This is a genomic window from Leptospira alexanderi serovar Manhao 3 str. L 60 (assembly GCF_000243815.2).
Lineage (GTDB): Bacteria > Spirochaetota > Leptospiria > Leptospirales > Leptospiraceae > Leptospira > Leptospira alexanderi.
In genome coordinates, this window is sequence record NZ_AHMT02000027.1 from 62,501 (window position 1) to 120,171 (window position 57,671).

49 protein-coding genes and 5 pseudogenes (1 of these 54 cut by a window edge) are annotated in these 57,671 nt (G+C 41.1%); 20 read left to right on the top strand and 34 right to left on the bottom strand.

The features are described from left to right. Window positions 1–12: 12 nt before the first annotated feature. The 4 genes from LEP1GSC062_RS09125 to LEP1GSC062_RS09140 form a co-directional block, all read right to left on the bottom strand. Window positions 13–1,179, bottom strand: a complete 1,167-nt coding sequence (locus LEP1GSC062_RS09125; protein ID WP_010578732.1) for an iron-containing alcohol dehydrogenase — start codon at window positions 1,177–1,179, stop codon at window positions 13–15. 84 nt (window positions 1,180–1,263) lie between these two features. Then, the gene (locus LEP1GSC062_RS09130; protein WP_002616547.1) at window positions 1,264–1,587 is read right to left on the bottom strand and encodes a flagellar biosynthesis anti-sigma factor FlgM; all 324 of its coding nucleotides are present in this window, start codon (window positions 1,585–1,587) and stop codon (window positions 1,264–1,266) included. Window positions 1,588–1,599: 12 nt separating this feature from the next. Next, window positions 1,600–2,367, bottom strand: a complete 768-nt coding sequence (gene rsmI, locus LEP1GSC062_RS09135) for a 16S rRNA (cytidine(1402)-2'-O)-methyltransferase (protein ID WP_020984024.1) — start codon at window positions 2,365–2,367, stop codon at window positions 1,600–1,602. Beyond that, complete coding sequence (locus LEP1GSC062_RS09140) at window positions 2,364–3,104, bottom strand: LIC11073 family putative lipoprotein (RefSeq protein ID WP_020984066.1); 741 nt, start codon at window positions 3,102–3,104, stop codon at window positions 2,364–2,366. Before LEP1GSC062_RS09140 ends, rsmI (LEP1GSC062_RS09135) begins: the two co-directional genes overlap by 4 nt. A 120-nt stretch (window positions 3,105–3,224) precedes the next feature. Here LEP1GSC062_RS09140 and LEP1GSC062_RS09145 point away from each other — a divergent pair, with 120 nt between their 5' ends. Next, a complete protein-coding gene (locus tag LEP1GSC062_RS09145) occupies window positions 3,225–3,923 on the top strand; it encodes an LIC_20245 family lipoprotein (protein WP_010578733.1) in 699 nt (232 codons plus the stop codon). Window positions 3,924–4,176: 253 nt separating this feature from the next. Here LEP1GSC062_RS09145 and nadE read toward each other — a convergent pair whose 3' ends face one another. Continuing rightward, window positions 4,177–6,111: an NAD(+) synthase gene (gene nadE, locus LEP1GSC062_RS09150; RefSeq protein WP_020984052.1), complete on the bottom strand. Its 1,935-nt coding sequence runs from the start codon at window positions 6,109–6,111 to the stop codon at window positions 4,177–4,179. A gap of 335 nt (window positions 6,112–6,446) precedes the next feature. Between nadE and pyrE the strand changes: the two genes are divergently transcribed. Both pyrE and LEP1GSC062_RS09165 read left to right on the top strand, forming a co-directional pair. After that, window positions 6,447–7,010, top strand: a complete 564-nt coding sequence (pyrE, locus tag LEP1GSC062_RS09160) for an orotate phosphoribosyltransferase (RefSeq protein WP_010578734.1) — start codon at window positions 6,447–6,449, stop codon at window positions 7,008–7,010. Next, window positions 7,003–7,710: a hypothetical protein gene (locus tag LEP1GSC062_RS09165; RefSeq protein WP_010578735.1), complete on the top strand. Its 708-nt coding sequence runs from the start codon at window positions 7,003–7,005 to the stop codon at window positions 7,708–7,710. Before pyrE ends, LEP1GSC062_RS09165 begins: the two co-directional genes overlap by 8 nt. Before the next feature lie 151 nt (window positions 7,711–7,861). Here LEP1GSC062_RS09165 and LEP1GSC062_RS09170 read toward each other — a convergent pair whose 3' ends face one another. The 7 genes from LEP1GSC062_RS09170 to LEP1GSC062_RS09205 form a co-directional block, all read right to left on the bottom strand. Beyond that, the gene (locus LEP1GSC062_RS09170; protein WP_020984077.1) at window positions 7,862–8,797 is read right to left on the bottom strand and encodes a hypothetical protein; all 936 of its coding nucleotides are present in this window, start codon (window positions 8,795–8,797) and stop codon (window positions 7,862–7,864) included. A gap of 77 nt (window positions 8,798–8,874) precedes the next feature. After that, a complete protein-coding gene (locus LEP1GSC062_RS09175) occupies window positions 8,875–11,373 on the bottom strand; it encodes an ABC transporter permease (protein ID WP_020984050.1) in 2,499 nt (832 codons plus the stop codon). Window positions 11,374–11,379: 6 nt separating this feature from the next. Beyond that, entirely contained in the window at window positions 11,380–12,075 is a 696-nt protein-coding gene (locus LEP1GSC062_RS09180) for an ABC transporter ATP-binding protein (RefSeq protein ID WP_010578736.1), read from the bottom strand. A gap of 270 nt (window positions 12,076–12,345) precedes the next feature. Next, window positions 12,346–13,470 carry a SpoIID/LytB domain-containing protein gene (locus tag LEP1GSC062_RS09185; protein WP_039941696.1) on the bottom strand — a complete coding sequence of 375 codons (1,125 nt, stop codon included), beginning with the start codon at window positions 13,468–13,470 and terminating at the stop codon, window positions 12,346–12,348. A 594-nt stretch (window positions 13,471–14,064) separates the two neighbouring features. Then, window positions 14,065–15,429 (bottom strand): 23S rRNA (uracil(1939)-C(5))-methyltransferase RlmD, encoded by a 1,365-nt coding sequence (gene rlmD / locus LEP1GSC062_RS09190; RefSeq protein WP_010578738.1) that lies wholly within the window; start codon window positions 15,427–15,429, stop codon window positions 14,065–14,067. A 749-nt stretch (window positions 15,430–16,178) separates the two neighbouring features. Next, window positions 16,179–17,411, bottom strand: coding sequence for a sigma factor sigX-regulated lipoprotein SrpA (srpA, locus tag LEP1GSC062_RS09200; protein ID WP_176091466.1), 1,233 nt, complete (start codon window positions 17,409–17,411; stop codon window positions 16,179–16,181). Between the two features lie 755 nt (window positions 17,412–18,166). Then, window positions 18,167–19,255, bottom strand: coding sequence for an LIC10774 family surface protein (locus tag LEP1GSC062_RS09205; RefSeq protein ID WP_010578740.1), 1,089 nt, complete (start codon window positions 19,253–19,255; stop codon window positions 18,167–18,169). A gap of 647 nt (window positions 19,256–19,902) precedes the next feature. On the opposite strand from LEP1GSC062_RS09205, the gene LEP1GSC062_RS25530 reads away from it, so the two are divergent. Both LEP1GSC062_RS25530 and LEP1GSC062_RS25535 read left to right on the top strand, forming a co-directional pair. Continuing rightward, the gene (locus LEP1GSC062_RS25530; RefSeq protein ID WP_020984080.1) at window positions 19,903–20,385 is read left to right on the top strand and encodes an IS630 family transposase; all 483 of its coding nucleotides are present in this window, start codon (window positions 19,903–19,905) and stop codon (window positions 20,383–20,385) included. A gap of 204 nt (window positions 20,386–20,589) precedes the next feature. Then, entirely contained in the window at window positions 20,590–20,967 is a 378-nt protein-coding gene (locus LEP1GSC062_RS25535) for a transposase (protein ID WP_020984107.1), read from the top strand. Between the two features lie 74 nt (window positions 20,968–21,041). Here the strand turns inward: LEP1GSC062_RS25535 and LEP1GSC062_RS09220 are convergent. The 7 genes and pseudogenes from LEP1GSC062_RS09220 to LEP1GSC062_RS25825 all read right to left on the bottom strand — a co-directional run. Continuing rightward, window positions 21,042–21,523: pseudogene (locus LEP1GSC062_RS09220) on the bottom strand (ankyrin repeat domain-containing protein); the annotation flags it as partial. Between the two features lie 403 nt (window positions 21,524–21,926). Beyond that, window positions 21,927–22,855: pseudogene (locus tag LEP1GSC062_RS09225) on the bottom strand (LIC11086 family outer membrane transporter). Further along, window positions 22,855–23,733 (bottom strand): laminin/fibronectin-binding adhesin Lsa30, encoded by an 879-nt coding sequence (lsa30, locus tag LEP1GSC062_RS09230; protein WP_010578745.1) that lies wholly within the window; start codon window positions 23,731–23,733, stop codon window positions 22,855–22,857. The pseudogene LEP1GSC062_RS09225 and the gene lsa30 overlap by 1 nt, the downstream one beginning before the upstream one ends. Continuing rightward, window positions 23,705–24,898: an MbnH family di-heme enzyme gene (locus LEP1GSC062_RS09235; protein ID WP_010578746.1), complete on the bottom strand. Its 1,194-nt coding sequence runs from the start codon at window positions 24,896–24,898 to the stop codon at window positions 23,705–23,707. The genes lsa30 and LEP1GSC062_RS09235 overlap by 29 nt, the downstream gene beginning before the upstream one ends. A 47-nt stretch (window positions 24,899–24,945) precedes the next feature. Next, on the bottom strand, window positions 24,946–25,887 hold the full coding sequence (locus LEP1GSC062_RS09240; protein WP_020984081.1) for an MbnP family copper-binding protein: 942 nt from the start codon (window positions 25,885–25,887) through the stop codon (window positions 24,946–24,948). Window positions 25,888–26,006: 119 nt separating this feature from the next. Next, window positions 26,007–26,444 (bottom strand): LIC_11090 family protein, encoded by a 438-nt coding sequence (locus LEP1GSC062_RS09245; protein WP_010578748.1) that lies wholly within the window; start codon window positions 26,442–26,444, stop codon window positions 26,007–26,009. Continuing rightward, entirely contained in the window at window positions 26,441–26,743 is a 303-nt protein-coding gene (locus tag LEP1GSC062_RS25825; protein WP_039941697.1) for an STAS domain-containing protein, read from the bottom strand. The genes LEP1GSC062_RS09245 and LEP1GSC062_RS25825 overlap by 4 nt, the downstream gene beginning before the upstream one ends. Before the next feature lie 139 nt (window positions 26,744–26,882). Between LEP1GSC062_RS25825 and LEP1GSC062_RS09255 the strand changes: the two genes are divergently transcribed. Further along, a complete protein-coding gene (locus LEP1GSC062_RS09255; RefSeq protein ID WP_039941649.1) occupies window positions 26,883–29,000 on the top strand; it encodes an O-antigen ligase family protein in 2,118 nt (705 codons plus the stop codon). Further along, window positions 28,997–29,899 carry a glycosyltransferase family 2 protein gene (locus LEP1GSC062_RS09260; RefSeq protein ID WP_010578750.1) on the top strand — a complete coding sequence of 301 codons (903 nt, stop codon included), beginning with the start codon at window positions 28,997–28,999 and terminating at the stop codon, window positions 29,897–29,899. Before LEP1GSC062_RS09255 ends, LEP1GSC062_RS09260 begins: the two co-directional genes overlap by 4 nt. A 79-nt stretch (window positions 29,900–29,978) precedes the next feature. Here the strand turns inward: LEP1GSC062_RS09260 and LEP1GSC062_RS09265 are convergent, their stop codons facing one another. Both LEP1GSC062_RS09265 and LEP1GSC062_RS24690 read right to left on the bottom strand, forming a co-directional pair. Continuing rightward, window positions 29,979–30,269: a YciI family protein gene (locus LEP1GSC062_RS09265; RefSeq protein ID WP_010578751.1), complete on the bottom strand. Its 291-nt coding sequence runs from the start codon at window positions 30,267–30,269 to the stop codon at window positions 29,979–29,981. 267 nt (window positions 30,270–30,536) lie between these two features. Next, window positions 30,537–30,788, bottom strand: a pseudogene (locus LEP1GSC062_RS24690) (leucine-rich repeat domain-containing protein); the annotation flags it as partial. Between LEP1GSC062_RS24690 and LEP1GSC062_RS23950 the strand changes: the two are divergent. Continuing rightward, window positions 30,745–30,882 (top strand): hypothetical protein, encoded by a 138-nt coding sequence (locus LEP1GSC062_RS23950; RefSeq protein WP_167324064.1) that lies wholly within the window; start codon window positions 30,745–30,747, stop codon window positions 30,880–30,882. The pseudogene LEP1GSC062_RS24690 and the gene LEP1GSC062_RS23950 overlap by 44 nt on opposite strands. A 142-nt stretch (window positions 30,883–31,024) precedes the next feature. Here LEP1GSC062_RS23950 and LEP1GSC062_RS09280 read toward each other — a convergent pair. The 3 genes and pseudogenes from LEP1GSC062_RS09280 to LEP1GSC062_RS09290 all read right to left on the bottom strand — a co-directional run bounded on the left by LEP1GSC062_RS09280 (window position 31,025) and on the right by LEP1GSC062_RS09290 (window position 32,405). Further along, window positions 31,025–31,654, bottom strand: a pseudogene (locus LEP1GSC062_RS09280) (metal-dependent hydrolase). A 96-nt stretch (window positions 31,655–31,750) separates the two neighbouring features. After that, window positions 31,751–32,167: a type II toxin-antitoxin system VapC family toxin gene (locus LEP1GSC062_RS09285; RefSeq protein ID WP_010578755.1), complete on the bottom strand. Its 417-nt coding sequence runs from the start codon at window positions 32,165–32,167 to the stop codon at window positions 31,751–31,753. After that, window positions 32,145–32,405: a ribbon-helix-helix protein, CopG family gene (locus LEP1GSC062_RS09290; protein WP_010578756.1), complete on the bottom strand. Its 261-nt coding sequence runs from the start codon at window positions 32,403–32,405 to the stop codon at window positions 32,145–32,147. Before LEP1GSC062_RS09290 ends, LEP1GSC062_RS09285 begins: the two co-directional genes overlap by 23 nt. Window positions 32,406–32,691: 286 nt before the next feature. On the opposite strand from LEP1GSC062_RS09290, the gene ilvD reads away from it, so the two are divergent. The 3 genes and pseudogenes from ilvD to LEP1GSC062_RS09305 all read left to right on the top strand — a co-directional run. Next, window positions 32,692–34,374, top strand: coding sequence for a dihydroxy-acid dehydratase (gene ilvD, locus LEP1GSC062_RS09295; RefSeq protein WP_010578757.1), 1,683 nt, complete (start codon window positions 32,692–32,694; stop codon window positions 34,372–34,374). Between the two features lie 137 nt (window positions 34,375–34,511). Next, window positions 34,512–34,685 carry a hypothetical protein gene (locus LEP1GSC062_RS09300; protein ID WP_020984130.1) on the top strand — a complete coding sequence of 58 codons (174 nt, stop codon included), beginning with the start codon at window positions 34,512–34,514 and terminating at the stop codon, window positions 34,683–34,685. A gap of 261 nt (window positions 34,686–34,946) precedes the next feature. After that, a pseudogene (locus LEP1GSC062_RS09305) lies at window positions 34,947–35,378 on the top strand (DUF1554 domain-containing protein); the annotation flags it as partial. A 366-nt stretch (window positions 35,379–35,744) separates the two neighbouring features. Here the strand turns inward: LEP1GSC062_RS09305 and LEP1GSC062_RS09310 are convergent. The 5 genes from LEP1GSC062_RS09310 to LEP1GSC062_RS09330 form a co-directional block, all read right to left on the bottom strand. Beyond that, on the bottom strand, window positions 35,745–35,954 hold the full coding sequence (locus LEP1GSC062_RS09310; RefSeq protein ID WP_010578759.1) for a KTSC domain-containing protein: 210 nt from the start codon (window positions 35,952–35,954) through the stop codon (window positions 35,745–35,747). A 12-nt stretch (window positions 35,955–35,966) separates the two neighbouring features. Further along, entirely contained in the window at window positions 35,967–37,823 is a 1,857-nt protein-coding gene (locus tag LEP1GSC062_RS09315; protein WP_020984131.1) for an ATP-binding protein, read from the bottom strand. Window positions 37,824–37,833: 10 nt separating this feature from the next. Then, window positions 37,834–38,841 (bottom strand): SIR2 family protein, encoded by a 1,008-nt coding sequence (locus LEP1GSC062_RS09320; RefSeq protein WP_010578761.1) that lies wholly within the window; start codon window positions 38,839–38,841, stop codon window positions 37,834–37,836. 312 nt (window positions 38,842–39,153) lie between these two features. Beyond that, a complete protein-coding gene (locus tag LEP1GSC062_RS09325) occupies window positions 39,154–42,531 on the bottom strand; it encodes a methylmalonyl-CoA mutase family protein (protein ID WP_010578762.1) in 3,378 nt (1,125 codons plus the stop codon). Between the two features lie 36 nt (window positions 42,532–42,567). After that, complete coding sequence (locus LEP1GSC062_RS09330) at window positions 42,568–43,371, bottom strand: lysophospholipid acyltransferase family protein (RefSeq protein ID WP_010578763.1); 804 nt, start codon at window positions 43,369–43,371, stop codon at window positions 42,568–42,570. 193 nt (window positions 43,372–43,564) lie between these two features. Here LEP1GSC062_RS09330 and LEP1GSC062_RS09335 point away from each other — a divergent pair, with 193 nt between their 5' ends. Genes LEP1GSC062_RS09335 through LEP1GSC062_RS09345 form a run of 3 tightly spaced genes read left to right on the top strand, consistent with a single transcriptional unit; the run spans window position 43,565 to window position 47,496 of the window. Further along, on the top strand, window positions 43,565–44,524 hold the full coding sequence (locus tag LEP1GSC062_RS09335) for a phosphatase PAP2 family protein (protein WP_010578764.1): 960 nt from the start codon (window positions 43,565–43,567) through the stop codon (window positions 44,522–44,524). Between the two features lie 11 nt (window positions 44,525–44,535). Next, complete coding sequence (locus LEP1GSC062_RS09340) at window positions 44,536–45,822, top strand: oligosaccharide flippase family protein (RefSeq protein WP_020984125.1); 1,287 nt, start codon at window positions 44,536–44,538, stop codon at window positions 45,820–45,822. Beyond that, a complete protein-coding gene (locus LEP1GSC062_RS09345; RefSeq protein ID WP_010578766.1) occupies window positions 45,823–47,496 on the top strand; it encodes a hypothetical protein in 1,674 nt (557 codons plus the stop codon). Here LEP1GSC062_RS09345 and LEP1GSC062_RS09350 read toward each other — a convergent pair. From LEP1GSC062_RS09350 to LEP1GSC062_RS09365, 4 genes are read right to left on the bottom strand one after another with little or no spacing between them, the layout of a single operon-like run. Further along, a complete protein-coding gene (locus LEP1GSC062_RS09350) occupies window positions 47,476–48,390 on the bottom strand; it encodes an ATP-binding response regulator (protein WP_039941699.1) in 915 nt (304 codons plus the stop codon). The genes LEP1GSC062_RS09345 and LEP1GSC062_RS09350 overlap by 21 nt on opposite strands. A 54-nt stretch (window positions 48,391–48,444) precedes the next feature. After that, complete coding sequence (locus LEP1GSC062_RS09355; RefSeq protein ID WP_010578768.1) at window positions 48,445–49,803, bottom strand: PDZ domain-containing protein; 1,359 nt, start codon at window positions 49,801–49,803, stop codon at window positions 48,445–48,447. Then, window positions 49,800–51,254 carry a S1C family serine protease gene (locus LEP1GSC062_RS09360; RefSeq protein WP_010578769.1) on the bottom strand — a complete coding sequence of 485 codons (1,455 nt, stop codon included), beginning with the start codon at window positions 51,252–51,254 and terminating at the stop codon, window positions 49,800–49,802. Before LEP1GSC062_RS09360 ends, LEP1GSC062_RS09355 begins: the two co-directional genes overlap by 4 nt. Beyond that, window positions 51,247–52,140: an LIC11113 family protein gene (locus LEP1GSC062_RS09365; RefSeq protein ID WP_010578770.1), complete on the bottom strand. Its 894-nt coding sequence runs from the start codon at window positions 52,138–52,140 to the stop codon at window positions 51,247–51,249. Before LEP1GSC062_RS09365 ends, LEP1GSC062_RS09360 begins: the two co-directional genes overlap by 8 nt. On the opposite strand from LEP1GSC062_RS09365, the gene LEP1GSC062_RS24695 reads away from it, so the two are divergent. The 6 genes from LEP1GSC062_RS24695 (at window position 52,087) to rsmI (LEP1GSC062_RS09390) (ending at window position 57,268) form a co-directional block, all read left to right on the top strand. Next, window positions 52,087–52,323 carry a hypothetical protein gene (locus LEP1GSC062_RS24695; RefSeq protein WP_244265097.1) on the top strand — a complete coding sequence of 79 codons (237 nt, stop codon included), beginning with the start codon at window positions 52,087–52,089 and terminating at the stop codon, window positions 52,321–52,323. The two genes, LEP1GSC062_RS09365 and LEP1GSC062_RS24695, sit on opposite strands and share 54 nt — an antisense overlap. A gap of 48 nt (window positions 52,324–52,371) precedes the next feature. Then, window positions 52,372–53,226, top strand: coding sequence for a sulfurtransferase (locus LEP1GSC062_RS09370; protein ID WP_020984036.1), 855 nt, complete (start codon window positions 52,372–52,374; stop codon window positions 53,224–53,226). A gap of 672 nt (window positions 53,227–53,898) precedes the next feature. Beyond that, window positions 53,899–54,327 carry a thiol-disulfide oxidoreductase DCC family protein gene (locus tag LEP1GSC062_RS09375; protein ID WP_039941701.1) on the top strand — a complete coding sequence of 143 codons (429 nt, stop codon included), beginning with the start codon at window positions 53,899–53,901 and terminating at the stop codon, window positions 54,325–54,327. 448 nt (window positions 54,328–54,775) lie between these two features. Beyond that, the gene (locus tag LEP1GSC062_RS09380; RefSeq protein ID WP_039941703.1) at window positions 54,776–55,564 is read left to right on the top strand and encodes a M23 family metallopeptidase; all 789 of its coding nucleotides are present in this window, start codon (window positions 54,776–54,778) and stop codon (window positions 55,562–55,564) included. Then, the gene (locus LEP1GSC062_RS09385) at window positions 55,565–56,377 is read left to right on the top strand and encodes an HAD family hydrolase (RefSeq protein ID WP_020984082.1); all 813 of its coding nucleotides are present in this window, start codon (window positions 55,565–55,567) and stop codon (window positions 56,375–56,377) included. A gap of 129 nt (window positions 56,378–56,506) precedes the next feature. After that, complete coding sequence (rsmI, locus tag LEP1GSC062_RS09390; protein WP_010578775.1) at window positions 56,507–57,268, top strand: 16S rRNA (cytidine(1402)-2'-O)-methyltransferase; 762 nt, start codon at window positions 56,507–56,509, stop codon at window positions 57,266–57,268. A 164-nt stretch (window positions 57,269–57,432) separates the two neighbouring features. Here rsmI (LEP1GSC062_RS09390) and LEP1GSC062_RS09395 read toward each other — a convergent pair whose 3' ends face one another. Beyond that, on the bottom strand, window positions 57,433–57,671 hold the 3' portion of the coding sequence (locus tag LEP1GSC062_RS09395; RefSeq protein WP_020984034.1) for a pseudouridine synthase family protein. Its footprint extends 583 nt past the window's final position; only the last 239 of its 822 coding nucleotides appear in the window; its start codon lies beyond the right edge, outside the window; its stop codon occupies window positions 57,433–57,435.

Here is a 57,671-nt window from a genome sequence, read left to right on the forward strand (position 1 = left end):
CTTGTGTGGGTCTTAAAATGCCGCAACGAGGATCGTTTCGATTTCATTCTTGGGAAGTTCTCTCGGAAGGGAATCCAAAAACGGAAACGAAGCCGCAAGGTTTGCGATCGATGGAAGATCGATCTTTCTCACCTCGTATTCTGAAAGCCTCTGGGGAATTTTTAGTTCGATAAAAATTTTACGAATACCTTCCACGGCCTTAATCGCCGCTTCAATCACGGAAATATTAGTGATATCCTCGTCTAAGGCTCTCGCGATCATCACATACTTACCTGCGGAGGAGGTCAGATTGTATTCCATAACATGGGGGAGTAGAATGGACATGGACTGAAAGATATCTAAGTTTGTAATATTCGCACTTGCTAATGAAAGAGCGAAACAAAGTCCGAGCGAACTCGAGGATTGAGCGATCCCTGTCAAAAGACTCGCCGCGTAAAGACCGTTTTTATAGTTTAAATTTTTCGGATCTCTGATCGAAGGAATCAGGTTTTTTTGTAAAAGTTCGATGGCTCGGAGCGCGGAAGAGATCGTAAGTTCCGTGGAAAACTTGGAAAGAATCGTATCCACGGCCGCAGCCAGAATTCCTACACCTATTTTGGAAATGTCTGAGGAACTCATAAACGAGGAAATCTTAGGGTCGGCAATGATTAGTTCGGGAAATAAGAACTCGTGAGAGAAATACTTCGTAATTTTTTCATCTCCTAGAAGAAGCGTCGAGATGGGAGAACATTCCAAACCGAAAATAGGATGAGTCGGAATTAAAATCAGAGGAATCGGTTTTTTAAGCTTTGCCTTCTTGTCGTTTATCATGTCTTTCGCGAAGATATCGTTTGTGACAAGCAGGGCAATGAGTTTTGCCATGCTGATTGATTCGTAAGAGCCGTAGCCGATAATACAATCGGCGTTTGCGATCTTCGCGAAATAAGCGGCCGTATCTAATTCTTCCGAGGTAGGTTCTTTGACGATGTCGTCATAGAGGATGACTCCGTCGATATGTTTCTCTAAACTCGTTTTGATCATGGAAAGTTCGTCCATATTCTCCAACTCTTGTTGAGTGGAAAATATCACGGTTCTTGAACCGATATTTTTGACGAAGTTACCCACTTTGTACCCGCAATCGGCTTCAAAGTGGATTTTTGGAGGAAATGTGTAATGAACCCAATCAGGGAGTATCGGCATCGTTGTCGTCTCCCGGAGCTAACCTAGCGACTCGGAATATTTCTAATTTAGATAGAGGTAAAAATCAGTTTATTCGTACGGTTTTTATTGACCCAACATAGTTTCTGAGATTCTGTCCGCGATTGTATTCAAAACGTCGGAACTCAGGTTGTCGTAATCTCCGTTTTTCAACTTTTCCTTAATTTCTTTGAGCTTAACGGAACGATCGCTATCGTCCGGAGTAGAAAGAATTTTGCGAGTTATAGTTTGAATTTCCGTTTGAAGTCGCGCTTCGGATGCTTTTTGTTTTGCGGTATCGGAAATAGAAACGTTATCGAAAGTTTCTTTTGATTCAGCTTTTTTAACCGGAGTTGTTCTTTTCGGTTCGTATCCGCTTCCACCGATCCCACCGATTTTATCGATAGTCATGATTTGTTACCTCTACTGAATTCTATCGGCCGATCTAGAAGAGCCTTTAAGCATTTTTTTCCGATTCGTATTGATTAAAACCACAAATTCACCCTTATGGACAAATTTCTTCGGGTTTTCAGAGAGAAAAGGAGAGAAATATAGGATTTCTTCGTGAATTTTTGTCATTTCCCTACCAACAAGAAATTCGGAATCTGGAAAAACTTCTTCTACCGCATCCAAGGTATCCCCGATTCTATGAACGGATTCGAAAAGCATAACAAGTCCTTCGAATTTTTTCCATTCGGTAAGTTGATTTCTTTTTTTATTTTTCTTTTCGGATAAGAATCCAAGGAACAAAAACGGATTTGCTTGCCAGCCGGAAATTCCAAGCAATGCCGTGAGGGCACTTGCACCCGGAACGGGAGTGATTTTAAATCCTGCCTCTCGAACCACTCGAATCAAATGAGAACCCGGATCCGAAACCCCCGGAGTTCCTGCATCCGAAACGAGTGCGAAGGTTTTTCCCACTTTCAATTCTTCTAATATACCGGAATATGGAGTTTCCGATTGATCTCTGTAGAGGGTGGAAGCGGGTGTCGAGATAGAATAAGATCGGAACAGTTTTCTAGAGTGTTCCGCATTTTCGCAGAGAATTCGATCCGTATTCTTTAAGATTCTAAGCGCTCGAAAGGTGAGATCTTCTAGATTTCCGATCGGAGTGGAGACTACATAAAGAGTTCTCGGTTCGAGAGGAATTTCCGCAAATGATTCGGGAGAGGATTCTTCCCCTAAACTCATAGATTACAACCCGGAGGAGAAACTCCGGAAGGACAAACACAACCAGTCTCTTCCGCGCCTGTGATCGTGCAAGGATTACAAAGTGTTCCGACGGGACAATTTTGTTTTACCGCGGTTGTGCAGGAAGCGTTATTACATTCCGAGGGATTGCAACTGGAACCGACCGGACATAGGTAGGGCCTGGAAGAAGAACACATCTTCACGGGGGTGGAAGGATTGGAGAAGATTCCGCTGTTCAAAAGGGCTCTCATCGTGAACGTATAAATCTCACACTTAATAAACGGAAATACTCCCGGCGGAGGAATCTGATTGAGGATCCTGTGGGTTTGTAATTTAGAAGAATTTGTAGATGCTTCGGAAGAAAGATGAGGAAAGGAAGGTTGTACACCGTTTTCTAAATACACGCCTCCAGCGGCGAGGGTTTCCGCAACCGAAGGAGCTGTCGTTGTGATGTAGAGATTATAGCCTACGAATTGTGGTTCCGCATTGGTCACATAATAGCGAATTAAAAATTCCGGTTTATAGTTGTTCGGCTCGGACAGAAAGTCTACGTCTTTTGAAATAGTGTTCGTGATTCCCTCGTTTACCGCGACGATACTTAAAAATTGAGGAACCCCTACTGGAGAAATAAATATAAAGGGAGATTGTGCCACATCTGTGTTTCTACCACAACCTAAGAAAATCCAAATCAAGGAAAGAATTGGAAGAAACGTTGGACGAAGAATCTGAAAAGCCATTTTTATCTTGCGTAGGATTTGGTTTCTCAAAAATTAGAGACGAATTCCGTTATTCAGGATAGAATTTCCTAGATCGGCGGTCTTACAATCAAAATTTCTCGAATTTCTTCGGAGCATTTAGTGGTTAGCATTCGTAAATTAGTTCTTTATTCTGGGATTTCAATCGTGCTTATTGTACTCGTTTGGATTCTTTTTTCTTCGGAAGATTTAAGTGAGAAAGAAAAAAAGAGTAAAGAAGCTGATAGTGTTGCTCTTCTATTAGGCGGAGGAGGAAGTTCATCGTCTTCTTCCGGATCTTCTGGCAGTAGAACGAGCGAATCCATTTTCGATTCTTCCTTTTATAAGGCCGGAAAGGGCGAATACATTGAGGCTGAAAAAGGAGAACAAAAAGAAGCCGATCCGAATGCGGCTGATGCCGATAACCCTATCAATCCTCAAACGAATAAACCTTATACCAATGAGGAGATGGAACGTTTCAGCCAACTTCGGGAACGTTTTCCAAACAATTCCCTCGTTCCGAAAAAGTTAAGCCCTGCGGAAAAGGAAGCGAAAAAACAGGAAGACAATCAGGTTGCGGAAGCGGCAAGAAATGTTTACGCAAGAACTGCTTCTCCGGCTCAAATCCGTTTGTATTACAATCATATGGAAAAACAAACTCTGGATAGAATGGATATCATCAATTATCTTGTGGATTTACAAAAAGGTTCCGGAGATGACGAGACCGAAAAAAAACTACAGAACATTCAGGATTCTATCAAAAACCAACTCCAACAGGTTCAAAAGGATAAGGAAAACGCCTTTCAACAAGCCGGATTGTAGGAACCTCCACTAAGAGAATTGGAAGAAATTGGGCTAAAAAAGTGAGGAAAAAAACAGCCGATTTTTCACTCACTTTTCCTTCATTTTTTCTCCCCTTTCATTTATCTGAAATTCTGCGCCTAAGCGGCGTGGGATTTGCGCCCAAATTAACGGTACTCTATTTTATATGGATCAGTAATCGTTTAGATTTCTTTTTGACAGACACTACATTATACAATGGGATAATCGGAATGCGCTAACAGTTTAGAATATTCTAAACTTCTGATCCACTTTCTTCGGAAAGGATCGGAAACCGAAAACTGGATTTAGGGTCTAGTCCGTAATCGTCCAGATGAAACGAAGGCGGAAGCCTTTCCCGTTTCCACTGATTTCTGTGAAAGAGAGTGATGTATTTTCGCACAGATTCTTCCAATTCTCCGGAGGCTGATTTTTGTATTTCCGGATCTTTTGAAAGAAGTTGAACGATTTCGGAAAAATCGGCGCCTCGTACCGTGAATAACTCTTCGATTTTTTGTAAAAGAGGATAAGGCATTAGATCCTTTTCGTCCTCTTGTTTGTCTTTCAGAGGTTTCAGTTCTGCGCTTGGAGGAGAAAGTACAATCTCTTTCACCGAAGGATATGCGGGAAGGATCGAATCTTTTCCTTCCGCGACAAAGCGCAGCCATTTCAAAATAAATTCTTTACTAACTCCTGTAAGAGGAGCGACCGATCCGGAAGAATCCCCGTCCATCGTGGTATAACCGACGCTTGCTTCGCTTCTGTTTCCGGTGGAAAGAAGAAGATGTCCGTTTAAATTTGCGAGCATCCAAATGATCGGAGAACGGATTCTCGCCTGTATGTTCTGCAGAGTTAGATTGTGCTCGTTCCAGTTTAAAGTAATCCCCGTGATCTCGGAAATTTTCTGGGAGATATTTTGAACTTCGGTGTCGATTGTAAGCTCTCCGTGAACGGACTTGACGTCTTCGGCCAATGCTTTTGCAAGAGATCTAGTCCGGTCCGAATTGTTTATGGTCGCTTGGTAGAGAGTGGAAAGAATGGAGTCTTCTTCTATTCCTTGGGAGCTGAAAAATTTTTCGCCGAGTTCTTGTTTGGCAATTTTTTTCATGGCGGTCACAAGAAGGGCACAGACGGAACTGTCCGCTCCGCCGGAAAGAGAAAGTGTGTAACCCTTTGTTTTGGAGTATATTAGATAATCAAAAAGTCCTAACGCTACTGCTCTTGTGAAATCCAGATACGATTCTTCTTCTTGGGAAATGGAAGGTTCCGGAAGCGGATGATTGATCCTTGGGGTCCTTTTGGGAAATTTAAGACTGAGACGGATCCGATTTTCTGCGAAGGATTCTTTTGGGCTGAAACGGTTTCCGGAAGGACGAAAGTTTTTTACGCGATCGGCTCTGGAAGTTTCAAAGTCTATTTCACTGGAACAAAGATTGAAATCGCCGAAAAACAGACGTTGCGATTGCGAAATTAACTTTCCGTTTTGAACGATCATCGAGCCGCCTTCGAATATCAACCTTCCGGACTCGTTTCCGCAGAGATTGGAAAATAAATATACGTTCGATTCTCTTCTGGAATTTTCCTGAAAGATCTGTCTGCGGATTCTCTGTTTTCCAAACGCGAAGTGAGACGCTCCCGGAGAAAGGATGAGATCGGTTCCGGCTTTTGCGAGTGGAATCGAAGGCTTCTGTAGGACCCAGGAATCTTCGCAGATTTCCACTCCGAAAGAAAATCGATCGGTTTCAAAAATGAGGGAACCGAAAGGAATTACAGAACCGTCCGGAGCGGTAAAATTTTTCCGGGTTTCTTCTCCTCTTGTAAACCATCTGTTTTCGTAGTGCACTCCCGTGGAAGCAAGATTGGATTTGGGAACGATTCCCGCTACGACTCCGTTGCAAAGTACGGCCGCACAATTGAATAGATAAGGATTTTGGAATATAGGTAAACCAACGACTACGATCTTATTTTCGGTAAGAGGAAGAAGTTCGGTCAAAGAATTCCAGGATTTTTTCCAGATTCGGGGAAAGAAAAAAGAATCCTCGCATCCATAACCTGAAATACAAAGTTCCGGAAATAAGATCAGATCCGAGTTCTTTTCCTGTTCGAGAACTCTTTTGATTTTTTTTAAGTTTCCTGCAAAATCGAATACTCTCGTTTTAAGGGAAACGGACGTAAGCCTCACGGGTTGCATGTTTTACAAGATCCAGGTTGAAATTTGTTTTGAAAGTGTTTTTTTATTGGAACTTATTTTGATAAACGATCTTGTTTGTGAGACTTGAAATTTCTTGGAAATAGGATTAGGGCAGGTTGGGTAGAATTCGAGTCTGCGTTCTTTTGGTTGAGTACGGTTTTGGAAGAGCCAGATATTGGGAGGACGAGGATTGTTTGTAAAGCCGGAAAATACGCGAGTCCATGCGATAGAATCTGTTTTTGAAATGGGCTTTCGATTTTTCCCGAAATTGAAAACGGGTTTTCGGATTCTTTCCTGAAAATTCACTGGTTAAAAACGTGTAAGAAAGAATTTCGATGAAACAGAAACTTTTAGAACTCATTCGGACTCACGCATACCGTTATTCGGAACAATCTTTTACCCTCGCTTCCGGAAAAAAGTCCAGACATTATTTTAACTGTAAGGAAATTACGCTCGTTCCGGATCGTTTGGAACTTCTCTGTAGATTTATCGTAGAACGGCATTTAGACGAATCGGGGATTTTAAAACCGCAGGCTTTCGGAGGTCTTACAATGGGAGCCGATCCAATCTGTTACGGGATCAGTTTGGAATTTAGAAAACAAGATAAGATCGTATATCCTCTGATTGTTCGCAAATTTTCCAAGGACCACGGAACGAAAAAATTGGTGGAAGGTGCGGTGCACGCGGTGAAAAGCTGCGTGATCGTAGACGACGTAATTACGACTGGAGGATCCACGATTCAGGCGATCCGTAGCATGCGTGATTCTGGAATTGAGGTCACTCAAGGAATCTGCATTTTGGATCGCCAGGAAGGCGGAAAGGATGCGATCCTTGCGGAAGGGGTTCAAATGTTTTCTATATTCAAAAAAAGTGATTTTGGGAATTTGGAACATGAGTGAATTTCCGTACGATTTCGATAAATTTCGAAGGAATCTGATTTTTCGTTCGATTGCCGTGGTTCTTCTTTATCTCGTGTTTATTGTCTGGAATTTTCTTAAGGTCCCGGAAGAAAATCGAACCGATTTCGTGAAGATCTTCGGTCTTCTTTCCGTGGTTCTCGGATTTCTGCTTTATAGAAATTTTTCCAGGCAGTTGAAAATTTTAAAAGGAGCCAAAGTGGAATTGACTTCCAATTCTTTGAGGCTCTTCAATTCCAAAGGTCAATCTTTTGAAACGAAATTCAAGTCCGTCGTATCGATCGAAAGGGACATGTTCCGTTCTTACGTTCGTTTTTTGATTGCAACAAAGGAAGACCTGATTCCGGTTTTGAATCTTTTAGAACCGGATCTATTTCAATCCGAGCTGGAAAAAAATTCCGGAAAGAAGGTGATCGTTCAAGAAAGCAGACCCGGTTTTTTACATCCGAAAACTCTTTTGTATTTTATTCCTTCTTTGATTATGTTCGGCGCCGTTTTTTACGAACCTTTTCATTTGAAAATGGAGTCTTTTTATCTGATCGCTAATATAAATGCCCTTCTCGTGGCGGTCTATTTTCCGGAAGATAAGGTAAAACTTGCGTATTCCGCAAAACGGAGATGGATTTTCCTTTTGGGGGCCCTATTGATAGCGCAGTGTTTAATTTACTTAAAAATTCTATAATATTCAAATATACGATTGCATGTAAAGTTCTAAAATCAGGATTCAAGAAGCGCAATGAAGAATAAAATAACCTCATCCCTTTCCGACAGCTTTTTCTAGGATGCTACACGCTACACTAAACCCTATCCACTGATTCCTAAAGCCCTGACATCTAAAACATTTTTGGTTTAGAGATCGCATTTAGCTTTCTCTGAGCGAGTCTTCTGAGTTCGATCATTTCTTCCAGATAAGAGGCGAGAACCTTGTCCACGTTGATGTTTTTTTCCATTTTCAAAAGGCTGTCTCGGATCAAACGAAGATTCACTTCATCGGTGACCTTTCCCGAGGTGATCAATTTACGAACCGTTTCAAACTCGCATTTTCTGAGATGTACTCTCAGTAAGAACTCGATTGAAAATTTAGAGGCCATTCTTCCCCAAGGGCTGTTCGGGTTGAAATTGGCCTCTTGAGCTCCCATACGATCTGTAGCTCTTTGAGAAAGAGTCGGCCCGAAAGAATTCGATAAAGGCGTCAATTTAGAGGATTCGTCAGAGATACTATTTTCTTCTGCGGGGTTATCGCCTTTGGCTACGAGAATGTCTTCCATGGCCTGAGAGCGAGATCCTTCTTCGAAATCGTTGGGATTGTTGTTCATCATCCGGATGAACTCTTCGAGCATCACGACGATATTGACCATTCTTCCGATCGGAGTGTTGTTCAATTCTCGGATTTTCGGAAAAAGTTCTCTTGTGATTAGGGAAGGGGATTTCTTTTTGTAGTAAGTTGCTTCATAAAGACGTTCTAATTTTTTTTCTGAATAGTATTTCAAGTCGTTAAGAATTTTGAGATCCGCATAGGCGTACGCGTCGACGCCCGGATCGCTCATCTTACCCATCTTTTCTTCCGGCAAAACGATTTTAATGATGAATATGATTTTGGCCGCCCGAAGAGCTTCGAGAATGTTTCGAAGATCGTCCGGTTGTCGTGAATAAAGCGACATCATTTCCTTAATGAAGGCATCCGAAGTTGGAATTTTTTGGTCTTCTCGAAGATTCACTTTCCGAATTTCGGAAGCGATTTGTAACGCTACTTCACTTAATGCGCTCATAAGAATTAAGGCATCCTATTGGAAAGAAGGTTTCGAATCAAGTTGGTTTTCATCCTGAAAAGCGAAAGAAAGCGTCTTCATTCTTGGCTGATTCGAAAACTCAATTTTTGTAAAGTATATAACGGAACCGAGCAGGAGAGAATTCCTAAAACCGGCGATAGGATTAGAAAAAAGATCGGCACTTCCGGAGAAACGGTGAATTTTAAGGTCCATCCGAATGCGTTCTTGTTGACGACGTATAGAACTATGGGGGAAAGAAAAGACGCCAGAAGAATCCCAAAACAAATGGAGACGGTTGTGATGAATACACTTTCGGTCAGCAAAATTTTTCCGAGTTGTCTAAAGTCCGCCCCCAGATATTTGAGAATTCCCAAAGTGTTTTTTTTCGAAATGAGATTATGAAACAAAGAGGAAATTAAAGAAAGCATGGCGATGATAAAAGCGGTCGTTTTTAGTGTTTCTAAGACTCCGAAAACTTTATCCACTCCTTTCGTATAAAGCTCTCGCAATTCTTTTACGTTTAACAATTTTAGGGAGGAATTTTTTGCTAAAATTTTAGAGATCGATTCTTCCGATTGTTTTTGGTCCGTGTCTTTCTTTAAAAAGATCTTAATCGAATTGTATCCGTTAAGTCCGAAAAACCTTTCGTAGTTTCGAATATCCATCATGATCGTTCCACGCTCCGAAAAAAAATGTTCCTTAATGCCTCGAACCTTGAATTCTTTTTTTCCGAATTTCGTTTCGATCAGGATCGAGTCTCCTACGTTGAAATTTTGCAGGTAAGCCATATTGGAGGAGATTAGAATTTCGTTTTCCGTTTCTATTAGGCGTTCCGGAGAATCCTCCCGGTCGTGCGTTGCGAACGTATATGCGTGAATCGTAAAGTTTCCCCGGTCCGTTTCGACTCTCGTATTCACACAAAAACCGTCGAGGGATTTCACTTCTGGAATTTGAGAGAGTTCGTTTAACAAACGTATGGGAACTCCTCCTTGAATTCCCGCTGCTAAGTTTGCTGTATTGATGATCGTAAACTCGGCGGGGAATTCTGCTTCGGCCCAATCGTTCAAGGATCTTCGATAACTGTCCGCTAAAATCGAAAGGCAGAGCACAAGGGAAGTGGCGAGCATCAGAGTCGCGGATGTGAGTGTATTTCGCAGGGTTTGGTTTTTCATTTCTTCCAAACCTACTTTCATAAAAACAAAAGACCGATCCGATCTTTCTAAGAGTTTAAAAAAGAATATCACAAAAATTTTAAATACCCAAGGAAAACAAAGAGTAAAACCGACTACGATTCCGCCGATTCCCAGAAGTCCGAAGATCGGAAATTTCCAGCGAAACGGAAAGAACGCAATACAAGTAAAGATGAAGAGAAGTAAAAGTCCGATCGATAATAGACGGAATTCGTTCGTTCGGTACGTTCCCGAAGAGGATTCTCTCAAAATGGAAACCGGAGAAATTTTTCCCGCTCTAAAGGACGGAACCGCGGCGGATAAAAAGGATCCGACGATTCCGATTCCTAATCCCAGTAGCCAAGTGGAAATAGGAACGGTATTGTAGGTTCTAAGATAGGAAAGATCCACAGAAGTCGCTTCCGGGCTAAAAAAATCAAGTTTCGAAAAAAGAAAACCAAGCCCCAGTCCTATCAAACTTCCTAAAATCCCCAAAAACAAAGCCTGGGATACGAAGAGGGAAAATGTGTGACCCGCACTCAGTCCCATCGTTTTTAAGATTCCTAATTCTTTTTCGCGGCTGACGTATAAACCGGACATCGTGTTAGAAACCATAAAGAGTGCGATTATAAGAGAAATGAAAGAGATCACCAAAAGATTGAGCTGAAAGGAGCGTAACGCGTTCCCAGATTTTTCCCGGATGTCTTCCACTGTTTCGACTCTGTAGTCCGGACCTAATTTCTGTTCAAGAATCCGTTTTTGTTCCGATCGGAACTCGTCCGGTTGGATCAAAAGAAAACTAACGTGTCCCGCCGTCTCGAATCTTTCCATTGCGGATTCTATGTCTTCCATAAGAATACTGCCGCCTTCCGTATCAAATACAATCAACTCCGTAACGGAGAAGTTCTTCGAGTTCGTGCGTATATCTACTTTGGAAACTCCGATCCTTTGGGAAAGGGAGCGACTGATAAAAACGGAAGAAAGTTTGTCTCTTGTGTTTTGTGTACCGGAATTTTGGATTTCTGATTTGTAAAGAAACTCGTCGGATTCTTTTAAAAAATCCAAGCCGATAAATACGCCTCGAACCGAATCATTTAAGATGACTTCCTTTTGAAACCGAGGAGCGATTTTTACGATCCAGGTTAGGGAAGGGTCTTTCGATAGATCGTGGATAAGCGAGACCGGAAGGTTTTGATCTCCTAAAGAGGAAGAAATTTTGATCTTATATTTTCCTTGGAAGTATCCCAGAGAGAAGTCGGTTAGGCTTTTTTCCGCCTTCATTCCGTTTGCGCTGGTCGAGATGAAAAGTCCTACGCCCAAAGATATTCCGGCTAACGCAAAAAACGCACCGAGCTTATGGCTTCGAAAGTATTCGAATAAGAATAGCGTATAAATCCGAAAAGACACGAGGTTTTAATCCGCCAAAGTTCCGTCCGTCATCTTCAAACGAAATTCCCCTAAAGAGCCGAGCTTTTGATCGTGAGTTACGATAAAAAGCGTGAACCCGTATTGTTTTTGCAGGTCTATGAGAAGTTGTATTACATTTTCCGCATTTTTCGTGTCTAAATTTCCGGTGGGTTCATCCGCAAGAATGAGAGAAGGTCGTTTGCAGAGGGCTCTTGCAATTGCTACTCTTTGTTGTTCTCCTCCGGAAAGTTCGTCCGGTTTATGAAATTTTCTCGAAGAAAGTCCTACTTTTTCGAGCGCTTCTTCCGCCGTGTTTCGGGCCTGTTTCTTTCCGATTCCGGAAATGTAAAGAGGAACGGCCACGTTTTCAAGCGCGTTTAAGTAAGGAAGTAAATGAAAAAATTGAAATACGATTCCGGTTTCTTCTCTTCTGTATTTTGTCAGTTCTTTTTCGTTCATTAAATGTAGAGACTTTCCGTTTACAAAAACCTCTCCGGAATCCGGTTTGTCTATGCCGGAAAGTATATTCAAAAAAGTTGATTTACCGGAACCCGAAGGCCCCATGAGCGTGATGACGGAAGAACTTGGAATGTCCAACTCCAATCCTTTGAGGACTTCCGTTTGAAGTTTTCCGCTTTGATACGACTTACGGAGATTTGAAATCCGGATTCTTTTGGGATCCGCTATGTTAGGGCTTGTCATTTCTTTGAGAGAACAGTAGAATTCGGAATGAAATTTGTGGAAAGTGAAAAAATTCTTAAAACCGGACTTTAGATTCTCACGGACGATTTACGCGAAAGATTGAGTTAGCTTCGGACAAACTTCAAATAAATATTGATTTTTTCACTCAATACGGGCTTTTGTCTAAAATTCGCGAAACGAATTTGTCAAGTTTGCAAACCCTGGTTATAGTTTTGGAAAATTGTAATACGAATTCAAAAATAGGAATATTCCAAGTTTAATAGATTCGTTTTAACGCGTAATTCTTGCGAGATCGGTTCCGGGGTAGTAGTGTCTCAAAATTTCGACATAGTTATAATTTTCTTTCGCCATTCCGAAACTTCCCCATTGGCTTAAACCTACGCCATGACCAGAACCCATTCCTTTGATAAGGAAGCCGTTCCCTTCTTTTTGAATTCCGAAACGCAAAGAGCGAACGGGAGTGCCGAGAGTTTGCCTAAAGTCTTTACCTCGGATTCTGGAAGAACCGTCCGTTCCACTGAGCTCTATAAGATCGACTCTTCCGGATGCTGTTCTGGATAAAACCTGAATCGATTGAATTTCGCCGAGTTTTAAGTTCGAAAATTTAGAATTGATGAGTTCTTGAGAGATCGTTTCTTTCCAATAAAAATTGTCTCCGGCGCTGTCGAACTCGGAAGCCACGATGGAAAGGTAGGGGACTTTTTTACCTCCCCAAATGTTTTCGGGAGTTTCTGTTTTTCCGCCGCTATTGGAATGAAAGAAGGCCTGAATCGGATTCTCTTCGAAGACGGCCATTACTCCGGTTGTATCTTGAACTGCTTTCGTAGTCAATGGATGTTCCTTTTCAAGGCCTCCGTATACTTGGGAATTTGTCGTGGCTTCCACGTCGTAAAAAGCATTCTTTTTATTTAATATTTCACGAACGGCATAAGTTCTTGCGCAGATTGCCTGGGCCTTTAACGCTTCCATCGGCCAGCTATAAGGAACTTCGGAGGGAACAACCGCCAAGAGATATTCTTCCAAAGGAAGTACATTAACCACAAGAGTGGAACCTTGGTTTTGGGGGATCAGATGAATTGCTCCTCGCACTTTGAGAGATTTATATCCAAGGCTCATGTTTTGGCTTACAAAACGAATCGGAGCTTTTAAACGTGAAGCGTCCAAAGAAATAATATCGATTCCTTTTTTAATCAAAAGATCGTTTGCGTCATAGACGGAAATGATTCCTTCCCCTCTAATTTGGAGATCACCTTCGGCTTTTCCAAGGAGTACTCTGATTTCGTGAACCGAACGGCTTTTATAGGGAGGGGTCCAAGGACGAATGATGACGGTGCTACAACCCACTTGAAAAAGAATGATTGTGAGAATGAAAAACAAAGTTAGTTTTTTGATCATAAAAAGTATCCCGGAGATACGTCTGTCTCTCTTCTTGAATATCGATGAGAAGCCGAAATCTCTATAGGAATTTTTGAGTTTTACGGGAAGTTGAAAAGGGCTTTTGACTTTGGAAAACGTGAGACCGACTTTTTCGGAAATGGACGTATACAATCATAATTGAAGAAAGGGCAAAAGAGGAAATTTTTAACGATAATTATAATCGTTTGCGTTCATTTGAGCCAAGATTGAAAGTTTTGGGCGGGATCCGTAACTCTGAAAATTTCAACGGATCATTCCCTGAAAAAACGGAAAAATCCCAATTGTCCTGAAAGTTTTGTAAATCGAAATTCGGTGATTGTGAGCACAAAAAAAGTTACGATAAGAGATCGGTCTTTTCTTGTGGGAAGAGGGTATTTAACCTAAAATTACGTTTCGATCCAAATTATAGGGCGAGATAAAAACATATTCAATAATTAAAGAATATAATAAAAATATAATTATATGAACGTTAATGGCGTTTTGGCTTGTCGGTTCTTAGGAGTTCTAAATTTGTATAACGTTCGCGAGGGACGAAATATGAATCTTATGTCGATAGGTCGGAATTCAACCGGATCAAATGGGTAGATTTTTGGAACTTAGGAACGCAACGGATTCCAGGTGAGGAGTTTGAGGATACGGATCCGTGATGAGAATTTTTTCTATCCGAAAGAAATCCTTCAATTTCCAGAGATCTCCTTTTTGGGAGGTAGGATTGCAGGAAACGTAAAAAAAAGAGGAAATCTTTGAATTCTTCAATGCTTCCGTAACAAATTCGCCAAGTCCGGCACGTGGAGGATCCGCGATTAGAATGTTCTTTTCCCGAGATTGAAGCAATACGTTCAGTTGGGAAGATGACTTTTTTGAGAAAAGATCTTCTCTCAAATAGGAGAATTCGATTTCCGGAAAATCGAAAGACATTTGTTTGCGGGCGATTTCCAAAGAGCTTTTGATGGAGTCGATTCCAGTAATTTTCCTAAATTTATGGGCGAAAATTCTACTAAAAAAACCGGAACCGCAAAATAGATCGATGAGATGATCGGATGATTTTGGAATTTCTTTTTCGATGAAATCCAAAATCGGTTGAAACCCTTCCGGATTGGGTTGAAAAAAAGAATCGAAAGGAACTCGAAATTCTTTTCCCGAAACGAATTCCAGATAAGATTCTTTTCCTTTGAGAACTTTTACTTCTCCGATCGCTGAAATTTCCCCCTTTCTTCGATTGAAACAAAATAGAATATGATCCGCTTCCAGATATTTTAAACAGACTTTCGCGAATTTCTCCTCTTCCTCCGAGTTTTTAAATTCTTCCACAAAGGTTAAAATCGTCATCAATTCGGATGAGTTTTTTGCCTTTCGCAGAGTGACATACTTTAGAAATCCTGAATCCGATTTTCGGTTATAAGGAAGGTCGGGAAATTCGGAGATCAGACTTCGGAATCTTTTCAATTCCGCATTTGATTCTTCGCTTTGAATAAAACAGGATTCTAAATCAACGATATGCCTGAAGGAACCCGCTTTCCTTTGTCCGATAATCGGTCCGGGAAACACGGCAAAGTCCATTCGATTTCTATAATGAAGTTTTTTTAGAGCCGGATATAAGATAGGTTCTATTCCGAAGTCTTTTTTATAACTTTCCAAAAGAGCCGAGGTTTTATAATTCCATTGTTCCTCATAAGGAATATGTTGTGCGGAACAACCTCCACATCTCGTGAATGCGGGACAAGGCGGAATTACGGTTCTTGGAGTTTGAGAAATTAAATCCAGTTTGGCGGCGAGTTTGCGTCGTTTCTTTTTTAAAAAAACGACGTTATAAATATCTCCGGGTAGAGAATAAGGGATCTCGATCGGAGTGTTATTTACAATACTAACTCCGCGGAATTTGGAATTCACAAATTCAACTGTACCTTTATGGGTGAAATTTGTGTTTTTATCGGGCATTATCGACCAGTCTATCGATTCGGCATGTGTGGTAAACTTTAGTTCGTCTTGAAAGTTGATTCTCTTATGAAAAACTTTCGGATAAGATTTTGCTCCCCTAAGATCTACAGGATAGAATGAGAAAGTTTTTTGGAAAAAGACGGGTATTTTTTTCTAGCAACCGATTGGTTTTATCTCAAGAACTTTTTAGTTGTTTGAAAGGTTTTAATCGACGGCAATAGATGCGATTTTTAGATATAAAATCTCTTATTATAGGGTAGAACCTGGTTTAAAAAGCTTTTTGAGATTTGAAGTTCTACTCAAGAACTATAGAATAGGAGCATCCGAAATTCTACCTTTAAACCGAAATTCGTTTCAAAATTCATAATACTCGATTCCGTAGAAATCGGTAAATTATCCGTCCTTTCGATTTGTTTTTGCGGGAATGCTTTGGATAAAGTATAGGAGACGTTTGACCTTGTTTTCAGAAACCATACCCGGGAGTTTAAAAACATTATCTGAATTTACGATTGATGATGTAAGTATTTTCAGTTTTAAGAATATTTTTAAAATATAATTTACTAATATTTTATGTTTTCGAAGACGATTATTTAGATAAAAGAAGTTTCGCTCGACATTCCCTTGTGAGAAAATGCGAACATAAAAAGGAGCCAACAGCTCCTTTTTATGTGATTCAGTTTGAATGGAAAGAATTGATTTCCTTCGAACTCTATGAAATCATTTCGTCTTATCGGAATCGACAAAGTATTTCATTCTGTTCCGTCGAGGATCGTAGGTAAATGAAAGATCAAATTTTTTCGGGTGCTTGTGACCAGATTGTCTTCTCCGCTCGTAGCATTCGGTCTGTCGGCAACGTTGAGTTGGGGAGAAAATACGTTATCTGCCTCATTCGAATCCCAAAAAAGAGTGTTGTCTATGGAAACGTTAAACAACAGATCTCCCTTTTTTTTGGAAGAATCCTTTACAAAAGAATCCAGATTTACAATCAATATGTACGGATCTTTCACGTCCAAATTGTTGACGGAAGGGGGGACTTTGAATTTAAGTTTTTGTGCGTTGGAATTCCATGGGACACTGGCAATCGAAGGCGGATTGAGGGTGCGGTCGGGTTTTGTGAAAGCATTATAATCATCCGAACCTCCTCCAAGCTGCAGTATGCCACCCGAACTAGAATCGATCGCTAATTCACCCATTTTACAAACTCCTCCCATTTCTTCAGGTTTTAATAGTTTGGAAAAGATAAAACTTGGAGAATTGATAAAGGAAACGGGACAGTCCTTACTAAAAAGTTTAGGGCTTACATCACCTCTTCCGACGGTATCGATCGGGGCAGAATTGGAAGTCGGATTGTTTAGCACCAGATCCACGTAACGGTATGTGTTTTCAGGGACGTCTTTCGGATCAAAGTAATAGGTAAAATCCCTTGCGATGATTCCCACTCGATCGTAGTCCTGTTTCTCTTCAGCCGGAATGGGAGAGATCGGTAGAAAAGCGGAACTCGAAGAAGTGCCTTCGGTTTGCAATCCGATTCGCATAAAACCGGTTTCACATACTTTAGAACCGGGAATTGGAGCTCCGGGCACTTTGAACATTACAAAATTTGCATTTTCTAATGTTTCTTTTCCCTTTTCCGGCCCTCCTTTGGCGACCGATTTGTAAGCGAGAACTTGGCAGATACCGATAGAAACTGCCGCCGGTGTGATGAAATGATCGTTGAATCCGTCTCCCGCACCGTCTCCATAGTTTTGCGGGTTATCTCCGGCGAGATCGGTTAAAAATCCGGACGTATGGGAACCTACTTTGAATTGAGAGGAACCGGCTTGGATGCGGGCCGCCGCGAGCGCACCCGTATTGGAAATACGAAACTCTGCCTTTCCACCCGAGTTGAGTAAGATTGCGGCTAACAACAAATCGTCCTTATTTGCGTTGTGATTCTTGCAACTTACAAACAAACTGATCGTGACAAACGAGATCAATTTGATTTCGCACAATTTACTTTTGTTCTGTTTCATCATATAAAAACCTCTAATAAAACTACGAAATCGAACGAAAAAGTGTGCCGGATTTTGGTGAAAAATCGGAAAATTTTCTGAGAATCCCCCATACGATTCCGAGTTCAAATTGAAATTGATTTACGACGCCTTCTTTCAAATTTCCCAAAACGTATCGAGCGATCTAAATTGCGCCCTAAACGGCATTTTATCGAACGACTCGTACATGAATCTAAATCGGCCACGAAAGAAATTAAAGCCGCATTTCGTTCTTTCCTATGTATTTTGTGTCAAGTCCTCCCCTGTTTTTTTACATAAGACGCATGAAGATTGTACCAAAAATTAACGGGTGATTTTTGCAAAGATATAGAAATTCTCACAAAATTGTGCGGAATCCAGAATTGTTGGCTTTTTTTGAAGAAGATCTAACATTCTAACTTTTGAAACAAACTTATTACAGTATTCTTTTCATGCGTCCAAGTAGTAACAAATCATTTACACGTTCGAACTGATACCCTCGGGCTGACTCATCCTGTCTTTTCAATCAACTATCTCAACGATATTGTCCGGGATCATATTATTTCGCATAACGCGAATTCCTTCAGAAACTATATTGTCTTTTTTGAATACACCTTTTGTTTCTACCAATATTCTTACTGAAATTTCTCGGATTGATTTTATATGTTTAAGACTTTACAAACGATCCCACCGCTTTTCCTACGTTCGAAAGCGGTGAGAAATGAATGTTACGGGTTACAAGGCGCGGCCGCGAGACTCATACCCGAAGTGAAAATGAAAGAACTTGAGGAACTCATTATATCCGCATTTCCGCCTGTCGTCGTTACAGTAGGCGGAATATGATCCCAATGATTGTTTTTAGCATACAAAGTGACCGTATTCGAAAGCGATATGGATAAATCATGATACGTATTGCAGGAAATGGTATTGTTTCCCACGCTTCCAGTGCTTCCTCCTCCCAAGTCCACGTTGGTATTGTCGGTATTAGGGTTGATGATGATTCCCCATCGATTTCGAGAAATCAAATTATTTTCTACTTTGATCACCGTGCTTGAGAAACTATTTCGGATCCCATAATAATTTGAGACGATGGTATTACCGGAAATGATATTTCCAGTTCCAGCCTGATTGGAAGGTCCGATATAAACCCCCGCTCCTCCAATGCTTCCGGTCAATGAGTTGTTTCGAATTGTGATTCCGGAAATAATGCCGAAAGGATCTCCAGAAACTTGAATGGCAGAAATGGTAATGTCACCAGAGTAAGGTTTAGGATTGGTAATTGTAAATCCGGCAACCGTACTGTCGCTTTCTAAAACCAAAGTAGCGTAATCGCCTATGTAAACCAGTCCCACTCCCAAAATCAAAGTAGGTCCTTCATTAGGAATGATCCCGGTGCCGGTATAACCGGAATTTCCCCCTTTTCCTTTACTATCTATACCTTTACCGGATTCATTTCCGATTAAATTTATACCCGCGGGTATCTTTATGGGAAACGTTTCTCCCAGCGCTTCATTGTAAATTCCGGGTGCTACATAGATCGTATTCCCAGGTTGCGACAACGCATACGTAATGGTTTTGTAAGGAGCGAGTGACGTTCCGGGGTTGGAATCCTTTCCCGAAAGAGCATCCACGTAATGAACGTTGGGTGTCGGTACTAAATTTACTAAGGATCTCTGAGGATTTGCCGCAATATCTAACAGCGATTTGTCGGAGATTCCAAAAAGAAGGAGCGAAGAATTTTCGTTTCCATCGTTTGCTCCCGCACATCCCGCAAATAACAGAAAAGCTGCCAGGCACATTGAAAAAATTTGTTTCATTTTATTTTCCTTAAGATTCCCATTCTTTATGGAATATGAATCTTTGTCCTCATTGCAACAGGCGGATGTTTTCATTTTGAACGGAAAATAAAGTTTATAAAAAATTATTGTAATTCCTTATCAATCGAAGACGTGAAAATAAGAATTTCGCAGGAATGAGAGCCTGATGTTCTCAGGTAACGTTAGAATCATTCTCAATACGATAGAAATGCGACACAACCTATAAAGTTAAATATCGCATTATAATCCAAAAGGGTTAATTAGAAGTCGAATTAAAATGTCTCTGAATCGATTGCGAATGGAGTTGTTGAAAACTTCTATCATTCGTTTGAATGAAATAGAAATCGATCCAAGATGAATTCGATGTCTATCGTGGAAAAATCTCTAAAAACATTTAATTTTTAATGTTTTCTAAAATAGAGTTGTTAAAAAATTACCAATAATACATTTAACAATAAATAGACGAAGTCCTGCGGCTAAAACAAAAACGAGATGTTTAAAATCTTTTCTAAAACTTCTAATAACGTCCGAGGTAATTCTAAATCTTTGAATACCGGTAAAAGTATTTTCTACGAAAATTCTTTTCTTACTACTGATCCCTACAAAAAAGAGTACCAAAAATATAACAATAATATCCCATTGTCATAATGCAAAATTTAGAAAGGGAAAAGTTAAAACGTTTGGAAAAACGTAGGTTGAAGGGAATTGCTCTCTTGAAGAAAGGCTACACGTGCTACGGAGTATCAAAAAAGCTTGGAGTCAGTAAGCAATCGGTAATGCGTTGGCGAGAAAGATATGAATCGGAAGGAATCGAAGGAGTAAAATGGAATGGTCGACGAGGTCGACCGACCAAATTGACCATTTCAGAGAAGAAAGAATTAAAAAGAATCATCTTGAAAGGTCCGATCAGTAACGGTTATCCGAATGAACTTTGGTCAACGTATCGTGTATCAGAAATCATACGAAAAAAATTCGGAGTAACGTATCATCAAGATTACGTAGGAATTCTCTTACATCAATTAGGATTTTCGTATCAAAAACCTAAAAGAAGAGCGTTGGAAAGAGATGAAAAGGCAATTGAAACTTGGAAAACGAAAACTTGGCCCGGTATAAAAAAAAGCAGAGAATGAAGGGTTTAAGGTCATATTTTTAGATGAAAGCGGAATCAGTCAGAATCCGTATACGGTAAGGACTTAATAGGTAAGACGCCGATCATTAAGCAGAACTTACTAGAAGCTATCTCAAAAATATCTTAGAATGATTGAAATCGGCGTTTTAAACAAAGATAAAGTATTTTTGAGATAGTTTCTAATCTTTTTAACTTCCGTCACAAGATGCCTTGGAAAAAGTTATCAGTAATAGGCGCTATTTCTCAAAAAGATTTTCACGTTCAGATCATAACAGGCTCTGTTAAAAGCCAGGATCTGATTTATTTTTTAAAGATACTTTTAAAGGAAAATCGTAAAAAGATTTTAATAGTTTGGGATAATTTATCTGCTCGTAAAAGCAAAACAATGAATGAATTTTTAAAAGCAAACGAGGAAAGGCTTCGAGTAGAATTTTTGCCTCCTTATGCTCCGGAGTTAAATCCGCAAGAATATATCTGGTGTCGTTGGAAGAAAAACTATATGGCTAATTTTTGTTCAGAGAATCTTAGCCAATTGATTCAAAGAACAAAATCTACTTTAGGAATATTGAAAGTAAGCGCCTAATGGAACACAGGTTCTCTGAATTGGGGTAAATCCTTCCAAGCAAGTGTCCTCGGCTCCGTTTCCCAAGATTTAAAAAGATCCGCCGCTAAAACCGCCGGGCTGATTCCCGATTTTGTTTCTAAATACGGGTCCGCTTTTGCTTCTAACAAAACCGATACGGATTCCCAACTTAGATCGTAAATCGCGGTGATTAACGGAGTTTCTCCTCGATCGTCGAAAAGGTTCGGATCGGCGCCATTCTTCAAAAGGAATCTTAGAAAGGATACGTCGTTGTGAAAGGCGACCTTGTGAAGGGGTGTTTCTCCTAAAAAATATTGTCTAGGATCTCTTGCGTGAACGGACGTGCCTTGATCCAGAGCTTTTTGTGCGAGTCGTAGATTGCCGCTGATTGCAGCGGAAAGAATTTTTCGATCCGCCATGGAAACGGATTTTCCGAAAACCTCTGGGGAAGATAATATTATTAAGATTGAAATTAATAAACGTAGGTTTTGGTTTGGAAAAGTTTTTTAAAACGTTTCCTAAAATTCTCTGAATGACGGATAAAAAATAAAAACATTCAATTTCATCTTATTGTATCGTCAGATTTATAAAAAATGTAAGTTAAAAAATGATCGAATGATTTGCCTTCCAAGTTTTCGTGTAGCCCAATTCGATAGTAAAAAACAATTGGTAACTCGTACCCAATTGAGATTTACTACCGGGACGCATAAAAATGGTGCCAAAAAGTAACGGGTAATTTTGCAAAGAGACGGAAGTTCTCAAGAATTGCGACTAATTCGAAATTGTTGTTTTTTTGAAAAAGATCCCATATTCTATTTTTTTTGAAACAAGCCTATCCTAACGTGAATTCGATATAACAAAATGCGAAAGCGATTATATGTTTCGACCCATAGGGAGTCGTTGCACTTTAGTTTCTTATTCGCCCAAACTTTCTTACGACCCTGCTCACGTTTAAATACCTATTTGGAATTTTCCAATTCCGAGATTTCGATCGAGACTGCGGCCGTAATCGCGTAGTCGTACAACCGATAATCGTCTCCGCGATAGAGCGGATGACGATACGAAAGATTGAAGTTTAGTTTTTCGGAAATGTTCGCGGAGAATCCGAAACTGACTTCTCTAAAAATTGCCGGAACTTTACCCTGATTCGTTCTTTTGAGATCGACACCTTCGTACGGAGTTCTATATAAAAAACCCGTAAAGAAAGAAAGGCCCGGCTTCCAAAGATACGTAACGTATCCGGAAAAGAGACTCGTTTTTTTAAGAAGGTACGTTTCTTCTGGCGGCGAAGAAGATGGGTTTCTGAGCCAATAAATAATGCCGTCGTTGTCCTGAAGATTGGTGGGTTGTGATTTTGAAAGTGGAAATATACCGCTGATTCTTCCTACAAAACTAAACTTACCTAAAAGATAGCCCAAGGTAAGACCGGGAATGCCGGAATAATAATTTCCCCCCGTAAATTTATCCGTATCTGGACCGGACGGAAAACCGACATTCGCACTGAGAACAATGAAATAGTTTTTTGAAAATCGACCAAAGGTAGATATTTTACGCCCACGTATGTTTTGCCGATTCTTGCGGCGTCGGAGCGATTTTTCTGCTCGTAATACGTGTAAGGGGTACTTAGATTCAGAGCGAACATTCCGTTTTTAAGGTTCATCTCTCCGAAAAAGGTGGTCGTGTGAATATTGCTATTTTCGTTCGTTTGTTTGAAGAAGTCCTGGGTGAAGACCACATAGTTTGCAGGCTTTTCCCTTTTGCCGGTGAACGGGTCCACGAAACGGGTGGATGATTGTTCGCTACCTCCCATTCCAGTGTGATGCGCTTCGAGCGAAAATATACGCAGGAAAAAAATTAAAAAGTAGAATATAAGAATATTTTGTTTCATTAAAATAGATTACAACCTATTTGGTATACAACTCGATCTTGCTGTCGGAAGTTTGCCAAAATCAGATCGTATAGATTCGAGTTTTGATAAGGATTGATATCCACGGGATTCGGGAGTGCGGAAATCGAATTTAAAATTGAAACGGAACTCTGATCCTGAAGGATTCCGTTGGATCTCCAGATTACCGGAAAGCTTCCCGGTTTTTCGGGCGTTATATCAAACCTACATCTTGGAAAGAGTTCCAGCGTAAAGGAGGGTATTTGTAGCCTTACTGTTTTTGCCGCGGGAGCGACGATCTGGAAAGTTAAATTGATGGAGTTGATTTTATACTTCACGGAAGCAAGATAACCGGAGGGAATTCCTGATATTAGAGGAACCGAAGAAGTATGAACGTCTCCCATGAGAATCGTTTCCGTGGTAATTTCTAAATTCGAATCGTTAAACGAAGGTGTTCCATATTCTTGTCCGTAAGGAGAAGCGACGGGTAAATCCAAAGGAACCGTATACGGGGTGTGGGACTTGGCGGAATGATCTCCCGCGTCGAAAGTTCTTGTTTGCCTGGGAACTGTAGATACTGGATTAGGATTGACTCGAATGGAAACTCCGTCCCAGAGAATCTTGGAGCCCGGTTGTAACTGAAGATTATAAACGGTTGCTGCGGAAACTACATCAAAATTTCCTATATTAGAATCTTGTTGATCGTCTGTATAATACAGAAGGGTTTTGAACGAGGCTGGTCTTTCGTTGAAAAGAATCAAAAGCCTCTGTAACATCTTTGCGTCTTCTTTTCTAGAGTCTCCTACGGAACCGAAGGTGCAGTTTCTCAAGAAGATGCAGAAAAAGATAAGTTTAAAAAGGGTCGCTATGTTTCGGGTCATTTACGAATTCCGTATCCGTTAAACTTTTCAAGAAATTCACGAGGTCCGCTTTTTCCCCGGCAGTAAGGCCGATCGCGAACACAAAACCGTTTTTGTTCGGATTGGCTCTCCCGTCTCCGGCATGGGGTCCGCCAATAACGTTTCTTCCCCCTGCGTTGTAGTGTTCCACTACGTTCTCCAGAGTGTCGATCGAACCGTCGTGCATGTAAGGGGCGGTCAATTCAATATTTCTAATAGAGGGCGCCCGGAATTTGCCTTTATCGGAGATCAATCCCGTAAACTCGTACAAACCCTGATTGTCGGGAGGATAGTCTCTGGTTCCGCCGATGTTGTAAAGGCCGTTGTTATGAAAAGTGACTTCCGCGGTAACGGCTCCGACATGCACGCTCGTTTCGGCGAAGTTAAAACCTCCGTGGCAATGAAAACATTCTCCCTTTTCCGAAAAGAAAATCTGAGCTCCACGAATGACGGAAGCTCTTTGGTTACCGAGTGCCGCAACGTTTCCGTCGTATAAAAATTTATCATAAGGAGAGCGCCCCGATATGAGAGTTCTTTCAAAACAGGCGATCGCTTTTACCACGTTGGAAACGGAAAAAGGATCTTCGAACGGAAAGGCTTTTCGAAACAAAGTTTGGTACCGATTCTCCGCTCTCAAACGATCAAGCATTTCGTTTTCCCGATTGGCAAGGCCTAGTTCCACGGGATGTTCGCCGAACATCGGAACGAGCATCTGGTCTTCCAGGTCTTTTAGAGTCGGATTGACCCATGTTTGACGGGCGTTATACGCAACATTGATGATTCCCTGTGTGTTTCTGGGATGAACGCCTCCCGTGGAACCGACGGCGGTCGTTAAGCCGTCCGTAAACGCGATCGATTGTTTGTGACAAGACGCGCAAGACTGAGTTTGGTTACCCGAAAGCTTTTTATCATAAAATAAGAATCTGCCGAGGTCCACCTTCTCTTGAGTCATCGGATTGGAAGCCGGAACGACCGGAACCGGAAATCCGGGAGGTAGATTCCAAACGTACGAGTTTTGCGGAATCAATAGAAGCAGAAGAGCTTCGTTAAGATCCGATTTCTTCTTGTCGAAAGGAGCGAAAGGAAGAATTCCAGATCCGCACTGAATCAAGAATAGCAAAGAAATAGAATATAATAAAAACTTCATATATTTGCTTCCTCAAAATGCCCGAAACGAACTCGGGCATTTTCGAATTAATTTTTAGCTTTGATCGAAAAAACGGTTCGAGCCGGTGTGATCGGAGTGCCCGCGTTCAAATCCAAACCGATGTTCGAAAAGATGATCGGGCAACCGATACTCGTCGCACCGATAATTCCGGACATACACATCGCAGCGTTCGCATTTGCCTGGAGATCGATTCCTTGCAATAATGCCTGAACGTTAATCTTGATTTCTTGAGTGGAAGGGTTGAAACCGCCGTCGGGAGTTAATGTAACCGGAATCCGATTTGCCCTCGCGCAAGTGCTGGAACTTCCCGCTCCCACGCAGTTTGCCGATCCGATATGGACTGAGGCTTCTAAGGTTTCGGCGGTTTCAAAATCCAATTTTAGGAATTTATAACCGCTCGTCCACCCCCAGTACATTCCAGAGTTGTTGAGAGGAGGGAGTTGGTTGTCGGCATCCAAATGGTTTTTGTTTTCAGGCAATCCTACGATGAACTTGATTCCTTTGTAGGTGTCCGGAGGTATGAAAGCCGAAACGAGATGGTTGGTTTCGGAAGTTCCGTTACACTTGCCGGTTTTGTTTTCGAAATCCAAAAGGGCGACATCTCCGGATTGGAATTTTCCGTCCTGATTTAGAGAGAGAGGAATTTCTTCTCCCGAGTTTTGAATCAAGGTAACTCCGTGAACAAAAAGACGAAAATCGTGTAGTTGAAACGTCGTACTTTCGGCTATGTGCGCGATGGGAATGAAAGGAAGATATTCCGAGCTTCTTGCATGACCTCGGAGCGTTTGGCCGCATTCTAATTTTTGTGTTCCGGCGTAAGCGGAAAATTGAATTCCCTGATTTCCAAGGGAGAGCAGGGCCGCGACGGACATCAGATTGGAATCGTCCTTTTTTTTATCCCAAGGACAATAAACGAAAGAAAGACAAGCTGAAACAATGAACCCAAAGACTAAAACTTTTTTAGTCATAAAAATAAATCTCCTAATATTTAAGTTTCTTCCTAAAACGCGCGCCGAAAAAAATTACGATCAACGGACCGAAACGTTGTAGGTCGATTTCCTGAGAGGACTTTTGGAAAGTGGAAATGTTAAGAGAATCGAGGGGGTTTTAGCGGGGAGAAAAAAGACAGAATTCCAGAATTAGAATATTCTAAAATAATGATTTGAATGAAGTCGGGGTTATGCTCGATATTGGCTCCTTGTTTCGGAGAAAAAAGGGTCGAGTAAAATGCGCTCAGCTGAGAGAGTTTATTTTCCGTCTTTTTGCAGGAACAAACGTGAACTTCTCCCGATTTTGCGGAATGACAATTCGGGAGTTTCTTGGAAACGACCGATCGATTTCCTGAGAGGACCTTTTTAGAGAAACTTTTGTCTTCTTCGTTCGAGTGTTTCTGCATTTTGCTTCTGTGGTTGCATTCGCAGATTTTGGCCTTTTCTGCGAGAATACAACCGAAGAGACCGCTGGAAAAAACAATTGTTTGGAATAAGATGGAAGCGGATAAAAGGATGGAAAGGGAAAATTTCATCCTAAATCAATCTTGAGTCTGGAAAACACAAGTTGTAAGCCTTCGCTCAGTTTCACTTCCGAAACTTGAATTTGATCTTTTTTCAATTCGGAAATAAATTTTAAAATGCGATTGAGAACCATGGAGGGAATCGCCACCACGGGAGTCATATCTAAAATAACATTATCCGGACGGATTTCCCGGATTTGAGAAAGAATTTCCTGAATTTCATCGGTTTCTACGGAACAAATATTCCTGCGAAATTCGACTCGAAAGGAATTTTTATTAGGGTAGATTGTGGACTCTTCCAACTGCTGCATAAAATAAAACGCAGTTACTACTATCAGGAAATAGTTTTTTCTGGAAACAAAAAAATCCCCGTATTTTTTGTCGGAAGGAACCGAACTTCGATTTGGTTTTGTCGTTTCGTAAAAACACCTTTCGAACTTTTGTATCCCTATGAAAAGTTGGATTCGAAGTCCATTTCTTGCGGCGTCTTTGTCTCTTGGCTTCAAATTCTTTTTCTGGGCTGTCTTTGGAATTCTATTAATTCTCCCTTTATTCTCTTTCTATCCTTGGAAATTTAGAATCGTTTTTGTTTTTCTTTTTGTATGTTTTGCCGTCTTGGACGTTTTGTTTCCGTTGGTTGCGACTTTTTTTCTCGCGGCTTCGGGGGTCTTTTTCGGAAATCATCCCGGAGGAAGATTTCTGGAATTGCAGGATTGTCTTTGGATTTTCTGGTGTGTTCGCGGAATCGTAGAAAACTACTTTCGGGGAAATAAGATTTTTACGGATACGTTTTGGAAACATCCGATCGGAATTCTATTACTTTTGTTCTTCGGCGCGGGGGCTTTGAGTCTTATCGCGAATCCGGATTTGTTTTTGGATTTTCGCTTTTATCAAAAGGGTTGGTTTTGGTTTTTACATTCTACCGAATTGGAACCCGCTTACCCGATTAAACTTTTGTTTTTGGGAATATTATTTTTATTCGGATTGATTGCTCGTAAGAATTGGTTGGGAAGTGTTCCTGCTTTTTCTGCTACGAACCCGGTTTATCGTGTTTTTGCGTTGGGAGTAGTCGCCGGTATGATCGTATCGATAGCCGTCGGTTGGTTGGAATATTTTTCGCAGACCGTAAAATCAATATTAAATTTTTATCATTATTGGTTGGACGGATATAAACTCTTCGCCTTGTCTCATTCTCTAATTCCTTCCTTGAAACGATTTTTACCGAAATTTGGAATTCAGTCCTTGTTTTGGAACCGGAGTTGGTTTTCGATCTATTTGATTTCGGGCCTTCCTTTTTTGTTTTATTGGGTTTTTGCAAGATCGAAATATTCTAAAACCGGAATATTAAAAAAAATGCAAATTTTGAAAAATGGCGGATTATCGCCCGGATTGGGAAAGTGGCTTTTCTTGTCGGCTGTTCTTTTAGTTTTAGGAGTGACGTTTTTTTGGATTGGGGCCAGAGGAGGTATGTTTTCTTTTTTGACGTTTTGTGTTCTTTCCGTTTTTATTCTCCCTTTCTTTCTTGTTAAAAATCGAAATACGTCCCGTACTTTTGCGGCGGTTTTGGCTTCTCATTTCGTTGTCGGAGGAATTTTATTTCCGCTTTCCGTAATTTGGATGCGTGCGGGTTCGGTAGATCCGGAAAGGTTTTCTCATTTTTTAGCGGGGCTGACGCTTGGGATTGGAAAGCCTTTGTTAGGCGGAGGTTTTGAGAGTTACGGGTGGTACAACGAATGTTGTTTAAACCTCGAAGCAAGATCGTCTTTGTATCATACGACTCACAATCAGTTCTTGCAGATTTTTTCCGGTCTCGGAATAACAGGAGTGGTATTTTATTCTTTGTTATGGTTTTTTCTTTTTTATGAGTTGTTGAAGTTCAGAAAAAGCGATCGATCCATTCTGGTTTCCTCTGTTTTTTTCTCTTCCGTTGCGGCCGTATTTGTGTATTCCTTCTTTCAAGAATGGTTCTATTTGAGAGCCGTTTATTTTCAATGGATCGCTTTGTTCCCATTTTTTACGGAAACAAAGGTTTCTACGTTCGTTGCGAAACGGTATTCGTGTTTTAATCGCAGAAATATTATAATTTCTTTATGTTTGGTTTTGGTTTTACTGTTTAGTTCCTGGTTTTTTTTCCCTACAAAAATGTTTCGATCGGGTGTTTACTTTCCTCCGGGAAAAAGCGAATACAAGGCCTGGATTTTGGAAGGAAGCGGTAAAATGACCTTGGCGTCTCGACCGGAGTTGTATTTCGTAACGCAGAACCGGGAAATGGATCGTCGAAGTAAGCTGTCGATTTCCATCTCAGGCGGATATCGAAAGATCTATCCGCGTACAATCAAGGGATTCAAGGGAGAATACATGGCTTTTCGAACTGTCAAGGGCAAGAATATCCTAAAAACGGAATGTATCTTACACCAAAATACGGATCCGCTTCGAACTTTGAACTTTTGGAGTCAAAGGCCCTTGGATCCAGAGCCTAGAAAGATCTGTTCTCAAATACGGATTCGAAAAAAAATCCATTCATCTGCAAAGAAAGTCCTAAGAAAACGTTTTAAAAAAAGATCATGAATACGGTTCCGATTTCGGTCGTAATTCCGACTTTCAATCGGGAAGACAAAATTATCAAAGCGATTTCTTCCGTTTTGGCACAGACTTTTCGGCCAAAAGAAATCATCATAGTCGACGACGGATCGACGGATTCGACGATTTTCAAAATTGGGGAAACTTTTCCGAATTCTTTCGATGGAATTCGAATTCTTTCTTTAGAACATAAAGGAGTCAGTTACGCTAGAAATCGGGGAGTAGAAAAAGCCTCGGAGGATTGGATCGCATTTTTGGATTCTGACGACGAATGGCTGCCCGAAAAATTAGAACGTCAATGGAAATATTGTGAAAAACATCCGGAAACAAAAATTCTTCAATCTCAAGAGATTTGGATTCGAAATGGAAGACGAGTTAATCCTCCCGTTCATCTCTCGAAAAAAAACGGATGGATCTTCGAACAAAGCCTTGAGTTTTGTAGCGTTACTCCTTCTTCGGTTCTTTTGAAAAAGGATCTCTACGAAAAACAAGGCGGAATGGACGAGGGACTTCCCGCCTGTGAAGATTACGACCTTTGGTTGAGAATCACCTCTAAAACCCCGGTCGTTCTTTTGAATGAGTTTTTACTCGTCCGATACGGAGGACATAAGGATCAGCTTTCCGTTCGGTATCCGGCTATGGACCGTTTTCGAATTTATTCTATTATAAAATTATTAAATTCTAATTTATTAAACGAAGAACAACGGAATTGCGCTGAAAAAATTCTCTCTATAAAATGGAAAATTTTAAGGCAAGGGAAAATAAAAAGGAACTCTTGGAGCGAAGAGTTGGATTTTCTTTTGCACTCCGTTATGAAAGACGGAGTGACTTCTTCCTCCGGAATCCGTATTCGGCAATTCTTGCTTGAGAATAAGAATTGGATTTGAGCTTCTTTTCCGCGATGTGCCGCCGTTCATGAGAAGGACAAAGTCAAGGTAGAGAACAATCCGTAGACGTTGATGAGTTTTAAATCCAGAATTCAAATTCTTTTTGATATTTCACCGGGTTCCACTCCAAAATTTGATATTCAGCGACTCCGTTTTTATAAAAAGGATCTTGGTGGCAAAAGGATTCTATTTCTTTGCGGGACTCCGCTCTCGCAATAAAGATTCCGCCGGTTCTAGGTTCCTGAGGTCCGGATGCGAGTAGCAGTTTCTGCTCGTATCCTTTGGACAAATATTCTCTGTGTGCGGTTACATACTCGTCCACGGTTTCGATCGGAACGAGATATCGAAGTACTACTATAAATTGTTTCATTCTAAAATCCTAAAATAGAAGATGTTCATTTCTTTCAAACTCAAATTTGATAGAATACCGTGTTGAATTTTGGAATTTATCCGAAGCCCGTTCGGAGGTTTACCGTATATGTGAGTTTTATAAAAACAAATTATGGATTCAGGTTCTATTCTAGGGTTAGGTCGCAGAGGAAAATTCTCGCTTTTTGGAAACAAGGTCGTATTAAATTCAGTTTCATTACAATTCTCTGATTTGATTTTCATTCAAAAATAAATATTACATTTGGGAAGTAGCTTTCGGATTCTTATGCAAATATAACTCTTGTTAAGTTTTGTAGTTGTTTGATTTCTTTGGGAAGAGTTGTGAGTTGGTTCCCATTCAAATTCAGAACTCGAACATCCTTAGGATTTTCAAGAGCCTTTTTTAAATTACGATATGTTTGCTCTTCGTTCGGTTGTGCTTGGAGTTTGCAAAAAAACAGATCAAAAGGGGTATTATGAATCTTTTTTTAAAACGAATGCTTACGGATTGGAAATACATCATCGGTTCCTTGAAACGGTTTTTGGATTTTTTCGGAGTTAAAAGTTTGTCCCAAAATTGTCCAATGTGGGAACTCTACGTTTTTAAACGATGAGAAAAATCACTCAAAAAACTTAAAAACCGCCGAAGAGATTTAATCTGTGGAGGCTTACAAGGGAGGAATATTGATTTTTCAATGAATCGTTTGCTCTTTACTCGTGTTTGTAGAAACTCAAAGTAAAGGCGATTCCGATTTTTTAATCCTTGGTGCGCGCATCGATCCTCCGAGTTCGTATTAAAAAAATCGAAACTGCGATCGGCAAAAGCGGAAACCAAACGGATAAAAGTTCGGACTGTAACACAACCAAACCGCACGCGGTCAAAAAGTTTTTGATCGGAGAAACTCGAATGGGTCTTACTCATCCCTACATAATAGAGTATCCAAAATTCTACGTCTAAACGGGGATTTGCGCTAAAATTGGCGGTACTTCTTTATGTAGAGATCAGTAAAGGGAAAAAGAATCTTTCGGAAGAATACGGAATGAAAATCCCACTCCGAGTCCTCCGCTTGTCATCGCGTCCAAGATTCCGTGGGAAAGGATCGAAAGAAACAAAAAGAAAAACACGGCTTCTATTCTCGCGCGAAGCCATCGAACCGACACGCAGGCCAAAACGGAAAGGGAGAATGCAAACAAAATCGAATGACTGAATCCTCGATGTCCTAAATCATTTTCATAGGGAATTCCGAATTTGAATGCGATTACGTCCGCGGCGGGAAGAATCGAAAAAAGAATTCCGACCCAAAGAAGTCGAACCGGAATGAATCTATTTCCAAACGCGATCCAAAACGAGATCGGAACCGCGGTATGAGTCATGATGGTGGGCATCGTTATTCCTCGGAGGAAATCAGCTTCGGAAAACCGTCAACGTTAGGCAAGCAGGAACGAAGAGAAAGAAACAGTAGTTAGGTGTTTCGGTCGTTTCTACTCTTTCCATAAATTTTGTAAAAATTTTCCCTTTAACGTTTTATATATGGAAAAGTCCGAATCGATACTGATGATTCGATTGATTTCCTCCTTTTCCGCAATACACATTAAGGAAGCGTCCGCTAAATCCATCGGTAGATTCGAGTACTTTTTCATTCGATTTTTTATATAGCGAATATCTTCCAAGGTAAGATCTAAGATTCGGATGCTGCCCCTTTCCATCCATTCCAAAAAATCAGATTGAGCCTCTATGGAAAACGATAGAAGATAGACGACTTCGGTTACGACCAGCCAAGTCGAAACTAAAGAACCCTTGTAGGATTTGATGAATTTGTAAGTCGATTTATGAAATTTATCTTTAGAATTGAATAATGCGACGATCGGACCGGAATCAATGAGAGCTACGTTTTGCATTTTTCACTTTCATAGATTGATGTAGATATTTTTTGCGGTTTTGAGCCAGATCGGAAACATACGCGGAATGTTTGCCGAATAAGTCCCGGCCTAATTCAAAGGGTGTTTGGGTATTTTCATGATTTTTAATATATTCTACGATAGAGTCTTTAACGATTTCCGAACGACTTTTCCCCTCGGACTTAGCGAATGAAGCTAATTTTCTTTCTAACTCGGGCGGTAATCGCAAACTAATCATAGGGCAGATGTATCACAGATCGGTATTACGGTCAAGGGATTTATTTCAGTCGAATGTCGAAGTGCGGTTTTACATAGAAGGAGCCGTCTTAGATTGCGTAACTATCATCTTGTTCGTTCAAAAAGGGTTTCGTAATCGACAAACACTCGCGTCGAAAGTCGCGCCGTTTTGGTGTTTGGAAAGTAGTCCCGCTTTTTCCATTTGACCGCGAGAAGAGTTCGCAAAACTGTACTTCTATAACTCGTCCGAGACGAAGGTTTTCGGAACGACTCAGATAGAGGCACCTATGAGCGATAACCTAAAAAAAAGAAGTTCGATGACTACGGACGGAGATAATCGCGCACCCAATCGTGCGATGCTTCGCGCCGTCGGTTTTACGGACGAAGACTTTCACAAACCGATGATCGGAATCGCGTCCACTTGGAGCGAAGTGACACCTTGTAATATTCATATCAATAAGCTGGCCGAAAAAGTCAAAGAGGGCGTTCGTACGGCGGGAGGAGTTCCTCAAATTTACGGAACTATCACGGTTTCCGACGGAATTACGATGGGTCACGAAGGGATGCATTTTTCTCTTCCTTCCAGAGAAGTGATTGCGGATTCAATTGAAATCGTTTCCAACGCGATGAGACACGACGGAGTGATCGCGATCGGAGGTTGTGATAAGAATATGCCCGGATGTCTCATGGCTCTTTGCAGAATCGATGCTCCTTCTATTTTCGTTTACGGAGGAACCATTCTTCCGGGACATTGCGACGGTCAAGACGTGGATATCGTCTCCATCTTTGAAGCCGTCGGTAAATTCAATGCAGGTAAAATTTCAAGAGAAGAATTCATCCGAATTGAGCAGAATGCGTGTCCGGGCGCGGGAAGTTGCGGAGGGATGTATACCGCAAACACGATGTCCTCCGCGATAGAAGCTCTTGGGATGAGTCTTCCGGGCTCGGCTTCCATGCCCGCTGTGAGTTCCAGAAAATCGGAGGATTGTTACGAGGCCGGAAAAGCTCTCATCAATCTCATCCGCAAGGGAATCACTCCGAAGCAGATTCTTACCAAAAAAGCATTCGAGAACGCGATCACCGTAGTTCTTGTGTTAGGCGGTTCCACCAATGCGGTCCTTCATTTGATTGCGATCGCGAAAGAAATCGGTGTGGATCTGACTCTCGAAGACTTTGATCGAATCAGTAAAAAAACTCCTCACCTTGCGGATCTAAAACCGGGTGGTAGATACGCCATGACCGATCTCGACAAAGTGGGCGGTGTTCACGGTGTGATGAAGTATCTTTTAAAAGAAGGAATGCTTCATGGCGATTGTCTTACGGTTACCGGAAAAACAATTGCAGAAAATCTAATGGATATGCCTGATCTCGTTCCAAACCAGACGATCGTTCGTAAAAAATCGGAGGCGCTCCATCCTTCCGGTCCTCTTGTGATCTTGAAAGGAAACCTTGCCCCGGAAGGCGCGGTTGCTAAAATTTCCGGTTTGAAAAAAATTTCCATCACCGGTCCCGCAAAAGTGTTCGAATCCGAAGACGATTGTTTCAACGCGATCATGACGGATCAAATCAAATCGGGCGACGTGATTATCATTCGTTACGAAGGTCCCAAAGGCGGTCCCGGGATGAGAGAGATGCTCGCGGTTACTTCCGCACTTGTCGGAAAAGGTTTGGGAGAAGATGTCGGCTTAATGACGGACGGTCGATTTAGCGGCGGGACTCACGGTCTTGTGGTCGGCCATATTTCACCCGAAGCTTTTGATGGAGGTCCGATCGCGATCGTTCAAAATGGGGATACGGTTACTATCGATTCCAGCAAAAATTTGCTCCAAGTCGAAATTTCTCAGGAAGAAATTCAAAAACGTCTGAAAAATTGGAAACCGATAGAACCGAGGTACAAATCCGGTGTTCTTGCCAAATACGCGAAATTGGTTCAATCGGCGACGAACGGTGCGATTACAAATCTGCTTTGAAAACGGTGCGAAACCGGAAACATTTTTGACGTGAATTCGATTTTCGTTCTGCAAGATAGAAAATCGATTGGTTCTACTTTCGTTTCGATTTTTCTCTCGGTAAAAAAATCTAGGGTTGCACGAAGGTAGTTCTTTCTTTGACCGAAATCGTAAAAAGAAACATTCCGGTTTTTCCGTACGATTCCGGTTATGCGATCGGCAAGGACGGATATTTGTTAAGCGACTTCGGAAATTGTCTGAATCTGTTCTTGGAATATTCGATCGAAAAGTCGGACGGTTGTTCATTGAAAGGGACTTTGAACTTTGTTTGAAAGTTCTTGCGGAGTGGGAGAATTAAGAAGAGTCGCACATTGATTGTGATGATGCCCCATTTTTAGATCCATGTTGAAAGTGTGAAAATCCGTTTATGCAGGTTTTCTTAAATATTGCTCCGGAGTTAGTCCTTTGAGCGAGCAATGTGGCTTTAGTCCGAAGTTTAGCAATTCCGAAATGGAGCGAGGTTAGGCGCAGGTCAGCATCTTTTAAAGCCAGTTTGCAATTTTGATTTAGACAAAATATTTCATTCTGAAACCCAACCCTATCCGTATCACGTAGACAGTTACTCCGCTACCGGGGTAGTTGCACCTTATCTGTATCAGGTGGAATACCGATACGATCAAATGAAGTTGTTGGGAGAAATTTTGGACGGAGGACCGATCAATTTCAAGTGGGTTACGTATGGAGACGTGGTTCATCCTAAGAATTCTCGCGTGAGTTTGAAAGATCTTCTGGTTACTTTAGGCGAGATGTATAACGGTTCTCCTCTTCCACAAAATGGAAGTCCCGGGTTTACGGATGCGTATCTTTCCATCAAAAGTCCGTTTTCTCCTCAGTCTCTCGGATGGAGACTCGTGCAAAAGGGACTCATCTCGAAGGATGAAGTAAACAACTTATATCGCGCCGTGGGAATGGACCAACTCGCAAATATCTGCGGTTATCCATGGGCTCTTCCAAACTGTCAATGAGGTAAGGCGGTAGGATAGAATTTTCACAATTTGGAACTAATTCACTTAATAAAAGTTAGGTGAATTAGTTCGCTCATTTGGTCTGGAAATTTGTAGTTTTCCAAATTTCTTTTTGGAATGTCAAAACCGATGTGAACGGATTTTTTCGAATTAAAATCGAATTCTTCCGTATAATTTGTTTATTTCTAAAAAGAATTAGAAGCTATCTCAAAAATATCTTAGAATCATTGGAATCTGCGCTTTAAGCAAAGATAAAATATTTTTGAAATAGGCTTCTAGAAAATTCTGTTGGTTTTCTTGTTTTGTGGTAAATGCTTGCATCTAACCCACGTTTTTGAAGAGGGCGCCATCTTATCTAAGTTAAAATTATACTTTGGAATATCGATATGTACCTTTAACGTTTGCTGCCAGATACTCCCCATGAGAGGGCGCACCCATTAATCCGTCAAAAATAGAATTAGGTACGTCAAAATATTGATATATTCCACCATTTAAAAATTCAATCTCTAAAGTTTGACTCTCGGCGTCGTAGCCTATCGATCTGATATTCGACGAAGAAACGCTGTCTCTTTTCATTATTTTACTCTCCTATTTTATTCTACTTATCCTGTGATTTTGCGATCTCCATGCCTCTACTATCTCTTCAAACTTTGGATCTTCTTCCATTTTAACTCCCCAGCCCCCTGGTGCTTGGGAATTTGGCTCTAATATTTCGTCGTAGACAATCGGATCTTGACTATCAGGTCTTCGATTCTGAGGCGGAGGCTCAACTTGTGTTCTCATAGGTAACTTGACTGCCTCGCCTAAAATAATCGCCTCACCTGTTTTCAATATTGGTAACATATTCGTTAAGCCTTCAAGATTATCCGAAATTGTTCCAGTTATTTGGTTTCTATCTTGAGAATTAGCTAATCTCATCGCAAAAAATGTCCCACATTGAGAAAGAATCGTCGCATTAACTTCTGAGGGTCTCTGACTCACGATCATGGCTCCTATTCCATACTTTCGTCCTTCCTTCACTATCCTTTGAACTACTTTTGAAGCCATTCCTTTTGAATTTTCACTTAAGTAAATATGTGCCTCTTCCATTACAAGCAATAGTGGTCGATGCCGTCCACCTTGAGACAAGTCACGGGCCCAAAAGAGAGCCTCATATAAAAGTCTTAGAAGAATACCTATTGTAGTATGAAGAATATCTGATGGAACGCCGGATAAATCAAGAATCGTAACTGGTTTTTCACTACCGATCCAATTTCTCAATAGAGAATCTAAATCTTTAGTAACTTTTCCATCCTCATCCGGTAACCAATCTTTAGGCTTGAAAATAAAATTATATCTAGGAATTCTTAACTTTGAACCAAGCAATGACAATTGTTTACCAAAGTTATGTGAAGTGGGAATATAATTAATTTTTTCGTCATCATCCTTATCATTTTTAACGTTTTTGAAAATAGGTGGAATCCCTTCCATTGGATTTCCTTTCTGAGGTTGCCCTAATGAATCCAATTCATAAGCTAAATTATCAATTGGTCTACCAGCATGACCTTTGCTATAATATGTTCCGAAAGTTTCCACATATAACTGATACCATAAATAATGAATATTAAAAGGAATCGGTGAATCAACACTTAACGTGTCTAATGTGACTCCTTTTATTGAATTTTTTGTCAAAGAATTTGCTTTTGCACTTTGAATCCTTTCTAAAACTATATTGCGAGATTTTTCATCGTTAAACTCTCCAAAGCAGATTTCACAAAGTTCATCAAAATTTAATGCCCAAAATGGTATTTGAAGTTCATTCTCCTTGAACTTAGCATTGCTGCTTGCATTAATTTTGTAAATATTGGCTCTGTCAAAAAGGGCATTACCGTATTCTCCGTGTATATCCAAAATAAGAATTCTAGCCGATGAATAAAGCATTTGATTCGATAAAGCAGTTATAATACTTGCAACAGTAGTTGATTTACCTGATCCGGTCGTTCCCACAATAGCGGAATGTCGCGTAATTAATTTATTAATATCAACCAATGCTGGAATAGATTCTGCATTTGATATATGACCAAGCTTGACAAAAAATGGTTTATTGGGTTGTCCGTAAATACGGTATAGTTCTTTTTCCGATACTAAATGAATTTCATCGCCTAGCGTTGGATATTGAGAAATCCCACGTTGAAAAATTCCATTCCTTTGACTTTCTCCAATAAGTTGAATTGTCATCCAGCGACTACCATGGGATTGAACTTCACCTTGGCTCCCAGGAATGGAACTCGCACCGACTTGGCTAATAATTCCAAATAAGTCAATAAAGCCTATAGGTATCCGCACAAAACTCCCAATTTGCCCGATTCGATATCCTTGCCCATCAATATAAATAAAATCTGTTAATGATTCTTCAGTAAGCAAAATGCTAACTGTAGTTCCATTTACATCTTGAACAGTTCCCAAATATGTTTTCCTATCTCTCATCTTTATTCTCTAATTCTTCACCAATAAGATTTTTAAGAAAATTTGAAAAGATAGCAAAATCACCTAATTTAACCCATGTTTCAAATTCTTCTGGATCATCTTTCACTTTTATGCTTTCGATAAAACTATTTATCCCTGGATCTGAAGTTTGCTTAGATCTTACCCAAGGTCCGAGGTTAGTTCCAATAATTGCTTTATCAAAGGACCAAACATTTAGATTATGTCTGTCAAAAGCTATCTTGTAAGCCTTTGAATATCTTTCTGAACCTTTCGCATCATCAAGATATGTATTAAACATCAATGATAAAACCATAGCTGTTGGATTAGATTTCAAAGCATTGACGATCGTATCATTCAAGTGCTCGTCGCCAAACGAATAGCCGACAATAATCAATAGAGAAGATTTTTGTCTAATAAACGTATTCAATTGATCGATTAATGCCAGATAAGGCATTTTCCTACTTTCTTCATATTTCAAATGAGATGGGTAAATAATGTGAGAAGCGTCGCTTTTTATTTCCGAGGATCGATATACCTTCTTTTCATTATTTATTGTTTCTTGATACCAATTAATAGACCCATGAATCTTCCAAATTCTTGTCCAATGACTTGGGATTAGATTATCTGCAACAGAGCGTAAATCAAAAAATGGCCTTCTCGCGCCTACAAAACCATCGAAATATGGAACCTCCAAATCTTCTAACGCTTGCTCCATTAAAATATCATAATTAGTTGTAAATATTTCTATTGGAATTTTTCTATCTATAGAACTTATCCACTTTACAAGTTTATGATAAGGCGTTTCATTATTTGGAAGATAAACATTAATTTTAGAAACTATGAGATTACATATTTCCTTTTCTAACTCCAATAGGTCGATATCATTAAACCCCCTAACATTTCCTCCTTTTGCAACTTCTAAAAGACCACGGATGAAACTTAAGACATCCTCAATGTTCTCAGAGCTTTTTCCAGCTTTAAGTAGCTCATCTAACAAAAGTTTATACTTCTCGTCATTCTTCAATTCGTTATTAAGCTAAATTGTTAGATTTTATATTAGAGTTGTTGAAAAATTAATTCCCCATCTATTTCTGTTTCATTGAAATGGGCAGTTGAAGCGGTTTTGTTAATCTGAACTATGGAATTTTTCAACAATTCTATTGAATAAGTTAATTTACTTAACCAACCAAGAACGGTCAGCCCCTAAATGAGGGGCGCGGCATTGCAGATAACTATCGATACGACGTTCTTATATTCACCTAACCACCCCTCCGTGTCCTCCGTGTGCAAGCAGCCCTTGTAACGCCCCTCACATACTTCTACGGTATTGCCCTCCCACTTCGTAGAGAGAGTGGGTCATCTGACCTAAGGAAACTTTTTTGGACGTTTCCATCAGCTCCCCGAATATGTTCCCGTTCGAAAGGCTAACGGATTTTAATCTTCTCAGACGATCTTCAAGATCTTTTTCGTTACGTTTGTGAAATTCTCTTAGGGCTCCGATTTGAGCTTGTTTTTCCGAATCGGTGGAGCGGATCACTTCTTCCGGAATAATCGTAGGAGAACCTTCCTTACTAAGGAAAGTATTCACTCCGATCACGGGAAATTCGCCGCTATGTTTTAGAGATTCGTAATATAAGGATTCTTCCTGGATTTTATTTCTCTGATACATCATTTCCATGGCGCCGAGAACACCACCTCTTTCGGAGATTCTATAAAACTCCTGCAGGATCGCTTGTTCCACCAAGTCGGTCAGTTCCTCGATGATAAACGAACCCTGACCCGGGTTTTCGTTTTTAGCAAGACCTAATTCGCGGTTGATAATGAGTTGGATCGCCATCGCGCGACGGACGGATTCTTCCGTAGGAGTAGTGATCGCTTCGTCGTACGCGTTCGTATGTAAGGAATTGCAATTGTCGTAAATCGCATAAAGGGCCTGAAGAGTGGTTCTAATGTCGTTGAACGCAATCTCTTGTGCGTGCAAAGATCTTCCCGAGGTTTGAATATGGTACTTGAGCATCGCAGAACGGTCATTAGCTCCGTATTTGTGTCTCACCGTTTTTGCCCAAATTTTTCTCGCTACTCTACCGATTACTGCGTATTCCGGATCGATCCCGTTCGAAAAGAAGAAGGAAAGATTCGGAGCGAAGTCGTCTATCTTCATTCCTCTGCTTAAGAAATATTCCACATAGGTCAAACCGTTTGCGAGAGTGAATGCGACCTGAGTGATCGGATTGGCGCCCGCCTCCGCGATATGATAACCGGAAATGGAAACCGAATAAAAGTTACGAACTTGATTGGTGATGAAGAATTCCTGAATATCACCCATCATCTTGAGGGCGAATTCGGTGGAAAAGATACAGGTGTTTTGAGCCTGATCTTCTTTGAGAATATCCGCTTGCACAGTTCCCCGAACGACCTTTAAGGTTTCCTGTTTTATCTTTTCATAAACTTCTCTTTCCAAAACCTCGTCGCCGGTGACTCCTAAAAGCATCAGGCCCAAACCGTCGTTTCCTTGCGGGATGGATGCGTTGTATTTTGGAACGGGAAGATTTTTTACTTTGTAGATGGATTCGATTTTTTGTCGAACTTCCTTTTCGATTCCTGTTGACTTGATGTGTTTTTCGCAGGCTTGATCGATCGCTGTGTTCATAAAAAACGCAAGAACCATCGGAGCGGGACCGTTGATAGTCATTGAGACGGATGTCGTGGGATTACAGAGATCGAAACCGGAATAAAGTTTTTTGGCGTCGTCGAGGGTTGCTATGCTGACGCCCGAGTTACCAATCTTGCCGTATATGTCCGGCCTTTCCCCCGGATCTTCTCCGTATAACGTGACCGAATCGAAGGCGGTGGACAAACGTTGCGCGGGCATTCCGAAACTCACGTAGTGAAAACGGGCGTTGGTTCTTTCCGGGCCTCCTTCTCCCGCAAACATACGGGTCGGATCTTCTCCGGTTCTTTTGAAGGGAAAAACTCCCGCGGTAAAAGGGAATTCCCCGGGAAAATTTTCCTGAAATGACCAACGAACGATTTCCCCCCAGTCTTTGAATTTGGGGACGGCAACTTTCGGGATTTTCAGATTGCTCAAGGAGGTGGACGTGTTGGAAACCTGAATCACTTTGTCACGAACCTGATATGTAAAGTTTTCACCCTGGTAATTCCTCAATTTTTCCTCCCAACCGGAAAGAATCTTTTTGGTTTCGGGGGAGAGGGAATTTTCAATTTTAGAATATTCTGATTTTAGAATATTTGTATCCAGTCCGGACGATTTTAGAACTTCGATCGCTCCAAAAAGTTGAAAGAGTTTTCTGGCTTTGTCGGATTCCTCTTCCGTAAACTGATCGTAACGACGACATTCTTCCCGAATTTCCGCGAGATAACGGACTCGGTCCGGAGGAATGATAAAAATTTTTTCACTCATTCCGAACTCTTTACCGTAGGAAGAAGACCAATCTAAGTTCAGTTTTTCGGAGATGGAACGAATTACGCTGCCGTAAAGAAGGTTAGTTCCCGGATCGTTGAACTGGGAAGCGATCGTACCAAAGACCGGCATCGTATCCAAGTTACGATCGAATAATTGTCTGGATCTTTGGAATTGTTTTTTAACGTCTCTCAGGGCGTCGAGCGCTCCCCGTTTGTCGAATTTGTTGATGGCGATCAGATCGGCGTAGTCGATCATGTCGATTTTTTCCAATTGAGTCGAGGCTCCGTATTCAGGAGTCATAACATACAAAGCCACGTCTGCGACTTCGGTGATTTCGGAATCGCTCTGACCGATCCCCGCGGTTTCGACGATGATCAGATCGAACCCCGCGCATTTTAAGACGTCTATACTTCGCTTAACGTTTTTGTTAAGCGCAATATTGGCTTCTCTTGTCGCAAAGGATCTCATGTAAACCCTTTTGTGAAAGATAGAGTTCATTCGAATCCGATCGCCGAGGAGCGCGCCTCCGGTTTTCCTTTTGGAAGGATCCACGGAAAGGATTGCGATCGATTTATCCGGAAAGTCTATTAGAAATCTACGGACGAGTTCGTCGGTCAGAGAGGATTTGCCCGCACCTCCGGTTCCGGTGATCCCGAGGATCGGAACGGCTTTTAATTCCGGAGGAAAATTTAGTTTTTCGGTTAACGACGATTTTTCGAGTTCCTGTCTTTCGAAGGTGTTTTCCACGAGAGTGATCGATTGTGCGATTGCCAGAGGGTTTTTGTCTCTTAAGGAAGAGTGAAGAGTGCCGTTGAACGTAAGAGGGGGAATGAAGTCCGACCTGCGGATGAGATCGTTGATCATCCCCTGCAGACCGAGTTCTCTACCGTCGTCCGGAGAATAGATTCGAGTGACGCCGTAGGTTTCCAACTCTTTGATTTCGGAAGGAAGAATTGTGCCGCCACCGCCGCCGAATACTTTAATATGACCTGCGCCTTTTTCTTTCAAGAGGTCGATCATGTATTTGAAATATTCCACGTGACCGCCTTGATAACTCGTGATGGCGATCCCTTGAGCGTCTTCTTGGATCGCACATTCCACGATTTCTTTCACGGAGCGGTTGTGACCAAGATGGATCACTTCCACACCGGAGGCCTGAAGAATTCTCCTCATGATATTGATTGAAGCGTCGTGGCCGTCGAAAAGGGAAGCGGCCGTGATAAAACGAACTTTGTGTTTTGGAGTGTAAATTTGCGTTTCCATAAGAGTACTTCTATTCTAAAATTAAAAAATTTGAATTTAGCTTTCCGGAGAATCGATGAGAATTCTCACACGATTTTCCAATTCTTCCGTGACGATTTTTGCGGCTTTTTTAAGAGGAACATTGGGGAACTCGTGGGGATAGATCGGCTTACCGATGTTATACGTAATCTTAGTGCCGAATGCCTTGCCGGACAAAAACGCTTCAGGTTTCAACATTCTCCAAGCCCCTTTGATCCCGCTTGGAATGATCGGAACTCCGGTGCGAATCGCGAGTTTTGCCGCAAGTGCTTTGAACGAACCGGGAATGACAACTTCCGTTCTAGTCCCTTGAGGATAGATCGAGATGAGTTCACCCTTTTGGATGAGTTCGGCCATGTAATTTTCGAGATCTTCGTAGTAGGCCGCGGCGGATTTTGCGTCTTTCACATTGTGCGCCCTTAAGATCGGATAACCTCCCCAGTGTATAAGTTGTTTTCCCTGCAGATTTCCAAGAGTGTTCAAGGTGGTTATCAAGGATTGTTTTACCAGACTTAAGGGAAACTTGTTCAAGGGAGAATCCGGGTTGTTGAGAATGTCCAAAACGGTTTCTTGAGGATGAAACAATTCGTATTTTCCGAGATAAATCACTTTTCTCAAAACAGAGGTTCCCTGTACGATTACATCCAGATTGTCCGTGTGATTGGAAATTAGAACGGCGCCTCCCGATTCAGGAACGTTTTCAAGACCGGTAACTTCCACAGAATAGACGAGGTGAAGAAGGGCTTTTAAGAATTGTTTTACTGGTTCTCTCGGAATTAGAAAAAGGCTGTCAAGAGAGTCGGATTCAGTGCGGGTTTCCATGCAAGGTCTACTTTTCGAACGAACGTTCAATAAATATTGGATTTAGAGTTCATTGTACCGAATGGAATCGAATTCATCAAGTTGGATTTTTAGAAACGAATTCAACTTTCTAAGAACTAAATCGCGCTTTGAATCGGGTCGTCGCGCGGGATAAAATCGATGTTTCTAAGAATGAGATAGGAGATGCCGAAGGATGAGTGGGAATATAGGATGGTTTCAAGATTCATTTTGGTTTGGGGAGGGGTTTTTACAAACTCTCCGCGGGTCTGCTTTGGATCCGGTTCTAGGTGTTGTTACTTTGCTTTTTCACTATCTGGGCGGAAGTACATTCAATATGATTTTTCTTTCCGTCGTATATGTTTTTATCAATCGAAAATTAGGAATCCGACTTGGAACAGGATTTATGACGGCGGGAATCGTCAACGGAGTGACGAAGGCTTTGTTTGAAAGTCCAAGACCTTCCCTTTCTTGGATTGGCCCCGGAACCCTCAGAGAAACTTCGTACGGATTTCCTTCGGGCCACGTACAAATATCCGTCGTCATATGGGGGCTCGTTCTTTTCCACGTAAAAAATAAAACGATCCAGGTACTTTCACTTTTTATAATATTACTAATGCCCTTTTCAAGAATGTATGCCGGAGTACATTATCCGGGGGATACGTTGGGCGGTTTTATTTTGGGGCTTATTATAATCGTTTTGATAGAGGTTATATTCCGAGTTTTTCCAGAGTTTGAATTTCCAACACCTTACGAGGGTCAAACTCTCTCCAAAACGAAAACATTTGCTTTGGTCGTAGTCGTATTGACTTTGCCTTCTGTACTTTTACATTCGAATTTGGATTCGCTTGCGAAAATAAAGTCGTACGAACAAGTGATATCTGCAAGCGGCGCTTTGGGAGGGTTTACGATTGGGATACTTCTTTCCAAATTTTATACTTTGGATTGGGAGAAGGTGGATTCCGTATCGGAGACAATCCGCAGAGCGGCGGTTTTAATATTGGGAGTTCTGCTTTTTTACATATTACCCGGCATCATAGTCCAAAAGCTCTTTCCAGAAAATCCGGTTGCAAGATACCTCCGGTACGGGATCGTTAGTAGTTATATCGCCTTTTTCTCGGCATACATATTGGCTAAGATAAAAGGAAAAGGCTGATAAAAAATAGAATGTCGAAGTTCTCGGGGAAGATGCAAAAAATTTCGGACCTTTGGTTTCAGTTCCGTAAATCCGGAATGTTCAAATCTTCCCTTTTCGTCAGCGTTTCCAAGGCGGTTTCTTCGCTGCTCAATCTCGTGTTTATGGTCTATTCCGTAAACATTCTCACAAAAAGCGAGAACGGACTTTTTCAATACTATGCGGGATTTCTTCCGGTGCTTCTTGCGATCGCGGAGTTTGGATTACCCGCGGCGCTCGTAAAATTTTTAGCTCCCATCACCGGAGATAAACGAAAGATCGGAATCCTTTTGTCTTCTTCCATGATCATCAAATTGGGAGCGCTCGGAGCCTTGACCTGTATCAGTTTTGTGGGGGCAGTTCTTTTAAAGGAAAGTTCGATTGTGGTCGCGCTTCTCGTATTGGGAAGTTTTATACTCTCATTCAATACTTTCTTTGAAAGTATTTTTATCTGCTTCGGAAATTATATCTCTCTCTCGTTTTGGAATCCTCTGACGAATCTGATCCGGCTTGTGGTGTTGTATTCCGCGGATCAGCTCACAGAAAGGGCGCTCGGACATTTGGATATACTTGCGATCTTTACAGTGTCCCCGTTGTTCGTATTGGTTTTGTTTTTTTTCGTGTTTCCAAGAAGGCAATTGTATTGGAGCGGAGAAAAAAGCGGAATTATGGAGATGACCTCGAAGCTGACTTCGTTTAACGGATATGCGTTTTTAGCGTCCATCTTTGCGATGATTTCCGACAGAATGGAAATTTTCTTTTTGAAATGGTATCATTCGCAGGAATCCGCGGCCGTATACGGCACCGCCTTGCAATTGTTCAGTGGATTCGTGATTTTATTTTCGGTACTCAATTCTCTCATATATCCGAAGTTATCCCGTTTAGTGGACTCCGAGGAATTTCCGAAGTTTCTATGGAAGTCCGTGATGTTGTCGGTTGGAATGGCGGTACTATTATCACCCGGATTTTTTATGGCGGAATGGATTCTAAATCTATTATTCCGAGGAAAATACGCGGACTCGACCGGGGTATTTCAAATTCTATATCCGAACTATATGATGCAGTTGGTGTTTTCGCCGCTCGGAATCGCGTTATTCGCCTTAGGTCAACCGAGAATACTTGCGTTTTTGGCGTTGTTACGGTTGGTGAGCGGTTTGGTCTTAGCGAATCTACTCATACCGGAATACGGACCCAACGGTGCGGCGTTTTCGTACTTCTTAGGACAAATCGTATCCTGGCTCATTTTGATCGGATACTTCCTCGCTTTCTTTCGAAGATGAATGTGCGAAGACTGTCCGAAAAAAACGGGCGGTTTCGCAGCGCGGACCGGGCTCTCGGCTACGGTCAATAAATTTCGGAACATTCAAATTGAAGAAAAAAAACGGATCGGAAATTTATTGACCTATTCCTCTGCAGCGGGTCGTGGGATTGAGTTTCTTCGAAACCTACCGCAAAGACCCGGGATAATACTAACATTTTTTTGTATATTCGTAATATATCAACCGATATTGGCGGAGTCTTATTCGGAATATCGGCTCGACGATCTTTTGTTGTTAGAGGACGGGAAAAAGGAATTAACCGGAAGAGGGCGGTTTTATAATTCACAGAAAGAGGAAGAGCCGAAGGAAAAAGAACCTGCGAATGGCAAAGATCGGGATGATACCGTAAAAAAACAAGATAACCGAATGCAAAGTTGGACTTCTAAGTTTTACGGGAACGCAACCGCGCTTTACAGAGGATTGACGCAAAAGGGCGGAACCCGGGAGGAGGAAGCCAAGCGAAGTTTTTCCCGAGGAATATTCAGTCCTGAAGTCGGCTGGGCGGATAAGGGAGAGAGGATGTATCATAAAATTCTAATATCTCCGTTCTTGCAATACGAAGAAACTATCATAGGAACAAAAACAATGACTCGGGGCGCCGACGGAGAGTTATTGTGGATCGCCGGTTGGGCGTCTCCGACCTTACGGGTGGGGATGGAAGTAGGGCGTGGGTATCAAAGGCTCGATCGAAACGGATTTTTATTTGTTGGATTTTTAAATTACGGAGAGTTTCAAATACATTGGAAACCGCTTGGGGTTTCCGTAACGGCGATCGGAGCGCAGATGCGGAATGCTCCATTGTATACCACGCGAGACAGAAGCGAATCCCCTCAGAGAATAGTCGGAGGGAGTGCGCAAATACTTGAGAATCGTATCTTCCAGAATTTTAGAATATTCTATTATTTGTATAAAGAATCGAAGCAGGAGGCCGTCAAAGGAGGATTGTACGAAAGGGAGGAGCCGTTTCGTCCGTATGGAGAGTTTCAGTATTACGGAATCGAATTCTCATCCGCAAAATTATTTGGATTCAGGATCGACGCGGACGCGATTCAAGTCGTCGGGTTTAGGCAATACGGGCTCGGCACATTTCCGACTCCACAGTTTACAAACGGGAGGTTGATCGGATCTCGATTTGTTTTGGAAAGACCGGAGGCCGAGTATTTTCTGGGAGGGCTTTATACTTCCAGGGATTCCGATTTGCGAATCGACCGAAATTCGGATGGTTACGCGGGAATCAGAACCGACCCTAGAGGTTACGGAGGGAAAACATCCTTTTTGTTGATGGAAAGTTTGCTGATGCAGGGAGGTAATGTGTTTCAAGAGGATGGGACCGTAACAAAGCCAAATTTTGAAAACAAGGGAATGCAACTCCTACAATTCGGAATCAAAAAGAGTTGGAATCAGAAATGGAAGACTCAGGGAATGATTCTTACATCTTCCTCTCCTATGGGGAAGGGCTGGGAAGGAATCGCAACGGCGGGTTATCAGTCGGAATATTCTTATATTTTAATTAGCTTATCTTATGCGCATGTGGATCCTCAGAGGGAAAAGAAGATTTTTGTCGAGGAATGGAAGACTAAGGAGTCGATCCGGGAATATTCCCGGATTTATTTTTCAGCCGGCGTTTACTTTTGAAGGTGTAGGAAGAGCCTTTTTTAAGGTTCTACTGAATCTGACTTCGTTTCCGATGTCGTTGTAGACGAGTTCATCCACGTTCATTTTCACAAGAAAGATTCCGCGGCCGGAGAGATGACTTGCGTTTGGATCGGTGACCGGGTCGGGAACTTTGGTAGGATCGAAACCCATTCCAGGGTCCTTTAGAGAAACGTGAACCTTTTGATTTTCGAAACCGACTTCAAGATGAACGAATTCGTTCAAGGTATCGCAGATCCGGTCCACATGATCGAAATAATCCACATCGGAGGAGAGTAATTTCGATTTGTTTTCGTAACTAATTCCCGCGAACCCGTGTTCGATCGAATTTCCAAGCAATTCATACAAAGCGAGTTTGATTGAAAGAATATCGTCCGTATGAATTCCGGGAATTAGGGAAATTGAACGCATCACAAGATTTACGTATTGATTTAAATTTTTAAGACTGGGTTTGATCGAAAAATGTTGTTTGGACTCGGTTAGTTGAAAGTGGTTTTTGCCGATCAGTTCCTGACTACAAATGAATAAATTCTCGAATTTTTGCAGAGAATGACGGATTGCATCCATTCGAAAGGGTTTGATGAAAAAATCCACGGCACCGAGCCGGAGCGCTCGAATAGAAATATCTATATCCTGGTTGCCCGTAATCACGATAAAAGGAGTGTTGACTTCCCTGTCTCGGAGTTTGGAAACGAAATCGATCCCGCTCATTTTAGGTAGACGGACGTCCGTTATGATCAGATCGAAGCTTTTGTCCTTACACATTTCTAGAGCTTCTTCCGCAGTTCCCGCCAAGGTGAGGTCATGAACGATTCCGAATATCTCCTGGAACAGGTCTCGGATCATTTCCTCGTCGTCTAAAAAAAGAATTCGCATAGGATCTTCCGTTTTCAAACATTACATTTCCGGAATAGATCCGTCAAGATATTATCAAGGTAAATTGTCTAATTTATCCAGGTTATAATTTGAAAGAATTTTAGAATTTAAGCTCCGGAGTTGTTCTTTGGAAAATGCCGCAATTCGATTTCCGGAAAAACGAAAAACAATATATTCGTCCTGATTCTCATTTAGAATTTCTTTGAGATCGGGTAGGGAACGAACGGTTTTATTGTTCACGGATTCTAAAATTTGATCTTGGAAATCGTGGAATCCTTGGTTTGCGGAGTCCGGAAAAACTCTGCTGATGAACACGAGACGATTTTTTTCGGGATGTATCTTCTTATTGAAGGATTCGTAGAGATAGAGAAGTTTTTTATCCGAGTTTTCCCTGTATTGGTCTCCGGATTCTTTAAGGTATGAACCGGTCAATTCCGTAAAAAAGAGTCCGCCGCTGATTAAATACGAAGGAGGTTTTGTTCCCGAATTGGAAGGGATGAAAAAAGAATCCTCCGAGTAGTTTTTTAACGAATACGTGATCTCTTTTCTTTTTCCGGCTCTAAAGACGCCAAGGGTCACAACGCTTCCTGGAAGGATCAAATGCTGATTTTTCGTAAGGATTCTGGAAAAAACCTCCTGTTTGTCCGGAGGATGGGTGAAATTTTCTCCATTGATACTGTAGATCGCATCACCCGGAAATAAATTATGGACCGGTCCTACTCCCGGATAGACTTCCGAAACCACAACTCCGTAGTAAGAATCGGGAAAATAGAATTTTCTTTCCGGAATTGTAAGAGCGTAGTCGAAGGAAAACCCCGGATGAACGATTGGATTGCTCGAAGAGGCGCGTAAAAACAAGAAAAGATATTCCGCCGGAACGTTCCAATGTCCGTCCGTGTAACCACAAATCATATTTTTGGAATATAAGAATTTTCTTTCACTCCCTTCTACTTCGGACGATCTGTTTATTTTCATAATAGAGTTGGAAAGGTCAGGACTTTCCCATTCCGGTTTCGGGAAAAATTTGGAACAGGGATAATGTCTGGAATTGCCGAGACGAGGTTTTCTTTTGGTGGAAAATTTGCCTCTATGAGAAAAAAGCGCAAGACCCGTTTCTGGATCGTGTTTGAAAAGATATAAGCGAGTTCCCGGTTTTGTTTCCGGATTCGTTTCCGAAAATAAAGGAAGTTCTCCCGGAGAAAGAAGGGCGAGTAAAAAATCCTGATCTGTTATGATCGCTGGAACCTTTCTTTCATAGTAGAGACCTTTCTGCCAAGGATTTTGATGAGAGAATTTTCGAAAGTGAACTAGGATCGTCTCGGCTTCTAAAGGACCGGAGATCGTTAAACTCCATAGAACAGAAAGACAAACTTGGAAAAATAGGAACGCGGGTTTTGAGAAAATCCGTTTCATTCGTCTGCCTCCGCATCGAAGCGCTTTTTAATACGAATGTTGATCTTATCGATCGTATCCTGGTCGAGTACGATTGGAAGATTGACTCCTCTGAATTTCAGGCTGATCGTGCCTCCGTAAAATTTTTTCCATAAAGATTTCAAATCCTCTAAGTCGGAAGGAGTACGATCGTTGATCGATTCTAGGATCTTATAACGATAACCGGAGTATTTGGAATTGAGGGGATCGGGATAAATTCCGGAAAGAAGAATATCCCTATCCGTAAAGCGATACAATTCGTCCTGAATGTAATAACTATAGTGATAACGAAGGGAACTTTCCAGTCGGGAATCTCCGCCTACAAGTGCGCGGTTGACTGGTTGGAATAAAAATCCTCCTGATAAAAAACTGGAACTTTTATTCTGTTGTCTATAAAGATCCAAGGTGGGGATCCGTTTGAGAGTACCTTCAATTTTGTGGTTTTTTCCGTTTCTGTAAAAGAAAATCTTAACAGGATCACCGATGAATTTTTCCTCGATCAGATCTGCGATAAAACCGCCGATCGTGTCCATGATTTCACCTTCTCTGTTAAGATAGGATTGGTCGATTTTATAGACGAAGTCTTCCGGTTGTAAGAGGTCCGAAAAGGAGGAATCTGGATAAACCGTATTGATCAAAATTCCGTTTAGACCTTCCGGGATTTTCAAATAGGACTTTAAGGAAGCGGAATGGCCGCTTTGAAAGCTAAAACCTGGGAACGGAAAACCGTGATACGTTCCGTCCTCAATGTCCTTCAAGAAATGGATGATGATCTCCGGAGGAATTAAGTAGGCGACGTTGCCTTGGGATTGACTGATTTGGAAAGCGATTCCGGCGACTTTTCCGTTTTGAATTGCTGGCCCCCCAGAATAACCGGGAATGATGTTCGCGTTTACTCGGATCGCTTTTCTATAATCCAAGCCGGTAAAGGAATAGCGGACCCTTTCGACTCGGGAAACATTCCCGTTTTCTAATGTGATATTTTCGTCCCCGCCAGGATAACCGAGTATGAGAAGATTGCTGCCGAGAGCGGGCGAGGATTCAGAAATTTCCAGAGGTTCGATTCCGTTGAAAAATTCCTCCTCTTCCACTTTGAGAATTGCGAGATCGCAGTCGAAACCTAGAAATTGAACGTCCGCCTTGTAAAATTTGCTCGAATTGAAATGTTTTACTTTGAGATAACTGGAATTGGAAATCACGTGCGCGTTCGTCAAAATCCGGTTTCCGGAAATAATGATTCCGGTTCCGGCGTCCCGATGGATTGACTTTTCGGAATATCCGTCTTCCTTTCCTGAAAAAGTACTACTTTGAATGATGACTACGCCATCCAAAAGAGCTTTCAGATCCGTGGAGTTCCCGTTTTGAGCGGGGAGTGTGGAACTGAATAGAACGAATAAGAATATTAGAATATTCAAAAATATTTTGTTATTCATTGTAGATTTCCGCATCCTGTTGCCAGAGGATTTTTTCCGCTTCTATGGAATGAATTTTCAATTTGCCGAGGTATTTAGCGCCTTCCTGAATTTGATCCGTATCCTTGCCGTCTATTCGAATCTTTCCCAAAAAGTCGGAGCGGATTCGGATATAAGAATAAGGCGAAGAAGGAATACAACTCGCCTGGAAGGAATAATATACCGCTTTCTCCCAATAGAAATCGGAATCTTTCTTTAAAAAGATCAAAGGGCACGTGGAGTCGAAGAATATTTCTTTTTCGCCTTTAAAATCTCTTTTTGCGGGATGTTTTGAGATACTAAGGTAATATTGAAGTCCGAAGTTGTCCCTGTATTCTTTTGGAGTCTGCGGTTTGAAGGGGGAGTTATCTTTTGTACTGAAGTTTTTAAACTTCCAAAAAGAATTTTCTGTAAGTTCGTCTTCGTAAGAAGGTTTCACTTCGAGATAAATCTTTTTGCCGATTCTTAGAACTTCTCCCAAAGAGATCTTCGTGGAATGATTTTTCCAAAATTCCGAACTTCCGCCGAGATAGATAAAACCGGGCCATTTACGATCTTTACATTTGTAAGAAAGATAGATTATCTTTTCAAAACGTTCTGATTCTTCAAAGCTGCAAGGTTTCGGATCGAATGAAGAATATCTGGCTCGAAACGATCGAACGAGGGATTCGGAAGGATGTTTGTGAAATTCTTGGATGAAGGACTGAAAATTTTCCTGAAACGATACTGTTTTGTCGGATTCGGAATCTATGTTTCCCGCAAATAAAAAAAGAAGAGAGAGAATTTGAATGAGTACGATTCGTCTTTTCCTCGGATTTTCCGGAAAAATTCGAGGGTAAGAACGGCTTTTCCTGAACTTTCGTATCATTATTTAGAATATCGGTCTTTTACACCCCGGATGTTAAATTCTCACACACAAAGAAAGACTTCGGGTTATTTACTATTTCACTTCTTTAGGAGGATCCGATCTTTCTTTTTTATAAAGTCTTATGTCTCAAATTTGCAATGTTTTTTAAAAAAAAGTACATCAGAATTTTCGGGCAAAAAATAATGGTTAAATTCAAAGAAAGACTCGTTTCGTCGATAAGGGTGGGTTTGCTTGTCCAGCTGGAATTTTATAAAAACTGAATTGAATGATAAAGATTTTTTGATCGATTGTCGCTCCGCGTCAGGGTATCAAGAATCTACTCTCAAGGGAGCTTACAGTTTTCCTTTTATCAAAAAGGCATTTGCCTCAGATCCGGAATCGCAGAAGAAGATGACCGGTCCCTTGGAAGAAATTTTAAATTTCATACAAAAAGAAGGCGCAACTCGAGTGATCGTCTTCGACGAGGGAATGGGGATGTTCGCTTCGAGAATGGTATATCTTTTGAGAGCGGCCGGTTTTCAGAATACGTTTTTATACGGAAGCCGTTGGCCTATATCCGGAGTCGACCAAGAAAAAGGTTGTAGAGAAATGGAACTCGGTCCCGGCGATAGCCCGAGAAAACTTGAAGGTATAGTGGATAAAGCATTTCTCGAAAAGAATTTAACAAGGCTTCAGATTTTTGACACAAGGACTCAGGAAGAATACGAAGGAAAACTTCCAAGACTTACCGCACCGGAACCTGGCACGTTATGCGGTCGTTTGCCCGGTGCGTTTCTTTGGGATTGGAGAATTTTATATGACGGTCAAGGAAACCTGATCGAAAAAAATCAGTTCAATAAAAAGCTCAGATCTTTTCCGTTCATGCCGGAAAGAACCACGGTGATCTACGATTACAACGGAGCAAGATCTTCTCTTTTGGCTTTAATGTTACGCGAAGTCGGTTACTTGGACGTTCATACATACCAAGGTTCCTGGTTTGAGTGGAGAAGGTCTAGCCTTCCGAAGCAAGCCGTCTCAGTATATGGGCAAACGGGAACCGGTGGGGCTGCTGCGCCAAGAGTCGGTGGCTCGGACCGTAAATTATAAAGGTTCCGTTCAAGATACCTAGAGTCTGTCCCAAAACCTTAGAATGTGGGAGCTGCTTCTGCGAGAATTTAGCAGCAATAAAATTTGTTCAAACGCTATAAACACCCCAGGAACGGTAATCTGTGGGAACTAATACGTTTTATTACGAACTTATCGAAAGGAATTTTCGCATTATGTTGCGACCGCAGGCAGCAACACTTTAGTTTCTTATTCGCCCAATTTTTCCTACGTCGAACGTACGTTGTGTATTAGGATATTGGAATTCGTTTTAACGATAAAAGATCATGTAAAAGGAGCCGTCAAAGAAGAATATCTCGTAAAAGATAAGAACGAAAAAACTACGTCGTTGGAACTGTAGAATTTTTCTGTAGAAATTATGGAAGCTTCAATGCCGAAAAGGGAAAAGAAAGCTGAACAAATTTTTGAGTGTGTGTATTTCTAAAATCGAAATGAAGGGATTTTGGTTTTTGACCCGTGTTTCTCCTATTTTTAGTAAATTTATTTTCGAATGAGCTGGGTCTTAAAAAGAAGCGACCCATGTGGTCTAAAATTGTTGTAAAGAGAAACCGGAACTAACGATTGATTCGATGCAATTTCCATTCGAAATTACGAGAATATCATCAAATTTGTAATTCGTTTGATAGAGATTTTAAAAAGGGTCTAAATAAAAGAATGGAATCCGAAGTTTTCGATGACTCATTAGAACGTCCGATCGTATTTTTTGACGGAGTGTGTAATCTTTGTAACGCTTCCGTTTTATTCTTTCTGGACTGGAATCAAAAAGAAAATTTAAGGTTTGCGAGTTTACAGTCGTCTATCGCGGAAAAAATTCTCGGGAAAAAGACGGAATTGAAAGATTCTCCGTCCTCGGTTTTATTTTTGGAAAAAGGGATTCTCTATCAGAAATCGACCGCAATTATAAAAATTTGTGCGCATTTAACTTTTCCTTGGAATCTTTTTTCCTTGTTTCGATGGATTCCCAGTTCCATTCGGGATTTTGTTTACGATTGGATTGCAAGGAATCGGTATCGATGGTTCGGGAGGTTGGACGCGTGCAGAATGCCCGATCCGAATTTAAAATCCAGGTTTTTAGAAGATTAAAGCGGATTTGGTTTTTTATATTTTCGAAAAGCTTCGGTAACGGTTCATTTTGAATCAAAATTCGAATTTTTAATAACTCGGTTTCGATTGATTCTTTCAATTGATAAAGAGCTTGGCTGTTTGATTCAGTTTAAGATTTAAATTTTATTTTTCTTTTTCAAAATGGGGGAACTCCTACATCGTAAGAAACGATTCTCAATAACCCAATCATATAGTTAAAATTCTTCTAAAAAAGCCAAAAAACTGCATTTAGAAAAGAAAATAAATGCTTTATAGATAAAATCATTTAATATCTTTGATTTTTACCTTAGAAATTGAAGGAAAAAATCCTTGAATGGAATTTTGGAGCAATAAGAGTGACTTCAGAAATTATTTTCCGTTGCCGACGTTCAATTTAGGTCTCGGTTTTCCGAGGTTTTGTTTGGCGACATATTTTGGAAGAAATGATATGAAAAGAAAAACTGGCTGTATTCTGGCGGGGTTACTTGTACTCGGTCTATTTTTCAGCATAAAATCCTTTGCCGATACGAATCTTGAGGAAATCAAACTGGATAATCAATATCTCCAGACTTACAGAGGGCTGGAGGGGATTTGGATCGTACCCAATCGAGTCAAAGAATCCGTCGAAGATTTGATTCACAATTTTGGAACGACGGAACATGAAATCAAAAAGATTAACGGGATTCCTGACAACGAAAGAATTTCCGTAACTGAACCTATCTTCTTTCCTTATAATGAAAATTTTATCAGAAGCCTTCTTTTGGAAGATAAAGGCCGGGAGATTTTTCGTACTGATCAGAGAGAATTCATCTGGCCAATCAGTTTTAAACATTCTTTTGTTACTTCTCGATTGGGAAAAAGATGGAATGCAATGCATTCCGGGGTGGATATCGCCTGTCCAACTGGATCGATTGTGATTGCGGCGGCGGATGGGATTGTTTTGGAATCCAAAAAAGACGGCGGTTATGGAAATAAGATTCTGCTTTCTCATCCCGGAATCAACGGAATCAATACTCTTTACGCTCACAATTCCCTTCTTTATGTGAAAGAAGGAGATAAAGTGAAAAAAGGGCAGATTATCGCTCTTTCCGGAAATACGGGGCATACGACCGGTCCTCACTTGCACTTCGAAGTGCGTTATCAGAATGTCGTATTAAATCCGGAACACTATCTTCCGGTCTTTCAATCTTCTTCCGAGGCTCGTGTGGCGATCGCCCGGGAGACGATAGAAGATTAAGTGCCCATCACGCGGGATTTTTGGAATCCCGAAGTTTATGAAATTCTTTTTCGAACGCCGCCCGGTAAGGCAGCATTCGATTTTGATAATACTCTTGTAAGGAACGATTTTGGGGAAGCCGTGATGGAGCTTTTTCTTTCGCAAGGAGTTCCCGCTTACAAAAAAAACATTTCTCCTTTTTTAAAGGAGAATGTAGACAGGGTTCTTTCCGCTCGATTTCAGGATCCGGTTTTGTTTCGTTCCCTCGTTCTTTCCGAATACGAATCCATCCAATCCAAATTCGGGCTTGAGGCATCTTATCGATGGAGTTCTTGGATTTTTTCCGGACATTCTCCGGAAGAATTGAAAGAGATTTCTAGAAAGGTATGGAACAAACACGCGTTTGATTCAAGCTTACATTCCGTCAAAATATACGAACCGATGAAAGAACTCGTCGATCATCTTCTTGAAAATCGATGGGAGGTATGGATTGTGACCGCTTCTCCCCAGGAAATTATTCAATCCGTTTCTCCGCTCTTCGGAATTCCGGTCGAAAGGGTTTTAGGAATGCAATTATCTCTCGAGAACGGACTCCATTCTTCGGAGATATTGGAACCGTTCACGTATGGTAAAGGGAAGGTGGAAAGATTGAAAGTTGCAACGGGCGGTTTTGTGGATCTTGCTTTCGGAGATTCTGTCAACGACTTTGCATTGCTTGATTCTGCCACACAGGCGGGAATCTTTTTGGATAGAGGAAAGGGGGTTGTTCCTCCTCTTCTTACGAAGGTTCAGACTGTTTCAAGTTGGAACGTTTTGCAGGAAGTTGTCGCGTAGGTTTTTTCGTTTTTTGAATTGAATGTAAATTCCTAATAAAAGTCCCTTTTGTATGAATCAATTTGAGGCGCGCGAATATTCGGAAAGCATTATGAATGAAAATTCTAGGTTTGAGAAAATTTGTAAAATATGAAGGAAAAATTACAAGGAACTCTCGTTCTAGTTTCTGTTTCTTTGGGAAATTCGGGCGATTTGACAGCAAGGGCTAAAAGATTATTAGAATATTGTGATGTACTTATCGGAGAGGAGCACAGAACTACCTCCACTCTACTTAAATCCCTTTCGATCTCCAAACAATTTCTTCTCTGCAATGAGCATACGACTCTCGAAGAAATTCGCAGTTTCGGTCAAACCGTGGTGGATTCCGGTTTGACCGTTTTGATTTCCGATGCGGGAACTCCCGGAATCGAAGATCCGGGAAGAGAACTCGTTGGGGAGGTCTTAAGAAGAGGAGGGAACGTGCGTAGCGCTCCCGGTCCGACTGCGTTCGGAGCGGCTTTAAGTATTTCCGGTTTTAAGACTTCCCCATTTACTTTCTGCGGTTTTTTGTCCAGGGATTCTTCGGAACGGAAAATGGAATTAAGTCGCTATTTGAAGCCGGGACATACGATCGTGTTTTATGAAACACCTTACAGATATAAGGCCGTTCTTCGCGACTTAGATTCCGTTTTGATAGAGACGGGAGAGGATAGAACGATTTTTTTCTGTTTGGATCTGACCTTGGATTCCGAATTTCAGTTTCGAGGAAAGTTAGGCGAACTCTTAAAAATTTTGGACACTCTTCCCAAAGGAAATCCCGTTGTCGTGCTTTCTCAAAGAAAGGAACAACGGAATCAAAGGTCTTTTTCAAAGGGCGATAAAAAACCTTCTTTTAAACGCTTCAAGAAATGAATGATTGCGGCCTGATCGAATTATAATATTATAAATTATAAGTATATATGTAATTTTTAAGATGTCCGCGAGCGTTACTCGTCTCTACATAATAGAGTGTCCAAAATTCTGCGCCTAAACGCCGAATTTATGCTTAAATTAACGGTATTCTATTTTTATAGGGATCAGTAATTTGAAGTGAATTTGGAAAAAATAGAAGAGTCCAAAAAAATTCCTTCCAAAAACTTTTGAAAGTCAGTAGGAGGAGGACAAAAAATTTTTTCTTCATAACCGTCCTCATTTTTGAAGGAAACTCCTATCGCATGTAAGAGCGTACGTTTTGCAAAAGGAACTTGCTGTTCGGTTCGGATAGGGACCCCGCTTGTTTCTTTGTTAAGAGAATTTCGTTTTTGTAGATTAGAAA

Coding starts and splice junctions, on each gene's coding strand:
- LEP1GSC062_RS09125 (WP_010578732.1), bottom strand. CDS start 1,179: ATGCCGATACTCCCTGATTGGGTTCATTACACATTTCCTCCAAAAATC.
- LEP1GSC062_RS09130 (WP_002616547.1), bottom strand. CDS start 1,587: ATGACTATCGATAAAATCGGTGGGATCGGTGGAAGCGGATACGAACCG.
- rsmI (WP_020984024.1), bottom strand. CDS start 2,367: ATGAGTTTAGGGGAAGAATCCTCTCCCGAATCATTTGCGGAAATTCCT.
- LEP1GSC062_RS09140 (WP_020984066.1), bottom strand. CDS start 3,104: ATGGCTTTTCAGATTCTTCGTCCAACGTTTCTTCCAATTCTTTCCTTG.
- nadE (WP_020984052.1), bottom strand. CDS start 6,111: ATGCAACCCGTGAGGCTTACGTCCGTTTCCCTTAAAACGAGAGTATTC.
- pyrE (WP_010578734.1), top strand. CDS start 6,447: ATGAAACAGAAACTTTTAGAACTCATTCGGACTCACGCATACCGTTAT.
- LEP1GSC062_RS09165 (WP_010578735.1), top strand. CDS start 7,003: ATGAGTGAATTTCCGTACGATTTCGATAAATTTCGAAGGAATCTGATT.
- LEP1GSC062_RS09170 (WP_020984077.1), bottom strand. CDS start 8,797: ATGAGCGCATTAAGTGAAGTAGCGTTACAAATCGCTTCCGAAATTCGG.
- LEP1GSC062_RS09180 (WP_010578736.1), bottom strand. CDS start 12,075: ATGACAAGCCCTAACATAGCGGATCCCAAAAGAATCCGGATTTCAAAT.
- LEP1GSC062_RS09185 (WP_039941696.1), bottom strand. CDS start 13,470: ATGATCAAAAAACTAACTTTGTTTTTCATTCTCACAATCATTCTTTTT.
- rlmD (WP_010578738.1), bottom strand. CDS start 15,429: ATGCCCGATAAAAACACAAATTTCACCCATAAAGGTACAGTTGAATTT.
- LEP1GSC062_RS09205 (WP_010578740.1), bottom strand. CDS start 19,255: ATGAAACAAATTTTTTCAATGTGCCTGGCAGCTTTTCTGTTATTTGCG.
- LEP1GSC062_RS25530 (WP_020984080.1), top strand. CDS start 19,903: ATGCAAAATTTAGAAAGGGAAAAGTTAAAACGTTTGGAAAAACGTAGG.
- LEP1GSC062_RS25535 (WP_020984107.1), top strand. CDS start 20,590: ATGCCTTGGAAAAAGTTATCAGTAATAGGCGCTATTTCTCAAAAAGAT.
- lsa30 (WP_010578745.1), bottom strand. CDS start 23,733: ATGACCCGAAACATAGCGACCCTTTTTAAACTTATCTTTTTCTGCATC.
- LEP1GSC062_RS09235 (WP_010578746.1), bottom strand. CDS start 24,898: ATGAAGTTTTTATTATATTCTATTTCTTTGCTATTCTTGATTCAGTGC.
- LEP1GSC062_RS09240 (WP_020984081.1), bottom strand. CDS start 25,887: ATGACTAAAAAAGTTTTAGTCTTTGGGTTCATTGTTTCAGCTTGTCTT.
- LEP1GSC062_RS09245 (WP_010578748.1), bottom strand. CDS start 26,444: ATGAAATTTTCCCTTTCCATCCTTTTATCCGCTTCCATCTTATTCCAA.
- LEP1GSC062_RS25825 (WP_039941697.1), bottom strand. CDS start 26,743: ATGCAGCAGTTGGAAGAGTCCACAATCTACCCTAATAAAAATTCCTTT.
- LEP1GSC062_RS09255 (WP_039941649.1), top strand. CDS start 26,883: ATGAAAAGTTGGATTCGAAGTCCATTTCTTGCGGCGTCTTTGTCTCTT.
- LEP1GSC062_RS09260 (WP_010578750.1), top strand. CDS start 28,997: ATGAATACGGTTCCGATTTCGGTCGTAATTCCGACTTTCAATCGGGAA.
- LEP1GSC062_RS09265 (WP_010578751.1), bottom strand. CDS start 30,269: ATGAAACAATTTATAGTAGTACTTCGATATCTCGTTCCGATCGAAACC.
- LEP1GSC062_RS23950 (WP_167324064.1), top strand. CDS start 30,745: ATGAATCTTTTTTTAAAACGAATGCTTACGGATTGGAAATACATCATC.
- LEP1GSC062_RS09285 (WP_010578755.1), bottom strand. CDS start 32,167: ATGCAAAACGTAGCTCTCATTGATTCCGGTCCGATCGTCGCATTATTC.
- LEP1GSC062_RS09290 (WP_010578756.1), bottom strand. CDS start 32,405: ATGATTAGTTTGCGATTACCGCCCGAGTTAGAAAGAAAATTAGCTTCA.
- ilvD (WP_010578757.1), top strand. CDS start 32,692: ATGAGCGATAACCTAAAAAAAAGAAGTTCGATGACTACGGACGGAGAT.
- LEP1GSC062_RS09310 (WP_010578759.1), bottom strand. CDS start 35,954: ATGAAAAGAGACAGCGTTTCTTCGTCGAATATCAGATCGATAGGCTAC.
- LEP1GSC062_RS09325 (WP_010578762.1), bottom strand. CDS start 42,531: ATGGAAACGCAAATTTACACTCCAAAACACAAAGTTCGTTTTATCACG.
- LEP1GSC062_RS09330 (WP_010578763.1), bottom strand. CDS start 43,371: ATGGAAACCCGCACTGAATCCGACTCTCTTGACAGCCTTTTTCTAATT.
- LEP1GSC062_RS09335 (WP_010578764.1), top strand. CDS start 43,565: ATGAGTGGGAATATAGGATGGTTTCAAGATTCATTTTGGTTTGGGGAG.
- LEP1GSC062_RS09340 (WP_020984125.1), top strand. CDS start 44,536: ATGTCGAAGTTCTCGGGGAAGATGCAAAAAATTTCGGACCTTTGGTTT.
- LEP1GSC062_RS09345 (WP_010578766.1), top strand. CDS start 45,823: ATGTGCGAAGACTGTCCGAAAAAAACGGGCGGTTTCGCAGCGCGGACC.
- LEP1GSC062_RS09350 (WP_039941699.1), bottom strand. CDS start 48,390: ATGCGAATTCTTTTTTTAGACGACGAGGAAATGATCCGAGACCTGTTC.
- LEP1GSC062_RS09355 (WP_010578768.1), bottom strand. CDS start 49,803: ATGAAACGGATTTTCTCAAAACCCGCGTTCCTATTTTTCCAAGTTTGT.
- LEP1GSC062_RS09360 (WP_010578769.1), bottom strand. CDS start 51,254: ATGAATAACAAAATATTTTTGAATATTCTAATATTCTTATTCGTTCTA.
- LEP1GSC062_RS09365 (WP_010578770.1), bottom strand. CDS start 52,140: ATGATACGAAAGTTCAGGAAAAGCCGTTCTTACCCTCGAATTTTTCCG.
- LEP1GSC062_RS09375 (WP_039941701.1), top strand. CDS start 53,899: ATGGAATCCGAAGTTTTCGATGACTCATTAGAACGTCCGATCGTATTT.
- LEP1GSC062_RS09380 (WP_039941703.1), top strand. CDS start 54,776: ATGAAAAGAAAAACTGGCTGTATTCTGGCGGGGTTACTTGTACTCGGT.
- rsmI (WP_010578775.1), top strand. CDS start 56,507: ATGAAGGAAAAATTACAAGGAACTCTCGTTCTAGTTTCTGTTTCTTTG.